Here is a 42,973-nt window from a genome sequence, read left to right on the forward strand (position 1 = left end):
GCTATAGCTCAGTTGGTAGAGTCCCGGATTGTGATTCCGGTTGTCGCGGGTTCAAATCCCGTTAGCCACCCCATATTGGAAAGCCCCGTCAGAAATGACGGGGCTTTTTTCGTTTTTGTGATTTTCCCCTTCCTTTAACCCCTTCAGTAAAAGTGTGATCTGCTGTCAATAATGTCTATTCGCAGCTTAGATCTCTGACATGTGACTATTTCACGAGATATAGGTTTACATTAAGGTGGTGACATGGTTTATGTTTCTATAATGTTAAACGGGGCGTTCTTGCTCTCTGTATATTTATGCAAAATTTAAAAGTGTTAGCTATATCATATAACTGTAATTACAGCTGCTTTCACTGCTAAATGCTGATGTTGTGTATAGGGGTTATATCTGTTTTCTCTCTTGTTTTCTTACTCTTCCTCCATTTTATGTGATTATTTATTCTTTTTTTATTCGTTTTCCTGGTTTTTACTTGCGCGTTGTTGATTTATTGTGAAATATTTGACAGATTATGTCCTGAACATACATTCAGCAAATTATGCTGAAAGAAGGGATTCAATTTTTCAGACAGGGCAGAACGCTGCCAAGCAGTTGGGGTCTGGTAATGGCTTTATTGGAAGTGAAAAACCTGCGTATCGAATACCCATCACGACATGGGGTTCATGCTGCAGTGAAGTCGCTCTCGTTTTCAATTGAACGAGGCGAGATTGTCGGTGTGGTCGGTGAGTCCGGCGCCGGTAAGTCGACCGTGGGCAATGCAGTCATTGATTTGCTTAGCCCGCCAGGACGAGTTGCGAGTGGAGATGTTTACCTCGATGGTGAGCTTATCTCGGGGTTGAAGCCGGAGCAAATGCGCTCAGTGCGCGGATCGAAAATTGGTTTTATTTTTCAGGATCCGATGACCTCGCTTAATCCACTCTTTACGGTTGAGCAGCAGCTGACTGAAACGATTGTGACAAATCTGAAGGTGAGTCAGAGTGAAGCGGTGAAGCGGGCCATCAACTTGATGGAACAAGTCGGGATCCCGCAGCCAGAAATACGTATCAAACAGTATCCGCATCAGTTTTCAGGTGGTATGCGTCAGAGGGTAGTGATTGCTATTGCCTTGGCTGGCGAACCGGATTTAATCATTGCCGATGAGCCAACCACTGCGCTGGATGTGTCGATTCAGGATCAGATCCTGAATCTTATTCGCGAACTGTGTCGGAAGAAAAACGTCGGTTGTATGCTGGTGACCCATGATATGGGTGTTGTTTCCAACGTGACCGATAGGGTTGCTGTGATGTATCGCGGTGATTTGGTGGAAATCGGTGATACGGAGCAGGTGTTGTGCCGCCCGAACCACCCGTATACACAAAGCTTAATTTCAGCTGTTCCGCGTTCCGATATTAAGCTCAAGCGTTTCCCGCTGGTAAGCTATATCGAAGACGCGAAGGAAATGAGCCAGCTTGATGTGAAAAATCATTGGCTGGGCCAAAGTGAAGATCAACGTCGTTATACCGGTGCCTTGTTGCAGGTTGAGAATGTTAATCTACGCTTTGTTACCAAGGATTCATTTTTCGAAAGCCGTCGTGAATACGTCCAGGCGAATAATGACGTCAGTTTTGAGATCTTTGAAGGGGAAACGTTCGGGTTGGTGGGAGAGTCGGGTTCAGGTAAGTCGACGATAGCCCGAGCGATCACTGGCTTGTATCCGCCTAACTCCGGTAAAATTACCTTTGAAGGTGTCGATCTTACTGCACTCAAAAATGAAGCCGAGCGCCGTCCGCTGCGTCGCCAGATGCAGATGGTGTTCCAGAACCCTTATACTTCAATGAACCCGCGAATGAAGGTTGCCGATATCATCGCGGAACCTATTCGTTTCCACCGACTGACTGAAAATGAAATCCAGACTCGTCAAATCGTTAATGATCTGCTTGACCACGTAGGTTTAGGTAGTGCATCTGGTGTGAAGTACCCGCATGAATTTTCGGGTGGCCAACGCCAGCGGATTTCGATTGCACGGGCATTGGCTACCCGCCCCCGCCTATTGATTTGTGATGAACCGACATCGGCATTAGACGTGTCAGTCCAGGCACAAATTCTTAATCTACTCAAAGATCTCCAGGATGAGCTGAATTTGACCATGCTGTTTATCAGTCATGATCTCCCGGTGATCCGCCAGATGTGTGATCGCATCGGTGTGATGCAGAAGGGCACCTTGCTAGAGGTTGCCCCGACCGAGCAGTTGTTCACTGCACCACAGCATGAGTACAGTCGTCAGCTGATCTCTCTGATGCCTGAGTTCAAGGGCATGAGTCAGGAAGGACTGAAGTTAGCTTAATCATTTCATGCCGCTGTCTACAGCGGCATAGGACACAACAAAAGCAAACACAACAGCAAGGGAGTTACCTCCCCGCATAAAGGAGCTATGCAATGAAAACCCTCAAGACCAAGTTGGCCGTGGCCTTAATGGCTGCCGGCCTGAGCTTTAGTGCCGCCGCAGCTGACATCAAAGTCGCCTATGATGCTGATCCAGTATCACTTGATCCGCATGAGCAATTATCTGGTGGCACTCTGCAGCTATCGCACATGGTCTTCGACCCATTGGTGCGCTTTAAGCAAGATCTCGACTTTGAGCCACGCTTGGCAACGAAATGGGAGCGTGTTGATGATGACACTTTCCGTTTTCACCTACGTCAAGGCGTGAAGTTCCACTCAGGTAATACCATGACGGCAGATGATGTCGTGTGGACTTTCCAGCGTCTGAAAGATTCACCTGATTTCAAAGCGATTTTCGACCCTTTCTCTGCGATGGAAAAAGTGGATGATTACACGGTTGATCTAAAAACAACGGGTCCATACCCGCTTGTTCTACAAACAGCGACATACATCTTCCCAATGGACAGCAAGTTCTATACGGGCACCACAGAAGACGGTCGTGATAAAGCTGCGATCGTTAAGCACGGTAACTCGTTTGCATCGACGAACATGTCTGGCACCGGCCCATTTATCGTGACGAGTCGTGAGCAAGGCGTGAAAGTAGAATTTGAACGTTTTGATGGTTACTGGGATACCGCCTCTCCAGGCAACGTTGACACTATCACTTTGCAGCCTATCAAAGAGAATGCCACTCGTGTTGCAGCGCTGCTTTCTGGTGGTGTCGATATGATTGCTCCTGTCGCACCTAATGATCACAAACGTGTTGAATCTTCGAAGGACTTGGATTTGGTGACCCTACCAGGCACACGTCTTATCTCGTTCCACATGAACCAAAATAGCAACGAAGCGCTGAAAGATGTCCGTGTGCGTCAGGCGATTGTTCACGCGATCAACAACGACGGTATCGTACAGCGTATCATGCGAGGCTTCGCGACAACGGCCTCTCAGCAGAGTCCGGTTGGTTACGCTGGCCACAATGAAGCGTTAGATGTCCGTTTTGATGTTGCTAAAGCGAAAGAGTTAATGAAAGAAGCGGGCTATGAAGATGGCTTCACTTTAACCATGATGGCACCAAACAATCGTTACGTGAACGATGACAAGATCGCCCAAGCTGCCGCCCAGATGCTTTCTAAAATCGGGATCAAAGTTGACCTTAAAACGTTGCCAAAAGCGCAATACTGGCCGGAATTTGATGTCTGTGCGGCTGACATGATGATGATCGGTTGGCACGCAGATACAGAAGATTCAGCGAACTTTACCGAGTTCCTAACAATGACGCGTAATGAAGATACTGGTCGCGGGCAATACAACTGTGGCTATTACTCAAACGCCGAGGTGGATGGTTTGATTGAGGCATCAAACGTTGAAACTGATCCAGCCAAACGTTCTGCTCAGCTGAAGAAAGTTGAAGAAATTCTGTATAACGATGCGGCATACGTTCCGTTGCATTGGCAAAACCTAGCGTGGGCTGCAAAGTCTAACGTGAAGATCGCGCCGATTGTGAACGCAATGAACTTCCCGTACTTCGGTGATCTGGTAGTTGAAGAGTAATTCTTCACTGCAACAACGTCAGGCCAAGGTTGGCCTGACGTTTCTTTAGTTTATGAAAGGGATAAGAAATGTTTACGTTTCTGGTTAAGCGCCTGTATCAGGCACTGATAGTGATGTTTGTGATCAGTCTGGTCGCGTTTGCAATCCAGGATAACCTTGGCGATCCGCTGCGTGAGTTGGTGGGGCAATCTGTCTCAGAGGCAGAACGACAAGCACTTCGTGACGAACTGGGCCTGAATGATCCATTTGTGACTAAATACGCTCGCTTTGTTGGTAATGCGGTTCAAGGTGACTTAGGGACATCTTACTTTTTTAAACGTCCGGCACTGGACGTGATAATGGATAAATTGGTGGCGACGCTCGAATTGGTATTTGGCGCCTCCGTGATTATCGTCTTGCTCTCGATACCACTGGGTGTCTATTCTGCGATTCACCCCAAAAGCTTTTTTACCAAAGTGATTATGGCCTTCAGCAGTGTGGGTATATCCATTCCGGTTTTCTTAACCGCTATTATGCTGATGTATGTATTTTCAATAGAGCTCGGTTGGCTACCTTCGTTTGGACGAGGCACTACCACTAGTCCATTAGGTTGGGAATCGGGTTTGTTTAATTTAGATGGACTGGCGCACCTTGTTTTACCATCGATTGCGCTGGCATCGATTATGCTGCCGTTGTTTATTCGCCTCGTGCGCTCTGAAATGCTGGAGGTTTTGAGCTCGGAATATATCAAGTTTGCCAAGGCGAAAGGATTAGCGCTGAACAAAATTTATTATCAGCATGCGCTGAAAAACACCATGTTGCCAGTGATCACTGTCGGTGGTGTGCAGATCGGTACTATGGTTGCTTATACCATTTTGACCGAGACGGTTTTCCAATGGCCGGGAACGGGTTTCTTGTTCTTAGAAGCAATTAACCGGGTCGATACCCCTCTTATTACGGCATATGTGATTTTTGTTGGTTTGATATTTGTGGTCACTAATACCATTGTGGATCTGCTTTACGGTCTGATTAACCCGACTGTTAACCTGACTGGAAAAGGAGCGTAATCGATGTCTATGACTCAAACGACAACACCTAGCCGCTTGCAGCGCTTTCTAGATTCTGATTTCATCTATCACTTCAAGCGCGATAAAGTCGCGATGCTGAGTTTTGCGGTCTTTTTAGCATGCGCACTGAGTGCCGCTTTCGCTCCGTTGCTAGCACCGGTTAACCCTTATGATCCAACCGCCATTGACATCATGGATTCTGAGATGGCACCAATCTGGATGGAATATTCAGACCCGCGTTTCTTGCTCGGTACCGATCCGCAAGGACGCGACATTTTATCGACCATTCTTTATGGCATGCGCATCTCATTGATCATCGGTATTTTGGCGGTTGCTGTACAGATGGTTCTGGGCGTGGTTATTGGCCTTAGTGCGGGTTACTTCGGCGGCCGTATTGATAGTTTCTTAATGCGCTTTGCCGATATTCAGCTATCGTTCTCTACCATGATGGTGGCGATCATTGTTTCGGCTATCTTCCGCGCTGGTCTTGGTACTCAGCTATATAGTCAGTATGCAGTGGTGATGCTGGTGGTGATTATCGGTATTGCTGAGTGGCCACAGTATGCGCGAACCATTCGCGCTTCCGTATTGGCTGAAAAGAAAAAAGAGTATGTTGAAGCGGCGAAAGTGATGGGCTTCAAGGCGCCACGGATCATGTTCCGCCATATTCTGCCTAACTGCTTGTCACCGATTTTGGTTATCTCAACCGTACAGGTTGCCAATGCCATCATGTCTGAGGCTGCCCTCTCCTTCCTTGGGCTCGGGCTGCCAGTGGACCAACCGTCGTTGGGCTCGCTGATCAGTATCGGCTTTAACTATATCTTCTCTGGCTCCTGGTGGATCACCGCTTTTCCTGGGATGGTATTGGTTGTGTTGGTGTTGGTCATCAACTTGCTAGGTGACTGGTTGCGTGATGTGTTTAACCCAAAAATTTACAAAGGGTGATAGCAAAACGTAGCGATATTCATTAAGTTGTTCCCATTGCTTAGAAAATTAAGTGGGAACAGCGATGATTGATATCGGGGTCAACCTGACTAACAGCCGGTTTGATAAAGACCGCTACGAGGTCGTGGAGCGCGCCAAAACAGCGGGTGTCCACGGCCTTATTCTTACCGGTACCAGTATCGAAGAAAGCCGACAGGCGGTGGCAATGGCCCGTCAGTGGCCGGGCTATACCTACAGCACCGCAGGGGTGCATCCCCATGATGCCAAAAGTGTCCAAGACTTGGCGCTGACCGATCTCCGCGAACTGGCTGCTCACCCTGAAGTGGTGGCCATCGGTGAATGTGGACTCGACTTTAATCGGGATTTCTCTCCAAGACCGCAGCAGGAAGCCGTATTTGAGGCCCAGTTGGCGTTGGCTGCTGAGCTTAATATGCCTGTTTTCATGCACTGCCGTGATGCCCATGAGCGCTTTATGGCAATTCTCAAGCCGTGGCGCGATAAGTTACCGGCAGCAGTATTGCATTGTTTCACCGGTACCCAAAAGGAGCTTCGGGACTGCTTGGCGCTGGACTTGCACATCGGGATCACCGGTTGGGTCTGTGATGAGCGCCGCGGCACTGAGTTGCGTGAGATTGTTGCCGACATTCCAGATAACCGCTTGATGGTGGAGACCGACTGTCCTTATCTGCTGCCGCGGGATTACCGGCCCAAGCCAAAATCGAGCCGCAATGAACCCAAGTTTCTGCCCCATATCGCGTCCGTGATTGCAGAGTGTCGCGGTCAGCAACCTGATCAAGTGATGGCCAATGCGTTTGTTACCACCCAGGCATTTTTCAATATCGGATCAACAGCCACCGAATGAGGGTGGTATGATCCACATAAGCGATTTAACCCAAAAAGGAGTATGCAGTGTCTGTATCTATCCAGGGCGCGTTTCCGGCACGCCGTATGCGTCGTATGCGCAAGCATGATTTTAGTCGCCGTTTAATGGCCGAAAATCAGATTTCTGTGAATGACCTGATTTACCCAATGTTTATCCTGATGGGTAAGAACCGTCGTGAAACCGTCGATTCCATGCCGGGGATAGAGCGTCTGTCTATTGATCTTATGCTTCAGGAAGCCGAGTACCTGGCTACGTTGGGTGTCCCTGCGATAGCCTTGTTCCCAGTGGTATCGCAGGACTTTAAGTCAACCTGTGCTGCGGAAGCCTTCAACCCGGAAGGTCTGGTCCAGCGAGCTGTCCGTCTGCTGAAAGAGCATGTGCCACAGATAGGCGTGATCACCGATGTTGCCCTCGATCCGTTCACCATCCATGGGCAGGACGGCATCATCGATGAAGACGGCTATGTGATCAATGATGTCACCACCGAAGTGCTGATCAAGCAAGCCTTGTCTCATGCTGAAGCGGGTGCTGACGTTGTTGCTCCGTCGGACATGATGGATGGCCGTATCGGTGCAATCCGCGAAGCGCTGGAAGAAGCCGGTTATGTTCATACTCAAATCATGGCTTATTCTGCCAAGTATGCGTCTAACTACTACGGCCCGTTCCGTGATGCGGTCGGCTCATCAGGTAACCTGAAAGGTGGTGATAAGAAAAACTATCAAATGGATCCGGCCAACAGCGACGAAGCACTGCATGAAGTGGCCATGGACGTCAACGAAGGCGCTGACATGGTGATGGTCAAGCCGGGTATGCCATATTTGGATGTGGTGCGCCGGGTGAAAACTGAACTGCAGGTACCGACCTTTGCCTATCAGGTCTCGGGTGAGTACGCGATGCACATGGCAGCGATCCAGAATGGTTGGCTCAAGGAGCGCGAAACTGTGATGGAATCCTTGCTGTGCTTCAAGCGTGCGGGCGCCGACGGTGTCCTTACCTACTTTGCTAAATCAGTTGCCGAGTGGTTGGCAGAAGATGCCGCTGCCCGCCAGACTGAGCTGGATAACCTAAGCGAATAATCTGAAAGAAGAGCAGCTAAGTCTTTACTTATCGGCTGTGATAATCAGGGCCTGCACTATGGTGCAGGCCCTTTTGTTAGCGCTGAATAATCGCAGATGGTCAGGGGTGGACGTTGCGGTTGATTGGGTTTTGCAGCGAGATCAGGGTCTCGGTTGACTGGACTTCGTCGATTGCCTGCAGCTTATCAATCAGCACGTACTGCAGCTCTTCTATCGATTTGCACATCAACTTGACGAAAATATTGTACGCCCCGGTGGTGTAGTAGGCCTCGACCACCTCGTCAAGCTCATTGAGCTTGGTCAGTGCCGAGTGGTAGTCCCGTGCTGCGTTGAGGTTGATACCGATAAAGCAGCACACGTCGTAGCCGAGTAGCTTGGGGTTGATGATCACTTCGGTGCCGGTGATGATTTCAGCTGCACGCATTTTTTCGACCCGGACATGGACGGTAGCAGGGCTGACGTTGAAGCGCTTGGCCATTTCGGCATAGGGGGTGCGGGCATCGCTCATCAGGGTATTGAGGATTTCCCGGTCGAGATCATCAATTCGAATTTGGCTGGTCATGGTGGAAGCAATCCTTGGTTTATACGTGCTTGGTCATATCTTATACTGACACCACGCTATGTCGCTAAATTATATTAAAAAATAGCCGTTTGGCTAGTTACTGGCCCTTATGCGCTTGATTGTTCTTTTTTCTTCTCAGCAGGTTACCGCTCAAGGCGTCGACCTACGATACTTTAGTGATCCATTCTTACCACAAGGGCATTCGCTGGACGGATGGTTTTCAGGCCGGGCTGGAGTCGGCCGCCAGTATGCAAGGGGGTCGCTCCATGTTAATTATATGGACAGTAAGTGCTATCAGTCACCGGCTTACCTCAATGAAGATGGGCAAGCAGACGGTAGATGAATGTGTCGAGAATGAAGCGAACCTTGCCAAGCTCGGTGAATTGGAAATGGATTATGCCCTGGGCTATGTGTTTGGCTACCCACAGCCGTTGCCTAAGCTGGTTGCTCAATTGAGCCAGCGTAAAGAGGTGTTATAATCCGCAACTTAATGCCTGCCGTGTTTGGCTGGCAGGTGCTGTATTTACCGGAGTGTGTGTGTGCAACTAGCCTTAATTTCTGAGTCCCCTGAGCGTCAACATGAACTTGATCTGTTGGCTGAACGCTGGGGACTATCCCATGACCCAGACAGCGTGTTTGCATTGGTCCTGACAACTGAGCGGCTGGAGCTTCGCAAGCTTGATGAGGCTAAATTGGGCGCGGTATATGTCGACTTGGTGAGTGGCGCCGTGGCACATAGGCGTAAATTCGGTGGTGGCCGGGGTCAGGCGATTGCCAAAGCGGTGGGTCTCAAGGGAGGCGTGACACCAACCGTGGTTGATGGTACGGCAGGATTGGGACGCGACGCGTTTGTTTTGGCCTCGCTCGGCTGCAAGGTACAGATGGTCGAGCGCCACCCGGTAGTGGCTGCGTTGCTGGACGACGGTTTGGCCCGCGCCAAAGCGGATAGCGAAATCGGTGGCTGGATCAGCGAGCGGATGACACTGCTGCATGCCTCGAGCCATAACGCGCTGGAGTTGCTGGCTGCCGATCCGGATTTTGTGGCCCCGGATGTGGTGTACCTTGATCCGATGTACCCACACAAGAAGAAATCGGCGTTGGTGAAAAAGGAAATGCGGGTGTTCCAAACTTTGGTCGGGGCCGATCTTGATGCTGATGGTTTGCTGGCCCCAGCGTTAGCTTTGGCCACCAAGCGGGTGGTTGTCAAGCGGCCGGATTATGCCGAGTTTTTAGCAGGGCAAAAGCCTGCGACAGCCATCGAAACCAAGAAAAACCGCTTCGATGTGTATGTGAAAGCAGCAATGAAGTAGCAGTTGGCGGTTAGCAGCGGTATATTGTAATGAGAATAGTTACTCCGGCCTGACAGGGGTCGGACGGCCGGAGATGAGGGAATGGCAAAGTCGTTATGTAAATATCGCCGGGTTGAGATCACGGCCCAGTTTTCCACCATTAGCCGGATGGTCAGTACGGCTAATTATATGTGCAGTAGCTGTGCCCGTGTGGCCTCGGAAAAAGGCTACCTGTGTAAGCCTAGTGCCCTGAAGCGTCCGACAGATATGGCTCATGTGATCAAACCGAGTTTGGCGGCGGTCGAAGCGGTAGCCGTTGATACGGCGGCGGTTTCCGAGGTGACCAACGTGTCCTCTTTAGCGAGGGCTTCTGCCCCGGCCCCTGTTTTGGCTACCAAGCTGGATACGCCAGTGCCAGTTATTGCTTCGCACCCAGCGGTGGTTGCGTGCCGTAAAGTGGCAAGGAAGAAAGCCAAGCAGCTTAAAAAACTGAAGAAACTGGCAAAGAAGCAGAACAAGCAGTTGAAGAAGGCCATCAAGGCGACCCGTCGCTATCACAAGGCTATAGAGAAGGCTCAAGCTTCGGTGTAGCGAGCTATTGACGGGTATAAAAAAACCTCCTGGCGGAGGTTTTTTTGTTCTGGGCAATTATGATTCTTTGATCAGTACTGCTGTCATCAGGCAGGTGATCACAGAAACAATGATGCCAGAAACGATTAACCAAGGAAGCATATCCATAGTTAGGTATCCATCTGTTGAGCAACATGAGCCCCTATTGAAACCTGTTTACAAAATGCTAGCAATGGGATGGATATAGCTTGAAACGCCTGTTAACAGATGGAAACAAATATTCGCTCTGGGACACATAATTCATTGTCTTTAAGTATAAAAAAGCACCCTCTTGGGTGCTTTTTAATTACTGGACGTTATGTTGCTTTTTTGTTAGCTTTTGGCGGGTAGTGCCAGAGTCAGGGCTTGTCGTGACAATGCGGCAGCGCCTTGTTTGTCATCTAGCTGCTCCATCACTTCAACCAAATAGCCGTAGTCAGCGACATCGCTGCGCAGAGCGATGGCTTTCTCGAAATGCTCTTTAGCTTCTTCCAGCTTGCCTTCACGCATAAACAATTGGCCTAGTGCGCTATGGGTGCTCGGGTTGTTGCTATCATAGCGGAGTAAATCCTGCAGGCGAACAATTGCTGGGTGGCTGTCGGCCAGTTTTAGGGTCGGGATAAGGTTGATCAACGACTCGTCAATGTTCTTTTTCAAGGCATCACGCAGCACGGTATAGGCTTCACTGTCGGCGTTGTATTGGCTCATTAGTTTGACGAAACACGCCACGAGATCCGGGCGTTGCTTGGCCTTGCGGCTCAAACTGTTCCAGTGACCCATCAGGCCTTCACTGCCTTGTTGCTTAGCGATGTGGCGCATGATGCCGCATTCGGCTTTCGCTTCGAGTTTGGCTGCCTCTTCAGTATCTACCACACCAGATTTCTCCAGTTGAGGAAGCAGTGCTAGCAAGGGTTTCCAGTCTTCAAGACGGACGTAGCAGTCTTTCAATAGGGTCAGTAGCACGGGGTTGCGGCTATGGTCGTGCTTGATATCTTGCAGAGTGGCAACAGCCTGCTCAAATTGCTGCTGGCGGAACTGAAGCTTGGCGCGGGTCAGGGCAACAGCCAAGCTCTGGCCATCAAGGTCGGCAGCCAGTCTCAGGTATTCGTCCCGTTGGCTGGCATCGCCTTGGCCTTGTGCGGCTTCGGCTGCTGCTAAGTAGTTCAGCAGTGGTGCATCGCTGTGCTTGGCTGACTTGACCACCAGTTTTTCAGCCTGTTTCCAGTCACCTTCGATCACCTTAGTCAGGCCTTCAGATGTCTGTAGGCGGGCTTTGCGGGTTTTACGGCCTGAGAACCAGCCGCGGGTCGAGCTACCCAGTGAGAACAGGCGTTTGAGGATATTCTCCAGCAGGAAAAAAGCACCGAACAGCACGACCACGAGGATGATCAGTGTCGTCAGGCTCATTTCCACGGTTTGGTTGGCCGCCGAGATAAGCACATAACCTTGGTTTCCGGCCAGCATCGGGCCGACAACGATGCCGGCAATCAGTGCGGCGACCAGCAATAGCAATTTGATCATGCAGGGTTCTCCTCTGTGCTAAGCGGTTTCACCTGCTGGCGTAGACGATCGCTGATAGTATCGGTGATCAGTGCTTGCGACTGCAGCTTGCTCGGGTAGTCAGCTTCGATGTTTTCTTGGCCGAGTGCCTCGAGTGTGGCGATGAAGCTCTGAACGGCAGGATCGTCCATATTATAGAACTGCTCAGCCCAGTCTTTGGCCATGGCCAATGACGTGGTATATAGCTCGCCCTGCTCGCGGTATACCGACTTGATCGCGGTTTCCAGCTTAGACTTGATGTTTTCCTGCAGGTAGAAGTCTTGCTTCGGAGTCAGCAAAGGGATAACACTGCCATCGCGCTGGCGGTAGGTGATGAAGTGATCGCTGAAGTTCTTCAGTGAGGTCATCATGTTTTGCTTCCAATCGTCGACGGAGGTAGACACTTCGGTGGTCTCTACAACTTCGGCTTCTGGCAGAATAGCGTTGGCCAATGGTAGCTTGCCAATTTCTTCCTGGAGGCTAGTAAGGCGCAATACCAGGCCATCACGGTCAATACGGGCAACCGCTTTCAGTGCTGTGATATCAGTATGCATCGCCTGGCGGATAGGCGTTAGGCTTGGATCGTTAAGCTCAGCGATACGGTGATCGGCAGATTCGAGCAAAATAGTCGCACTGGCGGTGTCATGTTCCAGCCACAGTTTTCGGCCCGCCATCTTGACCAGGTAATCGGCCTCCGCCAGCAGCCAGTCGTTTGGACGGCGGCCTTTCATTTCTGATAGGGCCATCTGCAAACCGATAATCGACTTTTCCTGCTGCTCAATCGACGTTTCGGTGCGCTGCAGGCTGGAATTAACTTGGCTTAGGGTTTCTTGCTGGGATGTTTTGAGAGATGACTGAAGCTGGGATTGAAGTTGTGAGACTTCTTGCTGCAAAGCCGCCATTTGGCTGTTTTGGGTTTGGGTCTGTTGGTGCCCGTGGTAGTAAAGACCGGCACCGAGAGCGATGACCAAGGCGATAGCAATTGCACCGGTTTTGCTGCCACCCGGCTTTTCGCTCGGTTGACTGGCTGGTGCTGCGGCGGCCGGTTGTGCTGGCTGCTCTGCTTTTACCTGTTTTTCAGGAGTTGGCTTTTTCTCAGCGGCTGGCTTTGGCGCTTGCGCTTTGGCGCTTGCTTGTCCTTGCTTATTGGTATTGTTTGCTGCGGATTGTTGTTTATCTGCAGGGTTTTCATTATTGGTTTTTTTATCAGTCATCCGATTTTCCCATTGTGCCTATTTTGCTTAGGGTCGTGAACAGCGGGCCATTGGCCGCACTTCCCACATTGGAAATTAAACGAAAACCAAGCCCATGGGCTTGATCGGCGATTCGCTGGCTTGGTACGAATAGCTGGCAGTTAAGAAACCAAGCCATAGCGCTGTCTGGTATAAGCTTGACCAGTTGGTCAAGTTGCTCACTGCTGGTGACGACCAGGGTGTCAACGTTGGCCTGCTGCCAACTCCGGCTCAAGGCCGGGCCATCAAGCGGTAACCAGTTGCGCTGGTATGTCTCGCAATAGGAGACATCGGCCCCACCTTGGCACAGGCGCTGGTAGATCAACTCGCGCCCGCCATTGCCGCGTAAGATGAGCACTTGTCGCTCAGCTACATCAGACAATATTGGCAAGGCCAACAGTCCCTCACTGTCGCAACGCCCGGACGGGGACAAAACAGTTTGTCCTGTATAGTCTTGCAGCGCTGCGGCGGTTTTCTGGCCGACCGCTATATAATGCACGTTTTTTGGCCAACTGGCACCTACTGACATCATGTAATTGTGCGCTAGATTGGCGGCGTGAACACTGACGGCAATCAGAAAATCGCCATTTTTCAGGTGAGAAAGTGCGTTAGGTAGGTGCTGAAGTTGCTGCCCCGGCTGAATTTCCAGCAGGGGCTGCGCAATTGCGTTGATCCCCGCAGCGATCAGCTGCTGTGTTAGCTGGTGGCATTCTGGTGCCGGGCGGGTGATCAGTATGGTCATCAGGCGTTGCCGTAAAGCTCGTCGAGAATAGTCTTGGCCCCATCGGCCAACAGCTGATCGGCGAGTTCAAGGCCCAATTTTTCGGCGTCATCGCGAGGGCCGCGGACTTCACCGCGAACAATCTGGCTTCCGTCAGGCTCACCGACCAGCGCGCGCAGCCAGATCTGATCGCCTTCCAGTACCGAATAGCTGCCGATTGGTACCTGGCACCCGCCTTGTAGGCGGTTGTTCATGGCGCGCTCGCACAATACGCGGGTTTCCGTATCTTGGTGGTTCAATGCAGCCAGTAGTTTGCATACACGCTCGTCGTCAAGGCGACATTCAATGCCAACAGCGCCTTGGCCTACCGCCGGTAGGCTGGTTTCCGGGGCAATGGCCTCGCGGATACGGTCTTCCATTTTTAGGCGCATAAGGCCAGCACAGGCAAGGATGATGGCATCATATTCGCCGTCATCCATTTTGCGCAGGCGGGTGTTGACGTTGCCGCGCAGATCTTTAACCACCAGATCAGGACGTTGGGCACGCAGCTGGCATTGGCGACGCAAGCTTGATGTCCCTACTACGGCACCGGCTGGCAGTTGTGCCAGATTTTCATAGTGGTTGGAGACAAACGCATCACGTGGGTCTTCTCGCTCACAGATGGTGACGAGGCCCAACCCTTCAGGGAACTCTACCGGGACGTCTTTCATTGAGTGTACGGCAATGTCGGCACGGCCTTCCAGCATCGCCACTTCGAGTTCTTTGACAAATAGCCCTTTGCCACCCACTTTTGCCAACGGAGTATCGAGAATAATATCGCCTTTGGTGACCATAGGAACCAGTTCGACTTCCAGGCCGGGGTGGGCTTGCTCTAGAGCTGCTTTGACAAATTCGGCTTGCCACATTGCGAGTGGGCTCTTGCGCGTGGCAATACGGATTGGGGTATCGGTCATAGGATCGGGTCCATATATGTAATTGAGCACTATTATTATTGTTTCTAATCCTACCACTACTGGGCAGGGATGGTAATTGATGTGTGGCTGCGAGTGCGTTGGGGCAATATTGTCTTGCTATAAACTGCAATTAATGTGATATTGGTCACATATGTTCTCGGTGGTATACAGATAACCGATCGCAAAGTGGCGGTTTGGTGAGCTTGTACTAATTTGAGGGAAGGTGACTACGGAAAGGTCCGCTGGCAACATTTCAGTCCATTAATAACCTGTCATAAAACGGCGCTATCTTTACGGTTAATACAAAAACTGTTAGATTGATCACGTTTTTACTCCTGGTTCGAGCCATCTCAACCGCTTTAATGACAAGATTTGGGCCGCTCTTAAGCTGGTAGCTCTTGGAAGAGTAATTTGCAGAACTATATTGAAACGCTTAAAGGTAGATTAGATAAGCTCAATGAGCTAAGACTCGAGCGGGCGCGTGCCGCCATGACGCCGCAGTCTGTACAGGTTTTCAATCTGTTGCCTATCTTACTTCACTATAATCACCCGGCGGTACCTGGCTATCTTGATCAGGAAGTATCGGTGGGGATTGCGTCTTTTACTGCCACCAAACAACAGCAACAGTTGATCGATGACTGTGGTTTGGCCAGTTCTACACCAATTTATACTCCTGCAAATGATATGCACCCTATCCAGGGGCTTTATGCGATGGGCAGTACCGCCTCGTTGGGGCAGAGTCTAACCAGCGATCTTGATATTTGGGTCTGCATCCGGACCGACATGCCAGCTGAAAACCGTCAGGCTCTCGATGCCAAGTGTGCGGTGATCTCTGAATGGGCCATGGCCCAAGGAGTTGAGGCAAACTTCTTTCTGATCGACGAAAACCGCTTCCGTGAAAACTTCTCTGAGCAGATGACCGGTGAAAACTGTGGTTCAAGCCAGCATTTATTGCTACTTGATGAGTTTTACCGTTCAGCCGTTAATCTGGCTGGCCAGCGCCTGCTATGGTTTATGGTGCCGCCGGAAATGGAGGAGTGTTACGATGATTACATCTGCTATCTTGAAAATGGCGGGTATATCCATCGTGATGAATGGATAGATTTTGGCGGTGTGTCCCGCATTCCGGCCGAGGAATATTTTGGTTCCAGCTTGTGGCAACTCTATAAAAGTATCGACTCGCCGTATAAGTCAGTACTAAAAGCCATCCTGCTTGAAGCTTATTCTTGGGAATATCCTTATACCCAACTGCTTAGTGTTGACGGTAAACGGCGTTTCTTCTCCATTGACCGTACAGAATTCTGCATGGATGCCTATTACCTGATGCTGGAGAAGGTGACCCGTTACCTTGAACGTATCAATGATCACCGTCGTCTGGATCTGGTTCGTCGTTGTTTTTATCTCAAGACCCATGAAAAGCTGACCCGCGAGCCTGCGTCTGGTTCGGTACCGTGGCGCCGTAAGGTGTTGCAGGAGCTGACCGACGAATGGCAGTGGCCGCAAGAGGTACTTGTAGAACTCGATCGTCGCCGCGACTGGAAGGTCGAGCAGGTCAAGAGTGCGCACAACGAACTGCTCGATGCCTTGATGCTCAGCTACCGTAACCTGATCCGTTTTGCCCGCCGTAATAACATTACCTCGGCAATCAGTCCGGAAGATATCAGTATTTTGGCCCGTAAGCTGTATGCGGCATTCGAGGTACTGCCGGGCAAGGTGACCTTACTCAACCCGCAGCTGTCCCCGGATTTGCATGAGCAGGATTTGAGCCTGATCCAGGTACCGGCCGGGCGAACTAATACTGCTGGATGGTACCTCTACAAGCAGTCGCTCGATCCGATGGCTATCATGGGCCGCCCGGCACTGGAGCATAACCGCTACCTCAGCAAGTTGGTGGCATGGGCCTATTTCAATGGGCTGTTGACTGAATCGACCTGCCTGCACAACGTAATACGCGACTCAGCGGTTGATATCGACAAGCTTTACCAGCTGGTCAGTGATATCCGCAATACTTTCCCAATCCGTCGTCCGCAACCGAGCTTGCAGGCGCTGTCGAGCCCGTGTGAAATTCGCCAGCTTGGCCTGTTCGTCAATTTGGAGAACGACCCTACCACCCGGCTGCGTAACCGCTCGGTCAAATTTGATTTCAAGAATACTGATATCTTCAGTTATGGCCCAGACCAAATGTGCTTGGTCGGTAGTGTCGATTTGGTGTACCGCAACTCGTGGAACGAAGTGCGTACCCTGAACTTCACCGGTGACAGTGCCATGCTGGATGCATTGAAGACGGTATTGGGCAAGATGCACCAAGATGCGTTGCCGCCGGAGTCGGTGGACGTATTTTGTTACAGCAAGCACATGCGTGGCTTGATCCGCAACTTGGTGTACCAGCTGGTGGCCGAGTGTATCGAGATGCGCCTCAAGCCGGTTGAGCAGGAAAAGCGTCGCCGTTTTAAGGCGATCCGTATTGCCCGTCAGACCCACGGCCTGTTCTTTGAGCGTCGCGGCGTGTCGGTGCAGAAACTGGAAAACTCCGTCGACTTCTACAGCTGTATCTCGACCAACAAACTGCTGGGCTCGGCTAATCTGGTGATGGGCAAGACCGACGAGCCACATCCGCCGGAAATTGTCGATGCTTATGCCAGCGAAGGTTTGATCCAGTTTTTCTTCGAAAATTGTGATTCAGGGTTCAACATCTATATTCTGGATGAGTCCAACCGTATTGAGGTTTATCGCCAGTGTAGCGGTGACAAGGATGAGATGGTGCATGGGGTGAACCGTTTTTACACCTCGGCCCATGATCGTTTTAGCTATAGCGCTAATTTTATCAATTTCAACCTGCCGCAGTTTTACGACATTGTCCATAGCGAGAATGGCGCACCGCAGGTACTACCGTACAAGAGCGGTCAGCAGCCGTCGCGACGACCGGAGGTAACTCCTCAGCCGTTGATGAATGCCAACTTTTCGCGCTAAGGCGCTGAAAATAAGCAAAGAAAAGCGGGAGCCTAGGCTCCCGCTTTTTTGTTTGGGCAGGTTGATAATTAGGCTTACCAATCGACAGCTTCACCGGCGTGTAGTGAGCATTCTTTTTTGACCAGGGCGATAAGTTCGTTGCCACTACGGGTACAGTGCCACTCGCCATCCTTGTACTTGAAGTGATAGCCGCCTGATTTTGATGCCAGCCAGATTTCATGTAATGGCTCTTGGCGGTTAATCACAATTTGGCTGCGGTTTTCAAATTCCAGTGTCAATACGTTGCCAGTGGTCTCGTATTCGATGTCGACACCAGATTCGTCGATGCCTTCTTCGATGCTCATCAGCACTTCATCTGCTAACTTATGAAATTCTGTATCATTCATCCCCGATCGTCCTATTGCTTTTCCTAGTGTGGGTGCGATTATAGAGGGCAATGAAATGATAATCACTGGCTTTCAAAAATGCGTAAAGGTTTATTAGCAATTTTGGTGTTGGGCGTACTGGCCCTTACCGGTTGTGGTCAGAGTGGGGCTCTCTACATGCCTGACGACAGCGAGCAGCAGCAACAGAACGATCAATAAACGGTTCAGACAGGGAAGAGACTACATTGGATTATTTTAATTATCAGCAAGATGGCCAGCTATGGGCCGAAGAGATTCCACTGGCCGATTTGGCTGACCGTTTTGGCACACCGCTCTATGTCTATTCGCGTGCGACGCTCGAACGTCATTGGCATGCTTTTGACCAAGCGGTGGCCGAACATCCCCACCTGATTTGTTATGCCGTAAAGGCAAACTCCAATATCGGCGTGCTTAATGTACTGGCGCGACTGGGTTCCGGTTTCGATATCGTTTCGGGTGGCGAGCTCGAGCGGGTAGTCGCCGCGGGTGGCGATCCGGCCAAGGTCGTGTTCTCTGGGGTCGGTAAGACCGCCGCGGAAATGAAGCGGGCCCTGGAACTTGGCATCAAATGCTTCAATGTAGAATCCGAACCTGAGCTGGAGCGGCTTAATCAGGTTGCCGGTGAGTTGGGCAAGGTAGCGCCGGTATCATTGCGTATTAATCCGGATGTCGATGCCCAGACCCATCCGTATATTTCAACTGGCCTGCGTGACAATAAATTCGGCATTGCCTTTGAGCGAGCGCCAGAAGTGTACCGTTTGGCCCATCGCCTGCCGCACCTGGCTGTAACGGGGATGGATTGCCATATCGGCTCGCAGTTGACAGCCATTGACCCGTTCATTGATGCCACCGACCGCCTGCTGGCATTGGTTGATACCCTTAAAGCCGAAGGCATTGTTATTCATCATCTTGATGTGGGTGGCGGCTTGGGTGTTACCTACAGCGATGAGCGTCCGCCTCAGCCTTCGGAGTATGCCAAAGCGTTGATGGCGCGCCTGACCGACCACCGTGACTTGGAGCTGATTTTCGAGCCGGGCCGGGCGATTGCTGCCAATGCTGGGGTGATGTTGACGCGAGTGGAATACCTCAAGCTTACCGAATACAAGAACTTTGCCATCGTCGATGCGGCGATGAACGACATGATCCGTCCTACCCTTTATCAAGCGTGGCAAGATATCGTTCCAGTTATCCCGCGTAATGGTGAGAAGGTGTCTTATGATCTAGTCGGCCCTATCTGTGAAACCGGTGACTTTATCGGTAAAGATCGCGAGTTGTGCCTAGAGACTGGTGACTTGCTGGCGGTACGTTCGGCAGGGGCTTATGGTTTTGTGATGTCGTCGAACTACAACACCCGCGTGCGCGCAGCGGAGATCATGGTTGATGGCGGCCAGGCCCACGTGGTGCGTGAACGCGAAGAACTCGCGCAGCTGTGGCAATCAGAGCAGCTGTTGCCAGAATAACGAGAAGGAACAACATGCAGGTTAATTTTTCGAAAATGCATGGGCTAGGTAACGATTTTATGGTCGTCGACTGTGTGACCCAGAACGTGTTCTTCTCGCCGGATGCGATCCGGCGTTTGGCTGACCGCAACCGTGGGGTTGGGTTTGATCAGCTATTGGTGGTAGAGCCGCCCTATGATCCCGAGACGGATTTCCATTACCGGATCTTCAATGCCGATGGTAGTGAGGTGGAGCAGTGTGGCAATGGTGCCCGCTGTTTTGCCCGTTTTGTCTGGATGAAGGGGCTGACCAACAAATACCATATTTCGGTCAGCACCAAAGGCGGTAAAATGGTACTCAAGCTGGAGAACGACAACCAGGTCTCTGTGAATATGGGGGTGCCTGAGTTCGATCCGGGTAAAATTCCTTTTCGTGCCAATCAAAGCGAGAAAACTTATATCCTGCGGGCGGGTGAGAAAACCGTATTTTGCGGGGCCGTCAGCATGGGCAACCCACACTGTGTCACAGTGGTGGATGATGTCGAGACTGCAGCGGTCGAGACCTTGGGGCCGATCCTTGAATCCCACGAGCGTTTTCCTGAGCGGGTGAATGCAGGCTTTATGCAGGTGATCAATCGCAACGAAGTGAAGCTGCGGGTTTATGAGCGTGGTGCTGGTGAAACCCAGGCATGTGGTAGCGGGGCTTGTGCCGCGGTGGCGATTGGCCGGATGCAGGGGCTGCTGGACGACAATGTGAAGGTGTCGCTACCGGGGGGGGATTTACAAATCCGCTGGCCGGGAGAGGGCAAGCCTTTGTATATGACAGGTGCGGCAACGCATGTGTTTGATGGACAAATTGTATTATGACCGATATATCTCAGCTTGACGTATGTGCCCCCGATGAGGATGCCGTCTCGTTGAACGAGCAGGAGGTAGCGGACTTTTTGTTGGCTAACCCTGACTTCTTTGCCCGCCATCCAGAGTTGTTGAGCCGGATTCAGGTCCACCATGCCGACCGTGGCGTAGTGTCTCTGGTTGATATCCAGCTTGAGCGCTTGCGTAGCAATGTTGGTGAGTTGGAAGAGAAAATTACTGGCTTGGTTGGGGCGGCGACCCACAACAGCCAACTTTTCCATACCTTTGCCAAGGCCCAGCAACAGTTGTTCCAGACTCATAATATCTACCAGGCATTGTGTGTACTGGAAACACTGGCCGATGAGCTGAATCTTGACATCAGCCTGCGTCTGTTTGATAGCCTGGATGACAACCTGTTCCTTGACCGCCGCAGCTTCGAGAGCTTCAGCCGTTCGCGGCTGTCATCGCGCCCGGTCTATCTGGGTCGGTTGCGGAAGCTTGAAGCGGATCTGCTGTTTGACCAGCCGCCGCAGCTGGGGTCGTTCTTGATCTTGCCGCTTGGCAATGACAGGCCGTTTGGGGTACTGAGCTTTGCCAGTGTCGATGGCGGTCATTTCCAGCCGGAGATGGACACCTTGTTTGTCGAGCAGTTGGCCATGGTCCTCGCCAAGCTGATCCATCACTGGGAATATACCCGTGAGGTGATTGAGTGAGCTTGCCAGCTGGCTTGGAAAAGCCGCTGCAGCGATTTTACGAATACCTGCGCAGTGAACGGGAGCTTAGCCTTCATACCCAACAAAACTACAAGCGGCAGCTGACAACGTTGGCCGAGCAGCTGGTGGCGTTGGGTGTCGATAACTGGCAGGCCGTCGATGCTGGTTGGGTCCGCCAGTTGGCCTCCAAGGGGATGCGAGATGGTCTTAAGGCCAGCAGCCTGTCGATGCGATTGTCAGCACTACGTAGCTTTTTCGATTACTTGGTCCGGCAAGGTGTCCTCAAGGCTAACCCGGCTAAGGGGGTGTCTGCACCGCGTAAGGCCAGGCCGCTGCCGAAGAATCTGGATGTTGATGAGATGGATCAGTTGCTCAGCGTCGATGAGGACGATCCCTTGTCTATACGCGATCGGGCGATGATGGAACTGATGTATGGCGCTGGCTTGCGCTTGTCGGAGCTGGTGAGTCTCAATGTCAAGGATGTCAGCCTGCGCAAAGGCGATTTGCGGGTGATCGGTAAGGGCGACAAAGAACGTGTTGTACCGTTTGCCGGGCTGGCCCGCGAATGGGTTGGACACTGGCTGAAGGTGCGGGGCCAGTTGGCTGCGGCTGGCGAGCCGGGGTTGTTTGTGTCCAAACTGGGCCTACGTATTTCTAACCGCAATGTCCAGAAGCGGATGGCGGAATGGGGCCAGAAGCAGGCGGTATCGAGTCATATCAACCCGCACAAACTGCGCCATAGTTTTGCCACCCATATGCTTGAGTCCTCGGGGGATCTGCGGGCGGTTCAGGAATTGCTGGGCCATGCTAATCTCTCGACCACCCAAATCTATACCCATTTGGACTTCCAGCACCTGGCACAGGTGTATGATGAAGCCCATCCCCGAGCCAAACGCAACAAGCGTTGAGCTGGGGTGTTTTTGAGAGTAGCCGCTGATGCAGTTTTACCGACCTTTTTCCGCGCCCAAGGCACTGACCTTTGATCTTGACGATACCCTCTATGATAACCGACCGGTGATACGCCGGGCTGAGCAGTCAATGCATGATTGGTTGGCGGTTAACCACCCACGGTTGAAAGGGATAGGGGTAGCTGGTTGGCTGCAATTGAAAAAGCGTCTTGCCAAAGCCGATCCCATGCTGCGCCATAATGTGACTCAATGGCGGTTTGAATTGCTCAAGATTGGCTTTATGCAGCTGGGTTATTCCCTTTCAGCTGCAGAACAGGCCGCTGGCGAAGGGGTCGCGGTGGTTCTTGAGGTCAGAAATCAAGTGGATGTCCCTGCAGAAACGCACCGGGTATTGGCGATGCTCAAGCAACAGTTGCCGCTAGTGGCGATTACCAATGGCAATGTCGATGCGGAAAAAATCGGACTCGCGCAGTATTTTGATGGGGTGCTGATGGCGGGCCGTGATGGGTTGGCCAAGCCTGAGCCTGATTTGTTTGCCTGTGCGGTGGTTGATCTAGGCATTGCTCCAGGCGATATTCTCCATATTGGCGATCACTTAGTGACTGATGTCGGTGGCGCTAAGCAACATGGGTTCAAGGCCTGCTGGTTCAACGATCAGCAACGGGTGTTGAGCCGCGAGCCGCGTGCCAAGTGGTTACCGGACGTCGAAATCAGCCAGCTTTCACAGTTGTTGGCTTTGGTGTCTGAGTAAGGCGAACCCACATATAGCCGATTATTTGAGCGATCAAAAAAGGGACAGCATGCTGTCCCTTTTTTGTCTTTATCTGTTTCGCCCTAAATAGGTTTACTGCAATAAAGACTGCTTCGGCTTGTTGCTGATGAGATGGTCGACAGAAATCATCCCGGCGCCCCAGAACACGTTGACCAGCATCATCATGCCCCATAGCTGGTGGTCGAAGAAGCCTTTCTCCCACAGCAGTGGGTAGGACACTACCGCAATGATGTTGAACAGGAACAGCGCCAACGCCATCGGACGGGTGAATAGGCCGAGCGCTAAGAAGGCAGGCAGGATCAGTTCTGCTGCTGTGCCCATATAGGCGGCGATTTGCCAAGGGATCAGCGGCACTTGGTATTCATACTCGAACAGGTACAGGGTGCTGTCCCAACTGCTGTATTTCACCATCCCAGACTTGAAGAACACCCATGCTACCCAAAACCGGGTGAACAGCAAGAACAGTGGGATCAAAGGTTCGGTGATCCGCTGGGCCGTGATATCGATTTGTTTGAGAAAATTCAGCATGCACACTCTCCCTCAGGCAAGCCGTGGATACGGGTGAAAAGTTGTTGTTGGATCAGCTCGCCTAGAATGGCCAGCATGGTACCGTCAGCGTCGCCCAATGCACGACCTTGCTGGCACAGGTGTAACAAAGCTGTCGCCGTCGTGGTTGTTGCCATCACCAGCATGCCTTGTGAGCGGTGCTGGATAATGACCGACTCCGGCTGATTCATATCAATCGGCTCAACCTGATCATCGGTGATCATCTGCCACAGGCTGGCGACAGGGTAATGGGCATCGAAGCTGTAGATAGGCTCAGCAACTTCCATTACCAACTGAGGCAGGTTGTCCTCGGTGATCAGTGTTAGTTGCTCGAACGGAAAACCTGTACTGACCGGAGCATGCTGGCTAGCTCGGTCGACAAGCCACTCCAACTGGGCCAGTTCGGCTAGATAAGGAACCGCCTCAATTACTGACGGCTGGCCGGAAATTGTATCGGCAAAGCCGTCGCCGTAATCGGTCACATTGCCTTCCCCGAGTGGATAGGCCAGTACATGCTGGCGGGCGAGTTGGGCGAAACACTCGTCACCGACCACGGCCTTGCAGCATGGATAGGAGGCTTCCAGCACTTCCGACAGACTGATAATAAAGTTGTTACGGTAGATTTGTATCAGTTGTTCCGGGGCAAACTGACCGGTCGTAACGGCTTCATTAGCAGGGCTTGGCCGGTAGTGCAGCGCTTCGGCGAAATCCTGTTGTAGTTTATGTAGTTGGTGCGGCTTTTTAGGCTGCGGAGATCCCATCATTGGCCTCCTCCGCAATAATGTATCGCGCCTTGTCGGCTTCCCCAAGTAGTACGTCGAGCGCAGGAATATCGAGATCCCATTCAATCAGCGTTGGCACCCCGCCAAGTGCGGTGAAGTGCTGGCGTACCCACTGGCGATAGAGTTGCCATACTGGTTCGCTAACGGGTTTGCTGTGGGTGTCTATCCATATTTCGCCTTGTTCGAACTGTTTGACGGTAAAGCCCGCCAGGTGGATCTCTTTAACCGTGCGAGGGTCAATAGCATCCAGATAGGTTTGGCAATCGAAGCCGTGGTTGAAACTGCTGACGTAGATGTTGTTGAGGTCGAGCAGCAAACCGCATCCGGTGCGTTGTTGGACAGCTCGCAGAAATTCCCATTCCGGAATCGTGGAGTGGTTGAAACTCAGGTAACTGGATGGGTTCTCGACCAAGAGCTGACGGCCGAGCGTGTCTTGTACTTGTTCAACCTTGTGGCAGAAGTGGGCCAGTGCCTCCTCGGTATAGGGCAGGGGCAACAGATCATTGAAGTACTGACCGTCAACCGAACTCCAGCTGAGGTGGTCGGATACCGCAATCGGATCTATTTCATCCACGAGCTGCTTGAGCCGGGATAGGTGCTGTTTATCCAGCGCATCGGCAGAGCCGAGAGACATCCCGACCCCATGGAAGCTGATCGGGTAGTGGTTGGCAATGTCCCTGAGTTGCTGGCGGGACGTCGAGTGAGGCGTAAAAAAATTCTCGCTGTGGATTTCCAGCCAGCTGATATCTGGCTTGTCGGCGAGAAATTGATGGATGTGGGGGGAGCGAAGCCCCACCCCTACCATCTTGTCAGGAGACAACCTGCTCAATTACTCGGCCTCTTTAGAACTACCGGCCAAGCGATCGCAAAGGCCTTTAGGCACCATGACGAAAGCATCTTTCTGGCCATCGGTTTTCGAGGTGCCGGCACAAGAGCTGGTTTTGGTCGCACAGTCATTTTTACCGGCTTTGACCACCCCGTAGCATTTTTCCTTTTCTGCCGCGACGGCCACAGAAGGTGTTAGTGCCGTACCCGCAAGGGCAAGTAAACCAGAAACCGCAGTAGCAACAGCAAGATTAGACTTTTTCATAATGATTCCTTCATTTGAGTGTTATCAAGTTGGTAGGTGATTAAAGGTTATGATGAGCTGGTTGAGCCGCCAGCAAGACGATCACACAAGCCTTTAGGAACCATCACGAATGCATCTTTCTGGCCGTCGGTTTTTGAGGTACCGGCACAAGAGCTGGTTTTGGTGGCACAGTCATTCTTGCCTGCCTTGACTACGCCGTAGCACTTTTCTTTTTCCTCAGCAGCGACCGCGGCGGTGGTGGTCATGGCGGTACCGGCTAGTGCAATCAGGCCTGTTACTGCAGTCGCGAGTGCAATGTTGGTGGTCTTTTTCATGTTTAATCCTCTTAAATACGCTGACTGTTGCAGGAAAATGCAACGTTTCCTTTTGGGTTAACTGACACCTTGTTGGTGCTCTCGGTACATAAGAAAGGGCGAGTTAGGAATAACTTTCATGCTTTCTTAATTTTTTTAACTTTTCGTTAACTTTGTGTAGTTCCAAGCATAGAACAAAACAATCTGGCAAGAGGTTGATAAGGTGAAATTTTTGTCACGCTTTATTGATGGGTTTGTCATCTGTTGGCTGGGTGGTGTGGCAGAGGGGAGGTTTCTCGCATCACGGTGGGCTTTGTGGTTATAATCATCACCATTGTATAAATAACCAGTAGAGAGCGATGGACGTTTCACTTCTGTTAGATGGCCTAAATGACAAGCAACGCGAGGCGGTGGCGGCACCGTTGGGTAACCACCTGGTTTTGGCCGGCGCCGGGAGTGGTAAAACCCGGGTTTTGGTCCATCGCATTGCCTGGTTGATGACGATAGAGCAAGCCTCGCCTTACTCCATCATGTCGGTAACCTTTACCAACAAGGCAGCCGCTGAGATGCGCGGCCGGATCAATGAGTTGATGCACGGTTCGTCGGCAGGTATGTGGAACGGCACCTTCCATGGCCTGTGTCACCGCATGCTGCGCGCCCACTATTTGGATGCCAACTTGCCGGAAGATTTCAATATCCTCGATTCTGACGATCAGATGCGTTTGATGCGCCGTTTAATCAAGGCCCAGAATCTTGACGAGAAGCAGTGGCCGGCCCGCCAGGCAGTGTGGTATGTCAATGGCAAGAAAGACGAAGGTCTGCGTCCGCAGCACATTGACTCGTTCAATGACCCGGTCGAGCAAACCTGGCTGCGTCTTTATACTGCCTATCAGGAAGCATGTGATCGTGCTGGTTTGGTCGATTTCGCCGAGTTGCTATTGCGTGCCTTCGAGTTGCTGCAGCGTAGCAAGCATATCCGTGAACACTATCAGGCTCGCTTTAAGCACATTCTGGTGGATGAATTCCAGGATACCAACAACATCCAGTTTGCCTGGTTGCGCCTGATGGCCGGTCCGGACTGTAATGTGATGATTGTGGGTGATGATGACCAGTCAATTTACGGCTGGCGTGGCGCCAAGGTGGAGAACATCCAGCGCTTCCTCAATGATTTCAAGGGGGCTAGTTCGATCTTCCTTGAGCAAAACTACCGTTCGACCGCTAACATCCTGAAAGCGGCCAATGGCTTGATCGCCAACAACAACGAGCGAATGGGCAAGAATCTGTGGACCGATGGTGCTGAAGGTGAGCTGATCTCTATTTATTCGGCCTTCAACGAGCTCGATGAAGCCCGCTTTGTGGTTGGCAAAATCAAAGAGCTGCGCGATCAGGGCGGAGCCTTGAGCGATGCAGCCATGCTTTATCGTAGCAATGCCCAGTCGCGGGTATTGGAAGAAGCGTTGATCCAGTCGGGAATGCCGTATCGGATTTATGGCGGTATGCGTTTCTTCGAGCGTCAGGAAATCAAAGATTCCCTGTCGTATTTGCGACTGATTGCCAACCGTAATGATGATGCCTCGTTTGAGCGGGTAGTGAATACCCCGACCCGTGGCTTGGGCGATCGCACACTGGAAACAATCCGCATGACAGCCCGTGACCGCGGAGCGACCATGTGGCAAGCCAGTGTTGCCTTGCTGGAAGAGCAAGTGCTGGCTGGCCGTGCAGCCAATTCGCTGCGCCGCTTTATCGAACTGGTCAATGCTCTGGAAGATGATACCCGCGAGCTGCCGCTGTATCAGCAAACCGATGAGGTGATCCGTAATTCTGGCCTACGTGCGATGTACGAGCACGAAAAAGGCGAGAAAGCCCAGGCACGAATCGAAAACCTTGAGGAACTGGTCACCGCAACCCGCCAGTTCGAGATCCCGGAAGAAGCCGAGGAGATGAGCCCGTTGTCGGCGTTCTTGTCCCATGCTGCGCTGGAAGCGGGCGAAGGTCAGGCTGATGAGTTCGATGATGCTGTCCAGCTGATGACCATGCACAGTGCCAAGGGGTTGGAATTCCCGGTGGTATTTATGGTTGGCGTCGAAGAAGGGATGTTCCCGAGTTCGCGCACTACCGAGGAAGTGGGCCGCTTGGAAGAGGAGCGCCGCTTGTGCTACGTGGGTATGACCCGTGCTATGCAGAAGCTCTACATTTCCTATGCGGAGATGCGTCGTTTGTACGGCAAGGACAACTTCCATAAACCGTCGCGTTTTATCCGCGAGATCCCGGAAGAGTTTATCGAAGAAGTACGGATGAAGGCCAAGGTGTCACGACCTGCCAGCAGCGGTCGTTTCAGCCAGACCCAGGTCAACGATAACTTTAACCAAACGGGTTATACCCTTGGTCAGCGGGTCAAGCACCCGAAATTTGGTGAGGGGACCATCATCAACTTTGAGGGAAGCGGTGCCCAGAGCCGGGTACAGGTAGCCTTCAATGGTGAGGGCATCAAATGGTTGGTGACCCAATATGCCAAGCTTGAGCCGATGTAAACGCTCAAAAGAGCAATCGCTGGTTCGATGTTAGTCAAATGACGAAAACACAACCCGTGGCATCTGCCACGGGTTTTTTTATGCCGGTTTACTCAGTGGTGCTGTGTATCCAGCGGTGATCTTATTTTGCGATGACTTTGCCTTCTCGGCGCGGATCGGCAGCACCGGTCAGGTTTTTGCTGTTGAGCTTGATGGCCTGAACACCAGAGTTGAGCTCCTTGACCTGTACCTCGAAGCCGAGGGTTTCCAGCTGTGGCGCCCAGCTTTCTGCATCGGTACCGGCTTCCAGCTCAAACGGGCCGAAGCGGTTGTTCATGTTAGGCAGGTTGATGGCTTGTTGCAGCTCCAGCCCCCAATCGAGGTGGGCGACTAGGGTCTTGGCAACGTAACCAATGATTTGACTGCCGCCCGGTGAGCCGATAGCCAGGTAGGGCTTGCCTTTTTGCATCACGATGGTCGGTGCCATGGAGGATCGGGGGCGCTTGCCGGGCTCGACCCGGTTGGCAATCGGCTTGCCGTTGTCATGGCTACGGAAGGAAAAGTCGGTCAGCTCGTTGTTGAGCAAAAAGCCGCGCACCATTACCCGGGAGCCAAACCCGTTCTCGATGGTGGTGGTCATGGAAATCACGTTACGGTTCTTATCGACGATTGAAAAGTGACTGGTCGAGGGCAGCTCGATTGATTCATCCATGGCATAGCGCATGGCGTGATCCCACTGCGGGGTGCCCGCTTCGGCTTTGGCCAAGGTTTTGTCCGTGTTGAGCAAGGCTGCCCGCTGTTGGAGGTAGTCACCCGCTAGCAACCCCTTGGTGGGCATTGGTACATAATCGCTGTCGGCCATATAGTGACCGCGGTCGGCAAAGGCGAGGCGGGAGGCATCGCCGAGCAAGCGCCAGCTGGTCAGGTTGTCCGGCCCCAACTCCGCAAGCGGATAGTGGCTGAGCATTCCCATGATCTGACCCAGCGTCAGGGCGCCAGAGCTTGGTGGCCCCATGCCGCAGATCTCATACTGGCGGTAAGGGGCGCAGATGGCAGGCCGTTCCTTGACCTGATAAGTGGCGAGATCCATGGTGCTGAGGACGCCCGGGTTGCCAGGTGCCGTACGTACCGCCTTGACGATATCTTTGGCTATCTCGCCGGTGTAGAAGGCGCTGGCTCCGCGCTCGGCGATTTGGCGCAAGGTATCGGCATATTCCTGGTTCTTCAGCGTTTGGCCGGCCTGAATCGGTGAGCCATCGTTATTGAAGAAATAGGCTTTGGTTGCCTCGAAGCGTTGCAGGTGGGTTTGGTCTTTTTCGACCAGTGACGCCAACCTTGGGCTGACGGTGAAGCCGTCTTTGGCAAGCTGGATCGCTGGTTCGAACAGTTTCTTCCAATCCAATTTACCGTGACGCTGATGGGTATACCACATCAGTCTGACGGTGCCCGGGGTGCCGACCGAGCGGCCACCGACGACGGCATCGAAGAATTGCAGAGGCTGGCCCTTGTTATCCTGAAATAGCAGGGGAGTGACGGCGAACGGTGCCGTTTCTCGGCCATCAAAGGTGGTAAGGGCTGCCTTTTTTTGATCCCAATACACCATAAATGCTCCGCCACCGATACCGGAGGATTGGGGCTCGGTCAGGCCCAGTACCAACTGGGTGGCGACCATGGCATCGATAGCGTTGCCGCCCTGACGTAAAATGTCAGCGCCGGCTTCACTGGCGTATGGATTGGCAGAGGCGATCATCCAGTCTTTGCCCGTCACTGCTTTCTGTTCGGTGAGTCCGGTGGCAGCTTCCGGGGCGAGTTGATCCGTACTTTGTTGGCTGTCTTTGGCAAAGGTGGATGTCGGCAGGGTCAGCAGGCAGGCTGACAATAGGACGACCCGGTGTCGGTGATTCCATTCCATGGGGGAGTACTCCTTACTTAAGCTGTAGCTAGCCTAAGTAAGGAAAGTGGTGGTGTCTAACGGTTGACTGTTTTTTGTGCAGCGGGTCAACCTGTGTGAGGCACTCTAGTCGTCGCGTTGACTACGCGATAATGCTGATCAGGATCAGGCTACCGATAAGGGTGAACAAGGCGCCACAGGTGGCATCAATCCATGGTGTCCAGCGCTGCAGCTTTTGTTGTAGGCGAGCACCGGTCAATAGCCAGGCCAGCAGGGCAAACCACAGAAACGAGGTTCCCCACAACAAGCCGATTGCCGTCGCTTTGCCACCCAAAGACATACTGGCGGGCACCAAGGTTGATAATAAGCTGATAAAGAAAACCAGAGCTTTGGGGTTGAGGATATTGGTGGTAAAGCCCTTGGCCAGTGCTTGTTTACGGTTAGCAAGCACTTGCTTATCTTGTTTGGCTGTTTGTTGTTCTGCTGGCTGATAGCGCTGCTGGTAGTGTTGCCACGTGCCTTTGAGCGCGCCGATCCCAAGCCACAGCAGGTAACTGCCGCCAGCAGCTTGCAGCAGTGTAAATAACATAGGGTGCTGGTGGATGAGCAAACTCGCACCGGTCAGGCTGAGGATAGAATGGAGCAGGATCCCCAATGACAAGCCGAGGGCGATCATAATCCCGGTCTGGCGGCCGTAGCGGCCGGCATTTTGTACCACCAAGGCGAAGTCGGGCCCCGGACTCATCAGGGCGACGATATGGACAGTTACCAGAGTGGCGAGGGTGGTCATTTCATTGATCATGCTTGCTTAGCCTTGCTCTTTTGTTGTTTGCGGGTATTGCGATGGTGTCTCAGACCGTCTGAACTGAATAAGATCAGCGCCGCCCAGATAAAGGCAAAGGTATAGCCTTTATCGACAGTAAATTTTTCGTCATAGACAGTAATCGCCAACAGGAACATCAGGCTCGGGCCGATGTACTGGAAAAAGCCTAGCGTTGAGAGCTTGAGCTTGGTGGCTGCACCAGTAAAGCACAATAGTGGCACGGTGGTGACGATGCCGGCTGCCATTAGCAGCAGATTAGTGGTCATCGGGTTGACGGACCAGTCCGATGTTGGACTGGTGGCAAAAAGAAAGACGTAGCCGAGCGCCAGAGGCAACAACAAGCTGGTTTCCATAAACAGCCCCGTGGCCGCATCAAGGTTAACTTTTTTGCGCAGCAGGCCGTAGAGGCCGAAGCTAGCAGCTAATGCCAGTGCGATCCACGGTAATGAGCCGAACTGGATCAGTTGGACTGCCACACCAGTTGCTGCCAGTGCTACAGCAACCCATTGCAGCGGCCGTAGGCGCTCGCCGAGGAAAAGCATCCCGAGCAAGACATTGAGCAGTGGGTTGATGTAATACCCCAGGCTGGCATCGAGCATGTAGTTGTTGTTGACTGCCCAGATGAAAATCAGCCAATTTCCTCCGACCAGCAATGAGGTTGCCAGTAATAGCATGACCACTTTCGGTCGACCTAATACGGCCCGTACTTGCCCCCATCCCTTGCTAACCATCAATATCAGTGCAAGAAACACGAACGACCAGATCACCCGGTGGCTGAGGATCTCCATTGCACTTACATGCTGGAGGGACTTGAAATAGATCGGGGCGACACCCCACATGGTGTAGGCCGACAGGGCGAGGATGACGCCGCGCTGGGTCCGGGTATTTTGCGCTTCCATGATTACCTGAAAAGTTGGTGCCGAGCTGGCAGGAGAGAAATAAATATTCAGTTGTGTATGCAGGCGCAGTATAAATCGTGATCGATCCCAATACTATTGTCTTTTTCATCAGCAAACTCAGCCTCGGGCTACGGAAATGAATTGAACCAGGGGTGACTCCCATCGGCGATCTGAATGGTATAGAATAGCCAGCCTTGTCCATCTTCAGGTGCCCCGTGTCGGGTCACCCGCGCCAATGAGAACGTTATGCCAGCAAGCCAGCCGTGCAAGACCGAAAGCCCTATGACCTGTGAACAGGTGCTGCAGGATGTGTTCGGCTACCAGCAGTTCCGCGAGGGTCAGCAATCTGTTATCGAGGCGGCGGTGTCCGGGCAGGATTGTTTGGTGATCATGCCGACCGGTGGCGGCAAGTCGCTGTGCTACCAAATTCCGGCCTTGTTGCGTGATGGGTTGACACTGGTGGTGTCTCCCTTGATTTCCCTGATGAAAGATCAGGTGGACCAGCTTAAGGCCAACGGGGTGGCTGCCGCCTGTATAAATTCCACCATGTCGTGGGAAGAAGTACAGGGTACCTTTCAGGCGATGGAACAAGGCCAGATCAAGTTGGTTTATGTCTCGCCAGAGCGCCTGCTTGGCCGTGATTTCTCCGAGCGGCTGGCCAGCTTGCCATTGAGCATGGTTGCCGTGGATGAAGCGCACTGTATCTCGCAGTGGGGGCATGATTTTAGGCCGGAATACGCCGCTCTTGGCAGTATGCGTCAGGCATTTCCCGATGTACCAGTGATCGCCCTGACGGCAACAGCGGATGATACCACTCGGCAGGATATCATTGCCCGTTTGGCCCTACAGGCCCAGCATACCTATCTCGGCAGTTTCGACCGGCCGAATATCCGTTACACCCTGCAGGAAAAATACAAGCCGATGGCCCAGCTGACCCGCTATTTAGCTGGGGTGCGCGGCCAGTGCGGTATTATCTACTGCAATAGCCGCAAACGGGTGGAGCAGATCAGCGAAAAGTTAAATGAGAGTGGGATCCGTGCTGCTGGCTATCATGCCGGGATGGGTCATGACGAGCGAGCTTGGGTACAGGAAGCTTTCCAGCGTGATGATGTGCAAATTGTGGTGGCGACGGTGGCATTCGGCATGGGGATCAACAAGCCCAACGTCCGTTTCGTGGTTCATTATGATATCCCGCGTAACATTGAATCCTATTATCAGGAAACCGGACGGGCAGGCCGAGACGGCTTACCGGCTGAAGCGATCCTGTTTTACGACCCGTCAGATTTAGCCTGGCTACGGCGCTGCCTGGATGAGAAAGAAGACGGTGCCCAGAAGTTGGTGGAAAGCCACAAGCTCAATGCCATGGGAGCCTTTGCCGAGGCCCAAACCTGTCGGCGGCAGGTGTTGCTCAATTACTTTGGTGAAGCGCGGGAAGAACCTTGCGGTAACTGCGATGTGTGTCTCGACCCGCCCAAGCATTTTGATGCCTTGGAAGTGTCGCAAAAGGCACTTTCCTGTGTCTACCGGGTTAACCAAGGTTTCGGTATTACCCATGTGGTGGAAGTGCTGCGCGGCATGCAGAACCAGCGTATTCGTGAATATGGCCACGATAAACTGAGTACTTATGGTATTGGCCGCGAGCATAGCCATGAGTTTTGGGTCAGTATTTTACGCCAGCTGATCCACCGTGGTTTCCTGACCCAGAACATTGTCCGCAGTTCGATATTGCAGCTGACGGCCAAAGCTCGCGAAGTACTGCGCGGGGAAATCCCCCTTGAGCTGGCCGTGCCGAGGCTGGATATTGCTGCCCGCAGTGCCAAGAGCGACAAAATGGCCAACCGCCAGTACGACAAAAAGCTGTTCGCTAAACTACGTAAGCTACGCAAGGCCATTGCCGACGAAGAAGATTTGCCGCCGTACGTGGTATTCAATGATGCCAGTTTGATGGAGATGGCTGAGCGTTTGCCGACTTCGGCGGGTGAGCTGCTGTCGGTCAATGGTGTTGGCCACCGCAAGCTGGAAAAATACGGCAACGCCTTTTTGGGACTGATTGAAGATCACCTGACTGCAGGTGAAGAGGTCGGTTTCTGAACCGTTTTCTAAGTCGGTGGGTGTGAAACAGGCAAAAAAATACCGGACAATTTGCGCCCGGTATAAAATGCGTATTAGATACAAACAGGGGCTTGGCCCCAGCATGATCTGTTCGCTACAAAACAGCTTGCGTATTTGGTGAGAATGTTAAATTCACCGATTGCTTACCGGGTCTCCCCAATCAGCAACACTTTCATAAAACCATGAACCTCCCCCCCTTGGCTAGGGGCTAGTTATTGCTTGATACTCACAGAAACAATTGGTTACAGGAAATTTCCTGCAGCTAAGCATTGCTAAAAGGAATACGCGCTATGGCAATAAGTTCGCACTATTGGTGTCGACGGTTGGATACCGCAGCAAGACTGTTAGAGCTCGGCGGGCCTGAGTTCGACTATGATAGCTTTACCGAAGTGGCAGATATGTTGCTTCAGGGGCTGGGGATCACGGTTGTGGAAAAAGAGCTTAATGCAGACTTGCATGTATGGCTGGTGGACTTTGAAGGCTGCCGTTTGCTGCTGAAAGGTGAGCACTACAGTGGCCAGATGTGGCTAGAAGGGCTCGACAGTGAAGCACAAGAAACACTGTTATTCCTCGCTGGATTGTTGGGTGAGCGGTGATACTCTAGGCAAAGCGGTGGTTTGCTGTATAATCCCCGCCTTCGGTTGCTACTGGCGGTGTGAGAGCTGGCGGTAGTGTTTTGGGTTCCCTCTCCCCCAATGACAAAAAGGTCTGACAATGACGACTTCTCAATTTTTGCCTGTACAGCAGCGCAAGGCCCTTTCTTTTTTGGTGGTTTTCCACCTGTTGATCATCGCATCAAGTAACTATTTGGTTCAGCTTCCCTTTACAGTCATGGGATTGCATACCACATGGGGCGCCTTTACCTTTCCGTTTATCTTTCTTGCGACTGACTTGACGGTACGTATTTTCGGTGCGGCAATGGCAAGGCAAATTATTCTCAGGGTAATGATGCCAGCGCTGGTGATTTCCTATGTGCTGTCGGTTCTCTTCTATCAAGGGGAGTATCAGGGCCTAGGCCACCTCGCTGAGTTCAACTTGTTCGTTGCCCGGATTGCGATTGCTAGCTTTATGGCTTACCTGCTGGGGCAAATCATGGATGTGTCGGTGTTCAACCGGCTGCGCCAGACCAAGCAATGGTGGGTCGCCCCGAGTTGCTCGACCTTGTTCGGTAATGCCCTCGATACCTTAGCCTTCTTCGCTATTGCATTTTATAACAGCCCAGATGCATTCATGGCAGAGAACTGGGTCGAGATCGCTCTGGTGGATTATGGTTTTAAATTGCTGATCAGCCTTGGGTTGTTTGTGCCTATGTACGGGGTGTTGCTCAATTACCTGATTAACAAGCTGACGACCGTGCCGCCAGCCCGACAGAGCAGTGACAAGCAACCGCGCAGCACCTTGGGCGTCTAGCTTTCCCTTATCAGGGTTTCGCACCATAATAAGCACAGTTTAAGGCCAGCATTGCTGGCCTTATTCAGTTTGGTATATAGGAGGAATTATGCATATCCGTGAGGCCAGTATTGAAGAAGCCGTAACGGTGTTGGCCGCGATCACCGAGTTTGCTCGCCCCGCTACCGAAGACGAGCTAAAGCAGAGACTCCGTGTCCACCGGGCTTTGATTTTAGTGGCTGAGATAGATGGCGAATTGGCTGGGGTCAAGATCGGTTATCAGCTGTCGGAGGATTGTTTTTACAGCTGGCTGGGTGGCGTTGCACCAGCTGGACGCCGTAGTGGTGTGGCACAGGCCCTGCTCGAGGCCCAGGAGGCATGGGTACTGGCTCAAGGTTACCAGACGCTGAGAGTGAAATCCCGAAATCGGTTTCCAGCCATGTTGCGCTTATTGTTGAGAAATGGTTATCAAATCGAGCACTTAGAAAAGAAAGACGGTATTGAAGACTTCAGGTTGCATTTTGTCAAACAACTAAATGACAATAATTCTCAATAAAATGCTTGCATCTTAAATGAGAATGGTTATTATTAGCTTGCACTCAACGAGAAAGGTTTAAACCGGTTCTCATTGAAGGCACGACATTGCTCACATTGCTTCCAGTGTACTTTAGCTAGGGTGGGTTTTTAGTGTAGGGCTAAAAACGGCTATCCCTTCTGCTAAGCGGCAGCTACTTCCGGCTTCTAGCTGGAGAGTAGTGCCGCTTTTTCTTTATCTAGCGCTGATTGCCTGATCGGCGGCCTTAGGCGATCTTCACCAACTCCCTGACCAGCTTATTGATTCCTTCTGCGGCTTCAGACACGCTGCCCGCTAGCATATACGCAGGGGTCGTCAGCAGCCGGCGCTTCTGATCCAGGACGAAATCATCGACCGGGCATTTGATATGTTCACCGCCCATTTGGTTGAAAGCTTTTGACGTATCGGGATCCGTACCTATCGTCCCTTTGGCTCCCGGACCGTAGATCAGTGGGATCATTGCAGGTGCGATGCAAAGGTAACCGGCGGGTTTCTCTTCCTCGGCAAATTGCTGGCAGACCCGTTTGACCTCAGGGTGGATGGAGCACTCACTACCCTTGAAGGCAAAGTCTGACAGGTTTTTGGCTGCGCCAAAACCGCCGGGGAGCAGTAGAGCGTCATACTGGCTGGGATCCAACATGGCCAGATCATCGATTTGACCACGGGCGATCCGGGCTGCTTCGATCAGCACATTGCGTGTTTCCGCCATTTCTTCACCGGTCAGGTGGTTAATCACATGGTGCTGATCCATATTCGGGGCAAAGCAATGCCAACTCGCCCCTTCTTGTTCGATAGCCAGCAGGGAGAGGACGGCTTCATGGATTTCGGCACCGTCAAACACCCCTGAGCCGCTCAAAATAACTGCAATTTTCTTCATAATGGCTCCCTTTATCGTCAGATTTGTCTATTTTTACTCTCAGTTCATCTTATTTAAGAACGCACTGTTAACTTTTTCCACAATTAACGATCATTGCTGGATCGTGGATCAAATGAGCTATATAAGTCTAAGTTGTTGTATTTTATTTGTTTTATTTGTGTTTTTTTTGATTATTAAAAAATTGATCAACACTTAAAAATGAACTACCAACAAACTTATCCACAGATGTAGGGCCTTGATTGGAAAACAGCAGTTAACAGTTGATGGTAGTCATGGCATCCTAGGGTCCTCACTCTTTCATCCCCCGGATATAAGACTATCTTTATGGCAACTATCCCAGAAAATCCACTTATTCTGATTGATGGATCATCTTATCTTTATCGTGCCTACCATGCTGCGCCTAACTTCACTAATTCAGACGGTGAACCAACCGGTGCTGTCTACGGTGTGGTAAATATGCTGCGCAGTATGCTGCGCCAGTTTTCCACCGAGCACATTGCCGTCATCTTTGATGCGAAAGGAAAAACATTCCGAGATGATATGTATCCGGAATATAAGGCCAATCGTCCGCCGATGCCGGATGATTTGCGTAGCCAGATCGAACCCCTAAACGCCGTTATCAAGGCTATGGGCTTACCGCTGATTTCGATCCCCGGGGTTGAGGCCGACGACGTGATTGGTACCTTGGCCAGTCAGGCATCAAAAGCCGGTATGCCGGTCTTGATCAGTACCGGTGATAAAGATATGGCTCAACTGGTTGATCAGAACGTTACCCTGATCAACACCATGACGGATGTGGTGATGGATCCGGCCGGGGTTGTTGATAAGTTTGGTATCGGCCCTGAGTTGATCATCGACTACCTTGCCCTGATGGGAGACAAGGTCGATAACATTCCGGGAGTACCGGGCGTTGGTGAGAAGACGGCCAAGGCCTTGCTGACGGGGATCGGCGGTCTGGATGCGCTATATGCCAACCTCGATGATATCCCGCCATTGGGTTTCCGTGGTTCGAAAACCATGCCGAAAAAACTGCAGGACAACAAAGAGGCAGCATACCTGTCTTACGAGTTGGCAACCATCAAGCTGGATGTTGAGCTCGATGTGACGCCAGAGCAGTTGGTGAAAAGCACACCGGATACCGATGCGCTGACCAAGTTGTTTGGCCAGCTGCAGTTCCGTCGTTGGTTGTCCGAAATGCTCGACGGCAGTGACGGCCGTATTGTTGCCGATGAAAAAGCGGCATCGCCTGCGGCAGACAGTAAACCGGTGGCACCGGTAATAGACCGCAGTGGTTATGAAACCGTATTGGATGAAGCGGCGTTTAATCAGTGGCTGGAAACACTGAACTCTGCTGACGTTGTTGCGTTTGATACTGAAACCGACGGCCTCGATTACATGACGGCAAACTTAGTGGGTGTGTCGTTCGCGGTCGAAGAAGGCAAAGCGGCTTATGTGCCGGTTGCCCATGACTACCTTGATGCGCCAACCCAGCTGGACCGTGACTGGGTGTTGGCTCAGCTTAAGCCATTGCTGGAAGACCCCGAGCGTGCCAAGGTGGGCCAGAACCTCAAGTTCGATGCCAGTATTCTTGCCCGCTATGGTATTGACATGCAGGGGATCCGTTTTGACACCATGCTGGAGTCTTACGTATTCAACAGTGTGGTTGGCCGTCATGACATGGATAGCCTGTCGCTGCGCTACCTTGAGCACAAAGCCATTAGTTTTGAAGACATTGCCGGCAAGGGTAAGAAACAGCTGACTTTCAATCAGATTGATTTGGAGCAAGCCGGCCCTTATGCGGCAGAAGATGCCGATATTACCCTTCGCCTGCATAACCTGCTGGTTGAAAAAGTGAATGCCGATGAAAAACTCAAGTCGGTGTTTGAAGACATTGAAATGCCATTGGTACCGGTATTGTCGCGTATCGAGCGTACTGGTGTGCTGATTGATAGCATGCAGCTTGGCGCACAGTCTACCGAGATCGCCGTCCGTCTTGATGAGCTGGAGAAGCAGGCTTACGAGATCGCAGGTGATGAGTTTAACTTGAGCTCGCCAAAGCAGTTGCAGGCTATTCTGTTTGAAAAGATGGGTCTACCGGTGCTGAAGAAAACGCCTTCTGGTACGCCTTCGACCAATGAAGAAGTGCTGCAGGAGCTGGCATTGGATTACCCACTGCCTAAGCTGATCTTGGAATACCGTAGCCTAGCTAAGCTGAAGTCGACCTATACCGACAAGTTGCCGAAGATGGTGAACCCGGCAACAGGCCGCGTCCATACTTCCTACCATCAGGCCGTGACCGCGACGGGGCGTTTGTCATCGAGTGATCCAAACTTGCAGAACATCCCGGTACGTAATGAGGAAGGGCGCCGTATTCGCCAGGCCTTCATTGCACCAACAGGCTACAAAGTACTGGCGGTCGACTACTCGCAAATCGAATTGCGTATTATGGCCCACCTGTCGGGTGATCAGGCCCTGTTGGATGCCTTCCGGCAGGGCAAGGATATCCATGCCGCGACGGCTGCTGAGATCTTGGGGATCCCGCTGGAGTCGGTATCTACCGAGCAACGCCGCCGCGCTAAGGCGATCAACTTCGGCTTGATCTATGGTATGAGCGCATTTGGTCTGGCTAAGCAGCTGGATATGGGGCGTAACGAAGCTCAGGAATATATGAATGTGTATTTCGAGCGATACCCAGGTGTGCTCGAATATATGGAGAGCACCCGCAATCAAGCCAGTGAACAAGGGTACGTGGAAACCTTGTTCGGGCGTCGTTTGCACCTGCCTGATATCAAGTCGCGCAACGGTATGCGCCGCAAAGCGGCTGAGCGTGCAGCGATCAACGCCCCTATGCAGGGAACTGCCGCTGATATTATCAAACGTGCGATGGTGTTAGTGGATGAGTGGGTTGGCCAGCAGCCTGAAGGCCAAGTACGTTTGCTAATGCAAGTACATGACGAACTTGTATTTGAAGTACAAGAGTCGGAGGTCGAAAGCGTATCTGTTGAAGTTCGCCGCCTGATGGAAATGGCGGCTGAACTGGCTGTCCCGCTGATTGCAGACGCCGGTATTGGTGATAACTGGGACCAGGCGCACTAAATTAGCCCGAGAGCTTATAATGGTATGAAAATAGCCAGCATTGCTGGCTATTTTTTTGCTTAAATTATTCGTTCAGTGAGTTACGAATGTTAGAAACTACTTACGAAATCCTGAAAAAAAACTACAAAAATACTTTTCAATACTGAGCAATTGATATACAGTTATAGGCGTAGGGTACAGAGGTAAGATGTTCTATCTTTCAGACCTTTTGTTTCACGTTATTGGATTTGGCTGATTCAGCCGCCCTGGTCATTTGGCCAGGGCGTTTTTTATTGTGGCGCCAAAAATTCCATCCCTCCGAATTATCCCGTTTACATTTTGACCATCTTGGCACTGATTTGTTGCCATCTCATCTCGTTAGATAGCGAATAACTTACTGGAAGGTTATGTTTCCAGCGTTTACTGTGTATACCGTAATCCTTCGTTACTCATTTTTAGAGTAATTACTTTAATTTTGTTTTTCAGAGCGCTATACTCTTGTTTGCTTCTTGTTCATATTTGTTTTCGGTAGTGGGCTCCAAGCCGGCTAGCCAACAAATACATGAAATAGCCATCCTGGATTTGGGGTGGCTTTTTTTTATCCGGCCAATCATAAAACTGTAATTTTATTCCACTTTGGGATGTCTTTAATGGACTGCAGTACGCTTTATTTTTAATAAAAAACAACTTCACCCACTATTAGTCGCCAACAGCTTAAAACTGGTGGTTATCCTCTGGAACCTAAGATGTAACCTGTGGTTAAGTGTTGCCGGATACACAATTATGGGAGAAAAAACTTGCGTTGGTGGGGGAAATCACTGATGCTTTCTGGACAAATATAATAACCTCCTATTTCTCTCCCATTGCCCCGCCTTGCTGGTGGGGTATTTTTATGCCTGTGTCCCGTGATATTTGTGCCGCGTCCGTAGGCAAAAAAAAGCTCCCAGGCGGGAGCTTTATTTAGTGTTGATTTGTAAGTCGTTACTCTTTGTCTTGCGCTTCGTCTTCTTCGAGCATCGCCAGTTGTCGCTCTAGCTCAGGGGCAAACCATTCATCCAATTTACGGCGGACCTGATCTACGCCGATCCCCTTGAGTGACGAGAAGGCTTCGACCTGTACATCGCCACCGAATGTCTTGACGCTGTCGCGTACCTTCATCAGTTGCTGTTTACGAGCACCGCTCTTTAACTTGTCAGCCTTGGTGAGTAGAACCAACACTGGCAGGCGGCTTTCGATCGCCCACATGATCATCTGTTGATCAAGATCCTTAAGCGGGTGGCGGATGTCCATCAGCACGACTAGGCCCTGCAGGCACTCGCGCTTTTGCAGGTATTCACCCAGTGACTCCTGCCACTTTAACTTCATTTCCAGCGGAACCTGGGCGTAGCCATATCCCGGAAGGTCAATCAAGTTACAGCCGGGGATCACCTCGAACATGTTGATTAATTGGGTACGTCCGGGGGTTTTAGAAGTGCGGGCGAGGCTCTTTTGGTCGGTGATGCGGTTTAGTGCACTCGACTTACCTGCATTGGAGCGGCCAGCAAATGCGATCTCAACGCCTGTGTCGTTCGGCAAGTGTCGGATTGTAGGTGCACTTGTGATAAATCCTGTGTTTCTATAGTTGAGAGGTTGATTCACTGTTAACTCCGTCAAGTCTTGATGTAGTCGACTGATTACTTTTATGTGAAATTGTGTAAAATGTATGAAAACCGAGCTCGGTTAGTGGTCGCATTGTATACCATGTCACTGAGCATTACTTGTGGTACTGGAAGCTCTATAATTATAAACGGAATGTCATGAAGAAATTAGCACTGATATTGACTCTGCTGGCCAGTTGCTTTGCCTGGGCCCAGGGAGATGCAGAAGCCGGAAAGGCAAAAGCCGCAACATGTGCCGCCTGCCATGGTGCAGATGGTAATGGGATAATGGCTCAATACCCGAAAATTGCCGGTCAGCACCAGGGTTACTTGGAAAAGCAGCTCAAAGATTTCAAACTTGCTATGAGCACCGGTGGTGCCCAAGGCCGTAACGATCCTGTGATGGGCGGTATGGCCATGCCACTGACCGAACAGGATATGGCTGATTTGGCTGCCTTCTATGCCTCACTACCTATCTCAGATAACACCACTGCCGAGTCGTCGATTGAACTTGGCCAGGCGCTCTACCGGTTTGGTGATGCCGAGCGCGGCGTGACCGCATGTACGGCTTGTCACGGCCCTCGGGGTAATGGGACCAGCCTGTCTGGTTTTCCTAAGATCTCCGGCCAGAATGGTGAATACGTCAAGTTACAGCTTGAGAAATTCCGCGACGGTCAGCGTGGCAATGATATGAATGCCATGATGCGTGCGGTGGCCGCGAAGCTGACGGACGACGAAATTACCGCTTTGTCGCAGTACGTCGGCGGTTTGCACTAAATTTCCATTCAGCCAGACTTCCAGTGGTGGTGAAAAAGAGGCAGCGTCGGCTGCCTTTTTTATTGCATAGAGAGTGGCTACATCTGCAAGAAAATAACAGCTTTATTGAGGCAAAACGCAAATGGCTTGGGGGCTTGTGAGAGATCGGCTATTTGTATCGGTAGATGTTGATGAAGTTGTTAATAGTTTTTGCCTTAAAAGCAAGATATAACAGAACCTTGTGATTGCTGAAATAAAGTTACAACCAAGTCGCCGGTGTTGGTACATTGCTTCAAGCCTAGATTGGCGTAAAGTATCCCTTGTCGACAGGGAGTTGGCACCGGAACGGAAAGCGCCAATGACGGCATGGGCAGGGCGCTCGAAGGAATACAGGATGTCCGGCAAGGAGCTGGGTAGGCCGCAAGATGTGGTAAGGATTGTCAGGAAAGACACTTACGGAAAAGAAAACACAACATAGGAATCAGCATTCTAGGGATGGGGTGCACACACGGATGGTGAACTGGTTGCCAGATGGCAACATGCTGATGGAAGCAGCCGGTTAAGGATAGCCGTTTAAACAGGGATAATTGTTCAAGGACGGAAAAAACACATCAGGATGATGAAGAACAACACGTTGGCATGGAAGCACCAATAACAAAGGATATTGTCAAACCGGGATGTTATATAACTGGTTACGGACAGACTCGACAGGATATAGCCAGCAATGGCGACCCTACATAGCGACAGGTTGAATAACCTGTCGCTTTTTCTTTTCAGACACTTACCTCCCTCCTACCTTAGTAGTGCACATTTCTCCATCAAATCTGCTATGATA

The 42,973-nt window shown here is 51.6% G+C and carries 41 protein-coding genes; 25 read left to right on the top strand and 16 right to left on the bottom strand.

What is annotated here, in order from left to right; translation table 11 throughout:
- Nucleotides 1-601: 601 nt before the first annotated feature.
- The 6 genes from ACVA53_RS20460 to hemB all read left to right on the top strand — a co-directional run bounded on the left by ACVA53_RS20460 (nucleotide 602) and on the right by hemB (nucleotide 7,919).
- Nucleotides 602-2,320, top strand: coding sequence for an ABC transporter ATP-binding protein (locus tag ACVA53_RS20460; RefSeq protein WP_446506115.1), 1,719 nt, complete (start codon nucleotides 602-604; stop codon nucleotides 2,318-2,320).
- A 92-nt stretch (nucleotides 2,321-2,412) separates the two neighbouring features.
- On the top strand, nucleotides 2,413-3,969 hold the full coding sequence (locus ACVA53_RS20465; RefSeq protein ID WP_446506116.1) for an ABC transporter substrate-binding protein: 1,557 nt from the start codon (nucleotides 2,413-2,415) through the stop codon (nucleotides 3,967-3,969).
- Nucleotides 3,970-4,037: 68 nt separating this feature from the next.
- Nucleotides 4,038-5,015 (top strand): ABC transporter permease, encoded by a 978-nt coding sequence (locus tag ACVA53_RS20470; RefSeq protein ID WP_107351374.1) that lies wholly within the window; start codon nucleotides 4,038-4,040, stop codon nucleotides 5,013-5,015.
- Between the two features lie 3 nt (nucleotides 5,016-5,018).
- Nucleotides 5,019-5,960: an ABC transporter permease gene (locus ACVA53_RS20475; RefSeq protein WP_255041577.1), complete on the top strand. Its 942-nt coding sequence runs from the start codon at nucleotides 5,019-5,021 to the stop codon at nucleotides 5,958-5,960.
- 64 nt (nucleotides 5,961-6,024) lie between these two features.
- Entirely contained in the window at nucleotides 6,025-6,822 is a 798-nt protein-coding gene (gene tatD / locus ACVA53_RS20480; protein ID WP_446506117.1) for a 3'-5' ssDNA/RNA exonuclease TatD, read from the top strand.
- 47 nt (nucleotides 6,823-6,869) lie between these two features.
- Nucleotides 6,870-7,919, top strand: coding sequence for a porphobilinogen synthase (gene hemB, locus ACVA53_RS20485; protein ID WP_446506118.1), 1,050 nt, complete (start codon nucleotides 6,870-6,872; stop codon nucleotides 7,917-7,919).
- A gap of 100 nt (nucleotides 7,920-8,019) precedes the next feature.
- Here hemB and asnC read toward each other — a convergent pair whose 3' ends face one another.
- Nucleotides 8,020-8,481: a transcriptional regulator AsnC gene (asnC, locus tag ACVA53_RS20490; RefSeq protein ID WP_255041581.1), complete on the bottom strand. Its 462-nt coding sequence runs from the start codon at nucleotides 8,479-8,481 to the stop codon at nucleotides 8,020-8,022.
- 266 nt (nucleotides 8,482-8,747) lie between these two features.
- Between asnC and ACVA53_RS20495 the strand changes: the two genes are divergently transcribed.
- The 3 genes from ACVA53_RS20495 to ACVA53_RS20505 all read left to right on the top strand — a co-directional run bounded on the left by ACVA53_RS20495 (nucleotide 8,748) and on the right by ACVA53_RS20505 (nucleotide 10,361).
- Nucleotides 8,748-8,960 (top strand): hypothetical protein, encoded by a 213-nt coding sequence (locus ACVA53_RS20495; RefSeq protein ID WP_446506119.1) that lies wholly within the window; start codon nucleotides 8,748-8,750, stop codon nucleotides 8,958-8,960.
- 60 nt (nucleotides 8,961-9,020) lie between these two features.
- Complete coding sequence (locus ACVA53_RS20500; protein WP_446506120.1) at nucleotides 9,021-9,791, top strand: class I SAM-dependent methyltransferase; 771 nt, start codon at nucleotides 9,021-9,023, stop codon at nucleotides 9,789-9,791.
- Between the two features lie 81 nt (nucleotides 9,792-9,872).
- Nucleotides 9,873-10,361, top strand: a complete 489-nt coding sequence (locus tag ACVA53_RS20505; protein ID WP_255041585.1) for a hypothetical protein — start codon at nucleotides 9,873-9,875, stop codon at nucleotides 10,359-10,361.
- Nucleotides 10,362-10,712: 351 nt separating this feature from the next.
- Here ACVA53_RS20505 and ACVA53_RS20510 read toward each other — a convergent pair whose 3' ends face one another.
- The 4 genes from ACVA53_RS20510 to hemC are packed head-to-tail and all read right to left on the bottom strand — an operon-like array spanning nucleotide 10,713 to nucleotide 14,824.
- Nucleotides 10,713-11,900 carry a heme biosynthesis protein HemY gene (locus tag ACVA53_RS20510; protein WP_255041586.1) on the bottom strand — a complete coding sequence of 396 codons (1,188 nt, stop codon included), beginning with the start codon at nucleotides 11,898-11,900 and terminating at the stop codon, nucleotides 10,713-10,715.
- Nucleotides 11,897-13,132 (bottom strand): uroporphyrinogen-III C-methyltransferase, encoded by a 1,236-nt coding sequence (gene hemX / locus ACVA53_RS20515; RefSeq protein WP_446506121.1) that lies wholly within the window; start codon nucleotides 13,130-13,132, stop codon nucleotides 11,897-11,899. Before hemX ends, ACVA53_RS20510 begins: the two co-directional genes overlap by 4 nt.
- Nucleotides 13,125-13,892, bottom strand: a complete 768-nt coding sequence (locus ACVA53_RS20520; RefSeq protein ID WP_446506122.1) for a uroporphyrinogen-III synthase — start codon at nucleotides 13,890-13,892, stop codon at nucleotides 13,125-13,127. The genes hemX and ACVA53_RS20520 overlap by 8 nt, the downstream gene beginning before the upstream one ends.
- Nucleotides 13,892-14,824 carry a hydroxymethylbilane synthase gene (hemC, locus tag ACVA53_RS20525; RefSeq protein WP_255041589.1) on the bottom strand — a complete coding sequence of 311 codons (933 nt, stop codon included), beginning with the start codon at nucleotides 14,822-14,824 and terminating at the stop codon, nucleotides 13,892-13,894. The genes ACVA53_RS20520 and hemC overlap by 1 nt, the downstream gene beginning before the upstream one ends.
- A 411-nt stretch (nucleotides 14,825-15,235) precedes the next feature.
- Here hemC and ACVA53_RS20530 point away from each other — a divergent pair, with 411 nt between their 5' ends.
- Nucleotides 15,236-17,794: a class I adenylate cyclase gene (locus tag ACVA53_RS20530; protein WP_446506123.1), complete on the top strand. Its 2,559-nt coding sequence runs from the start codon at nucleotides 15,236-15,238 to the stop codon at nucleotides 17,792-17,794.
- Nucleotides 17,795-17,868: 74 nt separating this feature from the next.
- Here the strand turns inward: ACVA53_RS20530 and cyaY are convergent, their stop codons facing one another.
- Nucleotides 17,869-18,180 (bottom strand): iron donor protein CyaY, encoded by a 312-nt coding sequence (cyaY, locus tag ACVA53_RS20535; protein ID WP_255041591.1) that lies wholly within the window; start codon nucleotides 18,178-18,180, stop codon nucleotides 17,869-17,871.
- 78 nt (nucleotides 18,181-18,258) lie between these two features.
- On the opposite strand from cyaY, the gene lptM reads away from it, so the two are divergent.
- Genes lptM through yigB form a run of 6 tightly spaced genes read left to right on the top strand, consistent with a single transcriptional unit; the run spans nucleotide 18,259 to nucleotide 22,863 of the window.
- Entirely contained in the window at nucleotides 18,259-18,378 is a 120-nt protein-coding gene (gene lptM / locus ACVA53_RS20540; RefSeq protein WP_255041592.1) for an LPS translocon maturation chaperone LptM, read from the top strand.
- Between the two features lie 26 nt (nucleotides 18,379-18,404).
- Entirely contained in the window at nucleotides 18,405-19,658 is a 1,254-nt protein-coding gene (gene lysA, locus ACVA53_RS20545) for a diaminopimelate decarboxylase (protein ID WP_446506124.1), read from the top strand.
- Between the two features lie 14 nt (nucleotides 19,659-19,672).
- Entirely contained in the window at nucleotides 19,673-20,503 is an 831-nt protein-coding gene (gene dapF, locus ACVA53_RS20550) for a diaminopimelate epimerase (RefSeq protein WP_255041594.1), read from the top strand.
- Nucleotides 20,500-21,204, top strand: a complete 705-nt coding sequence (locus ACVA53_RS20555; protein ID WP_446506125.1) for a DUF484 family protein — start codon at nucleotides 20,500-20,502, stop codon at nucleotides 21,202-21,204. The genes dapF and ACVA53_RS20555 overlap by 4 nt, the downstream gene beginning before the upstream one ends.
- Nucleotides 21,201-22,112, top strand: coding sequence for a tyrosine recombinase XerC (xerC, locus tag ACVA53_RS20560; protein ID WP_446506126.1), 912 nt, complete (start codon nucleotides 21,201-21,203; stop codon nucleotides 22,110-22,112). Before ACVA53_RS20555 ends, xerC begins: the two co-directional genes overlap by 4 nt.
- A gap of 28 nt (nucleotides 22,113-22,140) precedes the next feature.
- Nucleotides 22,141-22,863 carry a 5-amino-6-(5-phospho-D-ribitylamino)uracil phosphatase YigB gene (gene yigB, locus ACVA53_RS20565; RefSeq protein ID WP_446506127.1) on the top strand — a complete coding sequence of 241 codons (723 nt, stop codon included), beginning with the start codon at nucleotides 22,141-22,143 and terminating at the stop codon, nucleotides 22,861-22,863.
- A 93-nt stretch (nucleotides 22,864-22,956) separates the two neighbouring features.
- Here the strand turns inward: yigB and ACVA53_RS20570 are convergent, their stop codons facing one another.
- The 5 genes from ACVA53_RS20570 to ACVA53_RS20590 are packed head-to-tail and all read right to left on the bottom strand — an operon-like array spanning nucleotide 22,957 to nucleotide 25,616.
- Complete coding sequence (locus ACVA53_RS20570; protein ID WP_446506128.1) at nucleotides 22,957-23,412, bottom strand: DoxX family protein; 456 nt, start codon at nucleotides 23,410-23,412, stop codon at nucleotides 22,957-22,959.
- Entirely contained in the window at nucleotides 23,406-24,194 is a 789-nt protein-coding gene (locus ACVA53_RS20575) for an HvfC/BufC family peptide modification chaperone (RefSeq protein ID WP_446506129.1), read from the bottom strand. Before ACVA53_RS20575 ends, ACVA53_RS20570 begins: the two co-directional genes overlap by 7 nt.
- Nucleotides 24,172-25,041, bottom strand: a complete 870-nt coding sequence (gene bufB, locus ACVA53_RS20580) for an MNIO family bufferin maturase (protein WP_446506130.1) — start codon at nucleotides 25,039-25,041, stop codon at nucleotides 24,172-24,174. Before bufB ends, ACVA53_RS20575 begins: the two co-directional genes overlap by 23 nt.
- Nucleotides 25,042-25,302, bottom strand: a complete 261-nt coding sequence (locus ACVA53_RS20585) for a BufA1 family periplasmic bufferin-type metallophore (protein ID WP_255041600.1) — start codon at nucleotides 25,300-25,302, stop codon at nucleotides 25,042-25,044.
- Between the two features lie 47 nt (nucleotides 25,303-25,349).
- Nucleotides 25,350-25,616: a BufA1 family periplasmic bufferin-type metallophore gene (locus tag ACVA53_RS20590; protein ID WP_255041601.1), complete on the bottom strand. Its 267-nt coding sequence runs from the start codon at nucleotides 25,614-25,616 to the stop codon at nucleotides 25,350-25,352.
- A gap of 338 nt (nucleotides 25,617-25,954) precedes the next feature.
- Here ACVA53_RS20590 and uvrD point away from each other — a divergent pair, with 338 nt between their 5' ends.
- Complete coding sequence (gene uvrD, locus ACVA53_RS20595) at nucleotides 25,955-28,126, top strand: DNA helicase II (RefSeq protein ID WP_446506131.1); 2,172 nt, start codon at nucleotides 25,955-25,957, stop codon at nucleotides 28,124-28,126.
- A 121-nt stretch (nucleotides 28,127-28,247) separates the two neighbouring features.
- Here the strand turns inward: uvrD and ggt are convergent, their stop codons facing one another.
- From ggt to rarD, 3 genes are all read right to left on the bottom strand, one after another.
- Complete coding sequence (ggt, locus tag ACVA53_RS20600) at nucleotides 28,248-30,017, bottom strand: gamma-glutamyltransferase (protein ID WP_255041603.1); 1,770 nt, start codon at nucleotides 30,015-30,017, stop codon at nucleotides 28,248-28,250.
- Nucleotides 30,018-30,138: 121 nt separating this feature from the next.
- The gene (locus ACVA53_RS20605) at nucleotides 30,139-30,795 is read right to left on the bottom strand and encodes a LysE family translocator (protein WP_255041673.1); all 657 of its coding nucleotides are present in this window, start codon (nucleotides 30,793-30,795) and stop codon (nucleotides 30,139-30,141) included.
- A complete protein-coding gene (gene rarD, locus ACVA53_RS20610) occupies nucleotides 30,795-31,721 on the bottom strand; it encodes an EamA family transporter RarD (protein WP_373689548.1) in 927 nt (308 codons plus the stop codon). The genes ACVA53_RS20605 and rarD overlap by 1 nt, the downstream gene beginning before the upstream one ends.
- A 243-nt stretch (nucleotides 31,722-31,964) precedes the next feature.
- Here rarD and recQ point away from each other — a divergent pair, with 243 nt between their 5' ends.
- From recQ to ACVA53_RS20630, 4 genes are all read left to right on the top strand, one after another.
- A complete protein-coding gene (gene recQ, locus ACVA53_RS20615) occupies nucleotides 31,965-33,809 on the top strand; it encodes an ATP-dependent DNA helicase RecQ (protein ID WP_446506132.1) in 1,845 nt (614 codons plus the stop codon).
- A 311-nt stretch (nucleotides 33,810-34,120) separates the two neighbouring features.
- Nucleotides 34,121-34,426 (top strand): DUF3630 family protein, encoded by a 306-nt coding sequence (locus tag ACVA53_RS20620; RefSeq protein WP_446506133.1) that lies wholly within the window; start codon nucleotides 34,121-34,123, stop codon nucleotides 34,424-34,426.
- A 118-nt stretch (nucleotides 34,427-34,544) separates the two neighbouring features.
- Entirely contained in the window at nucleotides 34,545-35,240 is a 696-nt protein-coding gene (locus ACVA53_RS20625) for a 7-cyano-7-deazaguanine/7-aminomethyl-7-deazaguanine transporter (RefSeq protein WP_255041612.1), read from the top strand.
- 88 nt (nucleotides 35,241-35,328) lie between these two features.
- Entirely contained in the window at nucleotides 35,329-35,775 is a 447-nt protein-coding gene (locus ACVA53_RS20630) for an N-acetyltransferase family protein (protein ID WP_446506134.1), read from the top strand.
- Nucleotides 35,776-36,019: 244 nt separating this feature from the next.
- Here the strand turns inward: ACVA53_RS20630 and elbB are convergent, their stop codons facing one another.
- Nucleotides 36,020-36,670 (bottom strand): isoprenoid biosynthesis glyoxalase ElbB, encoded by a 651-nt coding sequence (elbB, locus tag ACVA53_RS20635; protein ID WP_255041614.1) that lies wholly within the window; start codon nucleotides 36,668-36,670, stop codon nucleotides 36,020-36,022.
- 324 nt (nucleotides 36,671-36,994) lie between these two features.
- Between elbB and polA the strand changes: the two genes are divergently transcribed.
- Both polA and ACVA53_RS20645 read left to right on the top strand, forming a co-directional pair.
- Nucleotides 36,995-39,766, top strand: a complete 2,772-nt coding sequence (gene polA / locus ACVA53_RS20640) for a DNA polymerase I (RefSeq protein WP_255041615.1) — start codon at nucleotides 36,995-36,997, stop codon at nucleotides 39,764-39,766.
- Nucleotides 39,767-39,953: 187 nt separating this feature from the next.
- On the top strand, nucleotides 39,954-40,001 hold the full coding sequence (locus ACVA53_RS20645; RefSeq protein ID WP_438616993.1) for a hypothetical protein: 48 nt from the start codon (nucleotides 39,954-39,956) through the stop codon (nucleotides 39,999-40,001).
- Nucleotides 40,002-40,726: 725 nt separating this feature from the next.
- Here ACVA53_RS20645 and yihA read toward each other — a convergent pair.
- Complete coding sequence (gene yihA, locus ACVA53_RS20650) at nucleotides 40,727-41,383, bottom strand: ribosome biogenesis GTP-binding protein YihA/YsxC (RefSeq protein ID WP_255041616.1); 657 nt, start codon at nucleotides 41,381-41,383, stop codon at nucleotides 40,727-40,729.
- A gap of 158 nt (nucleotides 41,384-41,541) precedes the next feature.
- Here yihA and ACVA53_RS20655 point away from each other — a divergent pair, with 158 nt between their 5' ends.
- Nucleotides 41,542-42,159 (top strand): c-type cytochrome, encoded by a 618-nt coding sequence (locus tag ACVA53_RS20655; protein ID WP_446506135.1) that lies wholly within the window; start codon nucleotides 41,542-41,544, stop codon nucleotides 42,157-42,159.
- A 220-nt stretch (nucleotides 42,160-42,379) separates the two neighbouring features.
- Nucleotides 42,380-42,616 carry a hypothetical protein gene (locus ACVA53_RS20660; protein WP_255041620.1) on the top strand — a complete coding sequence of 79 codons (237 nt, stop codon included), beginning with the start codon at nucleotides 42,380-42,382 and terminating at the stop codon, nucleotides 42,614-42,616.
- Nucleotides 42,617-42,973 lie beyond the last annotated feature (357 nt).

The organism is Photobacterium sp. DNB23_23_1 (assembly GCF_052873815.1).

What these genes read in the sequence shown, in the direction of transcription:
- ACVA53_RS20460 (WP_446506115.1), top strand. Translation starts at nt 602, where the DNA reads ATGGCTTTATTGGAAGTGAAAAACCTGCGTATCGAATACCCATCACGA.
- ACVA53_RS20465 (WP_446506116.1), top strand. Translation starts at nt 2,413, where the DNA reads ATGAAAACCCTCAAGACCAAGTTGGCCGTGGCCTTAATGGCTGCCGGC.
- ACVA53_RS20470 (WP_107351374.1), top strand. Translation starts at nt 4,038, where the DNA reads ATGTTTACGTTTCTGGTTAAGCGCCTGTATCAGGCACTGATAGTGATG.
- ACVA53_RS20475 (WP_255041577.1), top strand. Translation starts at nt 5,019, where the DNA reads ATGTCTATGACTCAAACGACAACACCTAGCCGCTTGCAGCGCTTTCTA.
- tatD (WP_446506117.1), top strand. Translation starts at nt 6,025, where the DNA reads ATGATTGATATCGGGGTCAACCTGACTAACAGCCGGTTTGATAAAGAC.
- asnC (WP_255041581.1), bottom strand. Translation starts at nt 8,481, where the DNA reads ATGACCAGCCAAATTCGAATTGATGATCTCGACCGGGAAATCCTCAAT.
- ACVA53_RS20495 (WP_446506119.1), top strand. Translation starts at nt 8,748, where the DNA reads ATGTTAATTATATGGACAGTAAGTGCTATCAGTCACCGGCTTACCTCA.
- ACVA53_RS20505 (WP_255041585.1), top strand. Translation starts at nt 9,873, where the DNA reads ATGGCAAAGTCGTTATGTAAATATCGCCGGGTTGAGATCACGGCCCAG.
- ACVA53_RS20510 (WP_255041586.1), bottom strand. Translation starts at nt 11,900, where the DNA reads ATGATCAAATTGCTATTGCTGGTCGCCGCACTGATTGCCGGCATCGTT.
- hemX (WP_446506121.1), bottom strand. Translation starts at nt 13,132, where the DNA reads ATGACTGATAAAAAAACCAATAATGAAAACCCTGCAGATAAACAACAA.
- ACVA53_RS20520 (WP_446506122.1), bottom strand. Translation starts at nt 13,892, where the DNA reads ATGACCATACTGATCACCCGCCCGGCACCAGAATGCCACCAGCTAACA.
- hemC (WP_255041589.1), bottom strand. Translation starts at nt 14,824, where the DNA reads ATGACCGATACCCCAATCCGTATTGCCACGCGCAAGAGCCCACTCGCA.
- cyaY (WP_255041591.1), bottom strand. Translation starts at nt 18,180, where the DNA reads ATGAATGATACAGAATTTCATAAGTTAGCAGATGAAGTGCTGATGAGC.
- lptM (WP_255041592.1), top strand. Translation starts at nt 18,259, where the DNA reads ATGCGTAAAGGTTTATTAGCAATTTTGGTGTTGGGCGTACTGGCCCTT.
- dapF (WP_255041594.1), top strand. Translation starts at nt 19,673, where the DNA reads ATGCAGGTTAATTTTTCGAAAATGCATGGGCTAGGTAACGATTTTATG.
- ACVA53_RS20555 (WP_446506125.1), top strand. Translation starts at nt 20,500, where the DNA reads ATGACCGATATATCTCAGCTTGACGTATGTGCCCCCGATGAGGATGCC.
- yigB (WP_446506127.1), top strand. Translation starts at nt 22,141, where the DNA reads ATGCAGTTTTACCGACCTTTTTCCGCGCCCAAGGCACTGACCTTTGAT.
- ACVA53_RS20570 (WP_446506128.1), bottom strand. Translation starts at nt 23,412, where the DNA reads ATGCTGAATTTTCTCAAACAAATCGATATCACGGCCCAGCGGATCACC.
- ACVA53_RS20575 (WP_446506129.1), bottom strand. Translation starts at nt 24,194, where the DNA reads ATGATGGGATCTCCGCAGCCTAAAAAGCCGCACCAACTACATAAACTA.
- ACVA53_RS20585 (WP_255041600.1), bottom strand. Translation starts at nt 25,302, where the DNA reads ATGAAAAAGTCTAATCTTGCTGTTGCTACTGCGGTTTCTGGTTTACTT.
- ACVA53_RS20590 (WP_255041601.1), bottom strand. Translation starts at nt 25,616, where the DNA reads ATGAAAAAGACCACCAACATTGCACTCGCGACTGCAGTAACAGGCCTG.
- uvrD (WP_446506131.1), top strand. Translation starts at nt 25,955, where the DNA reads ATGGACGTTTCACTTCTGTTAGATGGCCTAAATGACAAGCAACGCGAG.
- ggt (WP_255041603.1), bottom strand. Translation starts at nt 30,017, where the DNA reads ATGGAATGGAATCACCGACACCGGGTCGTCCTATTGTCAGCCTGCCTG.
- recQ (WP_446506132.1), top strand. Translation starts at nt 31,965, where the DNA reads ATGCCAGCAAGCCAGCCGTGCAAGACCGAAAGCCCTATGACCTGTGAA.
- ACVA53_RS20620 (WP_446506133.1), top strand. Translation starts at nt 34,121, where the DNA reads ATGGCAATAAGTTCGCACTATTGGTGTCGACGGTTGGATACCGCAGCA.
- ACVA53_RS20625 (WP_255041612.1), top strand. Translation starts at nt 34,545, where the DNA reads ATGACGACTTCTCAATTTTTGCCTGTACAGCAGCGCAAGGCCCTTTCT.
- ACVA53_RS20630 (WP_446506134.1), top strand. Translation starts at nt 35,329, where the DNA reads ATGCATATCCGTGAGGCCAGTATTGAAGAAGCCGTAACGGTGTTGGCC.
- elbB (WP_255041614.1), bottom strand. Translation starts at nt 36,670, where the DNA reads ATGAAGAAAATTGCAGTTATTTTGAGCGGCTCAGGGGTGTTTGACGGT.
- polA (WP_255041615.1), top strand. Translation starts at nt 36,995, where the DNA reads ATGGCAACTATCCCAGAAAATCCACTTATTCTGATTGATGGATCATCT.
- ACVA53_RS20655 (WP_446506135.1), top strand. Translation starts at nt 41,542, where the DNA reads ATGAAGAAATTAGCACTGATATTGACTCTGCTGGCCAGTTGCTTTGCC.